Source organism: Bradyrhizobium sp. AZCC 1578, assembly GCF_036924675.1.
Classification (GTDB): Bacteria; Pseudomonadota; Alphaproteobacteria; order Rhizobiales; family Xanthobacteraceae; genus Bradyrhizobium.
The window spans coordinates 6,632,415-6,686,599 of the sequence record NZ_JAZHRZ010000001.1; the positions used below are offsets into that span (position 1 = coordinate 6,632,415).

The 54,185-nt window shown below is 62.5% G+C and carries 58 protein-coding genes and 2 pseudogenes; 34 read left to right on the forward strand and 26 right to left on the reverse strand.

Annotation, left to right across the window (positions count from 1 at the left end):
- Positions 1–104: 104 nt before the first annotated feature.
- From oxlT to V1290_RS31560, 5 genes are all read right to left on the reverse strand, one after another.
- Complete coding sequence (gene oxlT, locus V1290_RS31540; RefSeq protein WP_334367970.1) at positions 105–1,397, reverse strand: oxalate/formate MFS antiporter; 1,293 nt, start codon at positions 1,395–1,397, stop codon at positions 105–107.
- Between the two features lie 204 nt (positions 1,398–1,601).
- Positions 1,602–3,104: a tripartite tricarboxylate transporter permease gene (locus V1290_RS31545; RefSeq protein WP_334367971.1), complete on the reverse strand. Its 1,503-nt coding sequence runs from the start codon at positions 3,102–3,104 to the stop codon at positions 1,602–1,604.
- 33 nt (positions 3,105–3,137) lie between these two features.
- A complete protein-coding gene (locus V1290_RS31550; protein WP_334367972.1) occupies positions 3,138–3,635 on the reverse strand; it encodes a tripartite tricarboxylate transporter TctB family protein in 498 nt (165 codons plus the stop codon).
- Between the two features lie 80 nt (positions 3,636–3,715).
- Entirely contained in the window at positions 3,716–4,726 is a 1,011-nt protein-coding gene (locus V1290_RS31555) for a Bug family tripartite tricarboxylate transporter substrate binding protein (RefSeq protein WP_334367973.1), read from the reverse strand.
- A 539-nt stretch (positions 4,727–5,265) separates the two neighbouring features.
- Positions 5,266–5,403: a hypothetical protein gene (locus V1290_RS31560; protein ID WP_334367974.1), complete on the reverse strand. Its 138-nt coding sequence runs from the start codon at positions 5,401–5,403 to the stop codon at positions 5,266–5,268.
- Positions 5,404–5,555: 152 nt separating this feature from the next.
- Between V1290_RS31560 and V1290_RS31565 the strand changes: the two genes are divergently transcribed.
- Complete coding sequence (locus V1290_RS31565) at positions 5,556–5,780, forward strand: hypothetical protein (protein ID WP_334367975.1); 225 nt, start codon at positions 5,556–5,558, stop codon at positions 5,778–5,780.
- Positions 5,781–6,209: 429 nt separating this feature from the next.
- Here the strand turns inward: V1290_RS31565 and frc are convergent, their stop codons facing one another.
- The 3 genes and pseudogenes from frc to V1290_RS31580 form a co-directional block, all read right to left on the reverse strand.
- Positions 6,210–7,487: a formyl-CoA transferase gene (frc, locus tag V1290_RS31570; RefSeq protein WP_334367976.1), complete on the reverse strand. Its 1,278-nt coding sequence runs from the start codon at positions 7,485–7,487 to the stop codon at positions 6,210–6,212.
- Between the two features lie 59 nt (positions 7,488–7,546).
- Positions 7,547–9,278, reverse strand: a pseudogene (gene oxc / locus V1290_RS31575) (oxalyl-CoA decarboxylase).
- A gap of 66 nt (positions 9,279–9,344) precedes the next feature.
- The gene (locus V1290_RS31580; RefSeq protein WP_051379524.1) at positions 9,345–10,040 is read right to left on the reverse strand and encodes a GntR family transcriptional regulator; all 696 of its coding nucleotides are present in this window, start codon (positions 10,038–10,040) and stop codon (positions 9,345–9,347) included.
- Positions 10,041–10,259: 219 nt separating this feature from the next.
- On the opposite strand from V1290_RS31580, the gene V1290_RS31585 reads away from it, so the two are divergent.
- The 4 genes and pseudogenes from V1290_RS31585 to V1290_RS31600 all read left to right on the forward strand — a co-directional run bounded on the left by V1290_RS31585 (position 10,260) and on the right by V1290_RS31600 (position 14,572).
- On the forward strand, positions 10,260–12,425 hold the full coding sequence (locus V1290_RS31585; RefSeq protein ID WP_334367977.1) for an acetate--CoA ligase family protein: 2,166 nt from the start codon (positions 10,260–10,262) through the stop codon (positions 12,423–12,425).
- 127 nt (positions 12,426–12,552) lie between these two features.
- Positions 12,553–13,401 (forward strand): IclR family transcriptional regulator, encoded by an 849-nt coding sequence (locus V1290_RS31590; RefSeq protein WP_334367978.1) that lies wholly within the window; start codon positions 12,553–12,555, stop codon positions 13,399–13,401.
- A gap of 201 nt (positions 13,402–13,602) precedes the next feature.
- Positions 13,603–13,929 (forward strand): annotated as a pseudogene (locus tag V1290_RS36655) (ketopantoate reductase family protein); the annotation flags it as partial.
- Positions 13,930–14,071: 142 nt separating this feature from the next.
- The gene (locus V1290_RS31600) at positions 14,072–14,572 is read left to right on the forward strand and encodes a ketopantoate reductase family protein (protein WP_334367980.1); all 501 of its coding nucleotides are present in this window, start codon (positions 14,072–14,074) and stop codon (positions 14,570–14,572) included.
- Positions 14,573–14,586: 14 nt separating this feature from the next.
- On the opposite strand, the gene V1290_RS31605 is transcribed toward V1290_RS31600, so the two are convergent.
- Positions 14,587–16,005, reverse strand: coding sequence for an APC family permease (locus tag V1290_RS31605; protein ID WP_334367981.1), 1,419 nt, complete (start codon positions 16,003–16,005; stop codon positions 14,587–14,589).
- A 167-nt stretch (positions 16,006–16,172) separates the two neighbouring features.
- Between V1290_RS31605 and V1290_RS31610 the strand changes: the two genes are divergently transcribed.
- The 5 genes from V1290_RS31610 (at position 16,173) to V1290_RS31630 (ending at position 20,643) form a co-directional block, all read left to right on the forward strand.
- Entirely contained in the window at positions 16,173–16,424 is a 252-nt protein-coding gene (locus V1290_RS31610) for a PepSY domain-containing protein (RefSeq protein ID WP_334367982.1), read from the forward strand.
- 191 nt (positions 16,425–16,615) lie between these two features.
- Entirely contained in the window at positions 16,616–18,415 is a 1,800-nt protein-coding gene (gene gcl / locus V1290_RS31615; RefSeq protein ID WP_334367983.1) for a glyoxylate carboligase, read from the forward strand.
- Positions 18,416–18,430: 15 nt separating this feature from the next.
- Positions 18,431–19,216 carry a hydroxypyruvate isomerase gene (gene hyi / locus V1290_RS31620; protein ID WP_334367984.1) on the forward strand — a complete coding sequence of 262 codons (786 nt, stop codon included), beginning with the start codon at positions 18,431–18,433 and terminating at the stop codon, positions 19,214–19,216.
- A gap of 27 nt (positions 19,217–19,243) precedes the next feature.
- A complete protein-coding gene (locus V1290_RS31625) occupies positions 19,244–20,131 on the forward strand; it encodes a 2-hydroxy-3-oxopropionate reductase (RefSeq protein WP_334367985.1) in 888 nt (295 codons plus the stop codon).
- A gap of 128 nt (positions 20,132–20,259) precedes the next feature.
- Complete coding sequence (locus V1290_RS31630) at positions 20,260–20,643, forward strand: DUF1236 domain-containing protein (RefSeq protein WP_334367986.1); 384 nt, start codon at positions 20,260–20,262, stop codon at positions 20,641–20,643.
- Between the two features lie 161 nt (positions 20,644–20,804).
- On the opposite strand, the gene V1290_RS31635 is transcribed toward V1290_RS31630, so the two are convergent.
- From V1290_RS31635 to V1290_RS31645, 3 genes are all read right to left on the reverse strand, one after another.
- Positions 20,805–21,158, reverse strand: a complete 354-nt coding sequence (locus tag V1290_RS31635) for a VanZ family protein (protein ID WP_334367987.1) — start codon at positions 21,156–21,158, stop codon at positions 20,805–20,807.
- A gap of 75 nt (positions 21,159–21,233) precedes the next feature.
- On the reverse strand, positions 21,234–21,842 hold the full coding sequence (locus V1290_RS31640; protein WP_334367988.1) for a thiamine pyrophosphate-dependent enzyme: 609 nt from the start codon (positions 21,840–21,842) through the stop codon (positions 21,234–21,236).
- A gap of 8 nt (positions 21,843–21,850) precedes the next feature.
- On the reverse strand, positions 21,851–22,405 hold the full coding sequence (locus tag V1290_RS31645) for a decarboxylase (protein WP_334367989.1): 555 nt from the start codon (positions 22,403–22,405) through the stop codon (positions 21,851–21,853).
- 319 nt (positions 22,406–22,724) lie between these two features.
- Here V1290_RS31645 and V1290_RS31650 point away from each other — a divergent pair, with 319 nt between their 5' ends.
- Together V1290_RS31650 and V1290_RS31655 are read left to right on the forward strand one after the other, a co-directional pair.
- Positions 22,725–23,774 carry a hydroxyacid dehydrogenase gene (locus tag V1290_RS31650; protein ID WP_334367990.1) on the forward strand — a complete coding sequence of 350 codons (1,050 nt, stop codon included), beginning with the start codon at positions 22,725–22,727 and terminating at the stop codon, positions 23,772–23,774.
- A gap of 29 nt (positions 23,775–23,803) precedes the next feature.
- The gene (locus V1290_RS31655) at positions 23,804–24,673 is read left to right on the forward strand and encodes an alpha/beta fold hydrolase (protein WP_334367991.1); all 870 of its coding nucleotides are present in this window, start codon (positions 23,804–23,806) and stop codon (positions 24,671–24,673) included.
- 10 nt (positions 24,674–24,683) lie between these two features.
- On the opposite strand, the gene V1290_RS31660 is transcribed toward V1290_RS31655, so the two are convergent.
- The 7 genes from V1290_RS31660 to V1290_RS31690 all read right to left on the reverse strand — a co-directional run bounded on the left by V1290_RS31660 (position 24,684) and on the right by V1290_RS31690 (position 31,905).
- Complete coding sequence (locus V1290_RS31660) at positions 24,684–24,950, reverse strand: hypothetical protein (RefSeq protein ID WP_334367992.1); 267 nt, start codon at positions 24,948–24,950, stop codon at positions 24,684–24,686.
- Positions 24,951–25,062: 112 nt separating this feature from the next.
- Positions 25,063–25,998, reverse strand: a complete 936-nt coding sequence (locus V1290_RS31665; RefSeq protein WP_334367993.1) for a 2-hydroxyacid dehydrogenase — start codon at positions 25,996–25,998, stop codon at positions 25,063–25,065.
- A gap of 15 nt (positions 25,999–26,013) precedes the next feature.
- Positions 26,014–27,621 (reverse strand): ABC transporter ATP-binding protein, encoded by a 1,608-nt coding sequence (locus V1290_RS31670; RefSeq protein ID WP_334367994.1) that lies wholly within the window; start codon positions 27,619–27,621, stop codon positions 26,014–26,016.
- Between the two features lie 2 nt (positions 27,622–27,623).
- Positions 27,624–28,463 carry an ABC transporter permease gene (locus V1290_RS31675; RefSeq protein ID WP_334367995.1) on the reverse strand — a complete coding sequence of 280 codons (840 nt, stop codon included), beginning with the start codon at positions 28,461–28,463 and terminating at the stop codon, positions 27,624–27,626.
- Complete coding sequence (locus V1290_RS31680) at positions 28,460–29,431, reverse strand: ABC transporter permease (protein WP_334367996.1); 972 nt, start codon at positions 29,429–29,431, stop codon at positions 28,460–28,462. The genes V1290_RS31675 and V1290_RS31680 overlap by 4 nt, the downstream gene beginning before the upstream one ends.
- 72 nt (positions 29,432–29,503) lie before the next feature.
- Positions 29,504–31,021 (reverse strand): ABC transporter substrate-binding protein, encoded by a 1,518-nt coding sequence (locus V1290_RS31685; protein WP_442895091.1) that lies wholly within the window; start codon positions 31,019–31,021, stop codon positions 29,504–29,506.
- 95 nt (positions 31,022–31,116) lie between these two features.
- Positions 31,117–31,905 carry a class II aldolase/adducin family protein gene (locus tag V1290_RS31690; protein ID WP_334367998.1) on the reverse strand — a complete coding sequence of 263 codons (789 nt, stop codon included), beginning with the start codon at positions 31,903–31,905 and terminating at the stop codon, positions 31,117–31,119.
- 127 nt (positions 31,906–32,032) lie between these two features.
- Between V1290_RS31690 and V1290_RS31695 the strand changes: the two genes are divergently transcribed.
- The 3 genes from V1290_RS31695 to V1290_RS31705 all read left to right on the forward strand — a co-directional run bounded on the left by V1290_RS31695 (position 32,033) and on the right by V1290_RS31705 (position 34,143).
- The gene (locus V1290_RS31695; protein ID WP_334367999.1) at positions 32,033–32,770 is read left to right on the forward strand and encodes a GntR family transcriptional regulator; all 738 of its coding nucleotides are present in this window, start codon (positions 32,033–32,035) and stop codon (positions 32,768–32,770) included.
- A complete protein-coding gene (locus tag V1290_RS31700) occupies positions 32,767–33,792 on the forward strand; it encodes a histone deacetylase family protein (protein WP_334368000.1) in 1,026 nt (341 codons plus the stop codon). Before V1290_RS31695 ends, V1290_RS31700 begins: the two co-directional genes overlap by 4 nt.
- A gap of 117 nt (positions 33,793–33,909) precedes the next feature.
- Positions 33,910–34,143, forward strand: coding sequence for a hypothetical protein (locus V1290_RS31705; RefSeq protein WP_334368001.1), 234 nt, complete (start codon positions 33,910–33,912; stop codon positions 34,141–34,143).
- A 15-nt stretch (positions 34,144–34,158) separates the two neighbouring features.
- Here the strand turns inward: V1290_RS31705 and V1290_RS31710 are convergent, their stop codons facing one another.
- Both V1290_RS31710 and V1290_RS31715 read right to left on the reverse strand, forming a co-directional pair.
- Positions 34,159–35,010, reverse strand: coding sequence for an Mrp/NBP35 family ATP-binding protein (locus tag V1290_RS31710; protein WP_442893723.1), 852 nt, complete (start codon positions 35,008–35,010; stop codon positions 34,159–34,161).
- A gap of 7 nt (positions 35,011–35,017) precedes the next feature.
- The gene (locus tag V1290_RS31715; RefSeq protein WP_334368002.1) at positions 35,018–37,057 is read right to left on the reverse strand and encodes a 4Fe-4S binding protein; all 2,040 of its coding nucleotides are present in this window, start codon (positions 37,055–37,057) and stop codon (positions 35,018–35,020) included.
- Between the two features lie 207 nt (positions 37,058–37,264).
- Between V1290_RS31715 and V1290_RS31720 the strand changes: the two genes are divergently transcribed.
- The 13 genes from V1290_RS31720 (at position 37,265) to V1290_RS31780 (ending at position 48,638) form a co-directional block, all read left to right on the forward strand.
- Positions 37,265–37,999, forward strand: a complete 735-nt coding sequence (locus tag V1290_RS31720; RefSeq protein ID WP_334369235.1) for a biotin/lipoate--protein ligase family protein — start codon at positions 37,265–37,267, stop codon at positions 37,997–37,999.
- 7 nt (positions 38,000–38,006) lie between these two features.
- Positions 38,007–38,582 (forward strand): DUF6505 family protein, encoded by a 576-nt coding sequence (locus V1290_RS31725; RefSeq protein WP_334368003.1) that lies wholly within the window; start codon positions 38,007–38,009, stop codon positions 38,580–38,582.
- Positions 38,579–39,601, forward strand: coding sequence for a DUF6352 family protein (locus V1290_RS31730; protein ID WP_334368004.1), 1,023 nt, complete (start codon positions 38,579–38,581; stop codon positions 39,599–39,601). The genes V1290_RS31725 and V1290_RS31730 overlap by 4 nt, the downstream gene beginning before the upstream one ends.
- Before the next feature lie 28 nt (positions 39,602–39,629).
- Positions 39,630–40,142 carry a DUF3305 domain-containing protein gene (locus V1290_RS31735; protein WP_028348823.1) on the forward strand — a complete coding sequence of 171 codons (513 nt, stop codon included), beginning with the start codon at positions 39,630–39,632 and terminating at the stop codon, positions 40,140–40,142.
- Positions 40,139–40,843, forward strand: coding sequence for a DUF3306 domain-containing protein (locus V1290_RS31740; RefSeq protein WP_334368005.1), 705 nt, complete (start codon positions 40,139–40,141; stop codon positions 40,841–40,843). Before V1290_RS31735 ends, V1290_RS31740 begins: the two co-directional genes overlap by 4 nt.
- Positions 40,844–40,967: 124 nt before the next feature.
- Positions 40,968–41,756, forward strand: a complete 789-nt coding sequence (locus V1290_RS31745) for a molecular chaperone TorD family protein (RefSeq protein ID WP_334368006.1) — start codon at positions 40,968–40,970, stop codon at positions 41,754–41,756.
- A gap of 33 nt (positions 41,757–41,789) precedes the next feature.
- On the forward strand, positions 41,790–42,005 hold the full coding sequence (locus V1290_RS31750) for a hypothetical protein (protein WP_051379522.1): 216 nt from the start codon (positions 41,790–41,792) through the stop codon (positions 42,003–42,005).
- 13 nt (positions 42,006–42,018) lie between these two features.
- Positions 42,019–44,985 (forward strand): formate dehydrogenase subunit alpha, encoded by a 2,967-nt coding sequence (locus V1290_RS31755; RefSeq protein WP_334368007.1) that lies wholly within the window; start codon positions 42,019–42,021, stop codon positions 44,983–44,985.
- Positions 44,986–44,999: 14 nt separating this feature from the next.
- Positions 45,000–45,596 (forward strand): formate dehydrogenase FDH3 subunit beta, encoded by a 597-nt coding sequence (gene fdh3B / locus V1290_RS31760; RefSeq protein ID WP_028348819.1) that lies wholly within the window; start codon positions 45,000–45,002, stop codon positions 45,594–45,596.
- Between the two features lie 68 nt (positions 45,597–45,664).
- Positions 45,665–46,705, forward strand: coding sequence for a formate dehydrogenase subunit gamma (locus tag V1290_RS31765; RefSeq protein WP_334368008.1), 1,041 nt, complete (start codon positions 45,665–45,667; stop codon positions 46,703–46,705).
- 35 nt (positions 46,706–46,740) lie between these two features.
- On the forward strand, positions 46,741–46,896 hold the full coding sequence (locus tag V1290_RS31770) for a hypothetical protein (RefSeq protein ID WP_334368009.1): 156 nt from the start codon (positions 46,741–46,743) through the stop codon (positions 46,894–46,896).
- A 14-nt stretch (positions 46,897–46,910) separates the two neighbouring features.
- Positions 46,911–47,291, forward strand: a complete 381-nt coding sequence (locus tag V1290_RS31775) for a DUF971 domain-containing protein (protein ID WP_334368010.1) — start codon at positions 46,911–46,913, stop codon at positions 47,289–47,291.
- A 12-nt stretch (positions 47,292–47,303) separates the two neighbouring features.
- Positions 47,304–48,638: a c-type cytochrome gene (locus V1290_RS31780; protein ID WP_334368011.1), complete on the forward strand. Its 1,335-nt coding sequence runs from the start codon at positions 47,304–47,306 to the stop codon at positions 48,636–48,638.
- A 31-nt stretch (positions 48,639–48,669) separates the two neighbouring features.
- Here the strand turns inward: V1290_RS31780 and V1290_RS31785 are convergent, their stop codons facing one another.
- Positions 48,670–48,885 (reverse strand): hypothetical protein, encoded by a 216-nt coding sequence (locus tag V1290_RS31785; RefSeq protein WP_334368012.1) that lies wholly within the window; start codon positions 48,883–48,885, stop codon positions 48,670–48,672.
- 591 nt (positions 48,886–49,476) lie between these two features.
- Here V1290_RS31785 and V1290_RS31790 point away from each other — a divergent pair.
- The gene (locus V1290_RS31790; protein WP_334368013.1) at positions 49,477–49,821 is read left to right on the forward strand and encodes a cupin domain-containing protein; all 345 of its coding nucleotides are present in this window, start codon (positions 49,477–49,479) and stop codon (positions 49,819–49,821) included.
- Positions 49,822–49,852: 31 nt separating this feature from the next.
- On the forward strand, positions 49,853–50,002 hold the full coding sequence (locus tag V1290_RS31795) for a hypothetical protein (RefSeq protein WP_334368014.1): 150 nt from the start codon (positions 49,853–49,855) through the stop codon (positions 50,000–50,002).
- Between the two features lie 195 nt (positions 50,003–50,197).
- Here V1290_RS31795 and V1290_RS31800 read toward each other — a convergent pair whose 3' ends face one another.
- Positions 50,198–50,425 carry a hypothetical protein gene (locus tag V1290_RS31800; RefSeq protein ID WP_334368015.1) on the reverse strand — a complete coding sequence of 76 codons (228 nt, stop codon included), beginning with the start codon at positions 50,423–50,425 and terminating at the stop codon, positions 50,198–50,200.
- A gap of 440 nt (positions 50,426–50,865) precedes the next feature.
- Between V1290_RS31800 and V1290_RS31805 the strand changes: the two genes are divergently transcribed.
- The 4 genes from V1290_RS31805 to V1290_RS31820 all read left to right on the forward strand — a co-directional run bounded on the left by V1290_RS31805 (position 50,866) and on the right by V1290_RS31820 (position 52,323).
- Entirely contained in the window at positions 50,866–51,021 is a 156-nt protein-coding gene (locus V1290_RS31805; protein WP_176722019.1) for a hypothetical protein, read from the forward strand.
- Between the two features lie 68 nt (positions 51,022–51,089).
- Complete coding sequence (locus tag V1290_RS31810) at positions 51,090–51,245, forward strand: hypothetical protein (RefSeq protein WP_334368016.1); 156 nt, start codon at positions 51,090–51,092, stop codon at positions 51,243–51,245.
- 83 nt (positions 51,246–51,328) lie between these two features.
- Entirely contained in the window at positions 51,329–51,565 is a 237-nt protein-coding gene (locus tag V1290_RS31815; RefSeq protein WP_057847844.1) for a hypothetical protein, read from the forward strand.
- Positions 51,566–51,762: 197 nt separating this feature from the next.
- Positions 51,763–52,323 (forward strand): NUDIX domain-containing protein, encoded by a 561-nt coding sequence (locus V1290_RS31820; protein WP_334368017.1) that lies wholly within the window; start codon positions 51,763–51,765, stop codon positions 52,321–52,323.
- Positions 52,324–52,540: 217 nt separating this feature from the next.
- Here V1290_RS31820 and V1290_RS31825 read toward each other — a convergent pair whose 3' ends face one another.
- From V1290_RS31825 to V1290_RS31835, 3 genes are all read right to left on the reverse strand, one after another.
- Entirely contained in the window at positions 52,541–52,720 is a 180-nt protein-coding gene (locus V1290_RS31825; protein WP_334368018.1) for a CsbD family protein, read from the reverse strand.
- Between the two features lie 170 nt (positions 52,721–52,890).
- Positions 52,891–53,613, reverse strand: a complete 723-nt coding sequence (locus tag V1290_RS31830) for a DUF72 domain-containing protein (protein ID WP_334368019.1) — start codon at positions 53,611–53,613, stop codon at positions 52,891–52,893.
- A gap of 202 nt (positions 53,614–53,815) precedes the next feature.
- The gene (locus V1290_RS31835; protein ID WP_334368020.1) at positions 53,816–54,127 is read right to left on the reverse strand and encodes a hypothetical protein; all 312 of its coding nucleotides are present in this window, start codon (positions 54,125–54,127) and stop codon (positions 53,816–53,818) included.
- Between the last annotated feature and the right edge of the window lie 58 nt (positions 54,128–54,185).

Consider the following 54,185-nt stretch of genomic DNA (forward strand, 5'->3'; position numbering starts at 1 on the left):
CGGCCTCATGTGGCGTCAGGTATGCCAGAGCTCGCTGGTCGTCAAAAGAAAACGCGCCCCACCCGGAGGTGAGCGCGTCTTGTTCTTGCCGTGGATCGGTGAGGTCAGGCCGCAATCTGCGACTTGGCGACCACCACCTTGCGCCAGGGCTTGAGCACAGCGATCGCCAGCAGCGAGGCCAGGATGTTCGCGCCGGCCGCGACGATGAACACGGTGTCCCAGGTGCCCGACGACTGCTGCATGTAGTTCGCCACCGGCACCAACAGCGCTGCGGTGCCCTTTGCCGTGTAGAGCAGGCCGGCATTGGTAGCCGCGAACTTCGCGCCGAAGGTGTCCGTGCAGGTCGACGGGAAGAGGGAGTAGATCTCGCCCCAGGCAAAGAACACGAAGCCCGACAGCAGCACGAACCAGACGGGATCGTGGCCCAGCATGTAGAGGCCCCAGATGCCGATGCCTTCCATGCCGAAGGCGATGAACATGGTGTTCTCGCGGCCGATCATGTCCGAGATCCAGCCGAAGAACGGACGCGTCAGGCCGTTGAGGACGCGATCGATGGTGGCTGCGAACGTCACGGCCGTCATCGTCACCGCCATCAGCGTTACCGGCACGCTGTCGACCTTCCAGTCGACGGCGATCGGCTTCAGGTTGGCGGTCACCATCAATCCGCCGGCGCCGACGATCACGAACATGAAATACATCAGCCAGAAGATCGGCTGACGGATCACTTCGGTGGGTTGATAGTTGCGCCGGGTCTGGATCACGTTGCTGTTCTGCACCGTCGGCACCTGTCCCGCTTTCGGCGAGAACATCAGGAAGGCGAGAATGACGATGATGATGCCTTGGCCGAGGCCGAAATAGAGGAAGGTGGTCTGGAAGCCGGAGTCCTTGATCATCGCCTGGATCGGCGCAACCGTCAGCGCCGAGCCTGCGCCGAATCCGGCGGCGGTGATGCCGGCCGCAAGGCCGCGCTTGTCGGGAAACCACTTAAGCGCGTTGCCGACGCAGGTGCCGTACACGCCACCGGCGCCGATGCCTGCGATGATCATGCCGAGATAGAAGCCGTTGAGCGTGGTCGCATGGGCGTTGATCGCCCATCCGATGGCGCAGAGGATGCCGCCGATCAGGACGACGAGGCGCGGGCCGTATTTGTCGACGAACCATCCCTCGACCGGCACCAGCCAGGTCTCGAACAGCACGAACAGCGTAAATGCCCACTGGATCGAGGCGCGATCCCATCCGAATTTCTGCTGGATGTCGGGTACGAAGAACGTCCAACCATATTGGTAGTTCGCGATCATCACCATCGCGGCGACGCCGATGGCCAATTGAGTCCAGCGATAGGCATCGCTCACTCGCGCCTCCGCGACGGGGGCTGCTCCGTGCACTGTATCCGTCATTTTTCCTCCAAAGGGCTGCTGTTCTATCGTTGCCCGACAGCTCGGCGCAAGTGTGGTATATGTTATGCCAGTAGACAAGGGAAAAATTGCATGTGTTCTAAGAATTCCCCCGCGTCGGTGAAAGCTGCACAAACGAAAAGGGCCGCGGGGTTGCGCGGCCCATCGTCGGAAGCGTCTTAAGCTATTGCTTTGCTTAGAGCTTAATCATGCGGTCGCCGCAGATCGCAGGCGGCTATATCCTTCCTGAATGACCGACCAGAACAGTGCGATCAATCCCAGGATCATGATCGTGCTGACGAGTGGATTGGAAAGGAACACTCCAAACGAGCCCTGGGATCCCAGAAGCGATTGGCGGAAGGCCTCTTCGGCCTTGTCGCCGAGCACGATCGCCAGCACCAGCGGGGCGAGGGGATAATTGCACTTCTTGAGCAGATAACCGATCACGCCGAACACCAGCATCAGCATGACGTCAAACGTGCTGCTATGGACCGAATAGGCACCGATTGCGCATAGCACCAGAATAAGGGGTGCGATGATGCTGAAGGGCACGCGCAGGATAGCTGCGAAAATCGGTACGCAGGTGAGCACGACGAGCAGGCCGACAATATTGCCGAGATACATCGAGGCGATCAGGCCCCAGACGAATTCCTTCTGTTCGACAAACAGCATCGGTCCGGGCTGCAGGCCCCAGATCAACAGGCCGCCGAGCAACACTGCTGCCGTCGGAGAGCCCGGCACGCCGAGCGAGAGCATCGGCAACAGGGCCGCTGTACCCGCGGCGTGCGCCGCGGTCTCCGGCGCAACGACGCCTTCGATCTCGCCCTTGCCGAAATTGCTGCCTTTCTTCGCGACGCGCTTGGCAATGCCGTAGCTCATGAACGAGGCTGGCGTTGCACCCGCCGGCGTGATGCCCATCCAGCAGCCGATGAAGCAGGAACGCAGCGAGGTCATCCAATACGCGGGCAGCTCCTTCCAGGTCTGGAGCACCACGCGCAAATTGATCTTGGCGGTGCCGCCGCGGAAGGCCAGCCCTTCTTCCATCGTCAGCAGGATTTCGCCGATGCCGAACAGTCCGATCACGGCGATCAGGAAGTCGAAGCCGTTGAGCAGGTGGGTGACGCCGAAGGTCAACCGCAACTGCCCGGTGATGGAATCAAGTCCGACCGCGGCGAGTGCAAAGCCGATCATCATGGCCGCAATGGTCTTGAACGGCGGTTCCTTGCTCAGGCCCACGAAGCTGCAGAATGCGAGGAAATACACCGCGAACTTTTCCGCAGGCCCGAATTGCAGCGCAAAGCTGGCGACCAGGGGAGCGACCAGCGTGATCATGACCACGGCGAACAGCGCACCGACAAAGGAGGAGGTGAAGGCGGCGGTCAGTGCTTCGCCGGCCTTGCCCTGCTGTGCCATCGGATAGCCGTCGAACGTCGTGGCCACCGACCATGGTTCGCCCGGTATGTTGAAGAGAATCGAGGTGATCGCTCCACCGAACAGCGCGCCCCAGTAAATACAGGACAACATGATGATGGCCGACGTGGGCGACATGCTGAATGTCAGCGGCAGCAGGATGGCGACGCCATTGGCGCCGCCCAGTCCCGGCAGCACCCCGATGATGACACCGAGCACGATGCCGATAACCATCAGCATGATGTTGTACGGCTGCAGCGCGACCGCAAAGCCGTGAAAAAGATTGACGAGTTCTTCCATCCCGATAATCCGATCCTGACTGTGCGTCGTTGTTTACAGGTCGAGCCACTCTTCCAACGGTCCCTTTGGAAGCGGGACCATGAACCAGCGCTCGAAAATCAAATAGGTGACGAGGGGCATGCCGAGTGCCACCGCCAGGACGGTGATCCAGTTGTATTTGCCCAGCCATCGCATGAACCATGCGATGAAAATGGTCGAAGAGACGTACAGCCCGATGAACGGCATGGAGCCGACATAAATGCCGGTGGGAATGACGACGCTGAGAACCTGACGAAGCTGTCCCCACTCCGCGAACAGTCCGTCATTGTCTTCGCGCAGCCCGTGCCACAGATTGATCCCGCTGGAAGCGACGATGAAAAGCCCGATATAGAATGGGAAGAACCCGGCGCGGGGGCCCTCAGCGCCCCAATTGATCCCCGCCTTGAGGCTGCCGGCGATCACGATCACTCCGAACAGAGCGATCAGTAGGGTGACGCCCGCTTCCACGAGCTTGTGGGTCGGGCCGGTGTTGCTCGAACTGCCTGTTGTCATCGAAACTCCATGCGCAATCGAGCCCGCGGAAACCGAGCCCGCCGTCTGCGTTGCTACCCCAATCGATCAGTGCTTCTCGGTCAGTTGCTCGGAGCGAGGAAACCGGCCTCTTTCATCAGAGCCTGATGACGCTTGTCCTCGGCCTCGACCCATTTGGCGTATTCTGCGCCGGTCAGGAAGGTCGTGTTGAATGCGCCGCTCTTCATGAAGTCCTGCCACTCGGGAGTGGCGCGAACTTTCTTGAACAGTTCGACATAATACTCGACCTGGTCCTTGGTGGCCCTGGGCGCCATGAAGATGCCGCGCAGCATCAGATATTCCATGTCGAGACCTGCCGACTTGCAGGTCGGAACGTCCTTCCAGCCCTTGCCGTCCGCGATCGGCTCATCGTAGGCCATCGGCTTTGCGTCAAAAACGCAGAGCGGACGCAGCTTGCCGCCGCGCCATTGCGCAACCGCCTCGATCGGATTGTTGACGGTCGAATCGACGTGGTTGCCGACGAGTTGAACGGCGACTTCGCCGCCGCCCTTGTAGGGAATGTAGGTGAACTTGGTGCCGACGGCTTTTTCCACGGCGACAGTGATGATCTGATCTTCCTGCTTCGAGCCGGTGCCGCCCATCTTGATCGAGCCGGCGGGAGCGGCCTTCACGGCATCGATGTACTCCTTCGCCGTCTTGTACGGTTTGTCGGCGTTCACCCACAGCACGAATTCATCCAATGCCAGCATCGCTACGGGCGTGAGATCTTTCCAGCTAAACGGAATTCCGGTGGCAAGCGGAGTGGTGAAGAGATTGGAGAGCGTGATGATGATCTTGTGCGGATTGCCGCCCGATCCCTTGACGTCGAGGAAACCTTCGCCGCCGGCGCCGCCCGACTTGTTGATGACGACCAGCGGCTGCTTCATCAGATTGTGCTTGGTGACGATGCCCTGGATCGTGCGCGCCATCTGGTCGGCGCCGCCGCCTGTGCCGGCGGGGACGATGAATTCAACGGGCCGCACCGGTTCCCACGCCGCAATTGCAGGAGCCGTGACGCTGCCTGCGCACAGCGCTGCAATCGTCCCTAATGCAAGTTGTGTAGAACGCCTCATTTGCTTCACTCCCGTTGAACTGTGGTTACGCCGGTCTTTGCCGGCTTGGTAAGTTCATTCCCGATCAAACGTTTCGGGTCTTCATGCACCCATGATCGTCGCGCCGCAATGGTTGCCTCGACGCTACTCCCGCGGGTTCGAATTGTACGAGGGGCCTGATCGGGCGGCATCCGCTCCTTTCGGCCAATTGTGAGTCTGAGAGGCGCAAGAAGAGGGGTGGGCACGCTCACGCTGCCCGTTCCTTGCGATATCGCCTTCGCTGTCCCTTGCGGACTGCACGGCCTAGCTCCCCCCTGGTATGCGCCCTTGTTCTGGTATGGGCGTTTTTAGAATTGTTGTATATGATATGCCACGATGCAACTGGTTTTTGGTTTCGACAGGAGGCTAGGCCAATTTGTCGCAGGTGATGCCCAAACAGGCAATCGGTGAGCGGCGAACGAAAACGGCCCCGGAAACCGGGGCCGTTGATCGAAATGCAATCGATGGTTGCTGTTAGATTTCGCGCGGTGTCGCGCAAAAAAGTTCTTATTGTAGAAGCATCAGAGGCCGAAAGGGGGGAGGTCGCCGTTGCGAACCGCAATGCGGCTGCTCGCGATCAGCAGACGGTCGATGGAAGCCATCAGGCGGCCGAACAGGGTGGCGGAGGGCAGGAGGCCGATGGATGCAGTCTTGGACATGGATGTCCCCTTTCTGAAATAGCGGAGAAGCTCCGCTTTCGTGATACGGGAAGACTTTATGTATACCAGATACCACCAACAATAACTTTGTTTGCATAGCAGCAATCAGACGTTTGCATTGCAGCAATGGGTCGAGATGCTGGCACTCCAGAATGAAAAAGGCCGCCGGAAACCGGCGGCCTTTGCATTCCAGAATCCCAGGCTGCTTATTCCGCCGCTTGCTTCCGCGGCGGATCGAGCGCGCCGGAATCGTGGATTTCGGCGACCTGGTGATCGCTGAAGCCGAGGACCTCGCTCTTTGCCTGCTGCGATGTCAGCTTTGTGGACCCAAAGCGGTCGAGCCGCCTAAGTCGATCCCCGTGGTGACCGATTTTTGAGATGAGATTTTAGAACGCCGGGCGCGATGATTAACAACAACACGACGCTGCTGATCATCCCGGCAATGCCAAGAAGGGTGGCAACGACTGTCCAACCTTGTTGAAGCAGTTTATCAACGAACATCATAGCGGCACTAACGACGAACAAAGCAGCAAGCCATCCAATCGCACGCATCGATACCTCGCTCCGGCCGCGTCATTGTTTCATGTCAGCTCTAGCATGCAATGTCGGCTCTTGGCCCAGAGCCGAGCTTGCTTCTGCTATCCCAACGTCCGCTTGCCTTCATAAAGCTGTCAGCCCTTCAAAGTGCCGCATCTTCGATGCGATCTCGTTGCGAGCGGGAGAGGTGTGGCAGGTGGCCGCCGCTTCTCGCCCTAACAAAAAGGCCGCCGAAACCGGCGGCCTTTCGTGCTGTTCGGATGGCGTCGTTACTCCGCCGCCTGCTTGCGCGGCGGCTCGAGCGCGCCGGAATCGTGGATTTCCGCCACCTGGTGATCGCTGAAGCCGAGCACCTGGCGCAGGATCTCGTCGGTGTGCTCGCCGAGCAGCGGCGAGCGCGTCACCTCGCTCGGTGAGTCCGACAGCTTGATCGGATTGCCGACCGAGATGTACTTGCCGCGGGTCGGGTGATCGACCTCGACCACGGTGCCGGTGGCGCGCAGCGACTGGTCTTCGGCGATCTCCTTCATCGACAGGATCGGGCCGCAGGGGATGTCGTCCTTGTTGAGGATTTCCATCGCCTCGAATTTTGTCTTCGTCATCGTCCACTGCTCGATGCGGGCGAAGATTTCGTTCAGCCGGGGCAGGCGGGCCGCAGGCTTGGCGTAATCCGGATGGGTCTTCCAGCCGGGCTCGCCGATGACGTCGCAGATCTTCTCCCAGACCGGCGCCTGGGTGATGAAGTAGATGTAGGCGTTGGGATCGGTCTCCCAGCCCTTGCACTTGAGGATGCGGCCCGGCTGACCGCCGCCGGAATCGTTGCCGGCGCGCGGCACGGCGTCGCCGAACGGAATGCCTTCGCCGTACTGGCTGTATTCCTTCAGCGGGCCATGGGCGAGGCGCTGCTGGTCGCGCAGCTTTACGCGCGCAAGGTTCAATACGCCGTCCTGCATCGCTGCAGTGACGCGCTGGCCTTTGCCCGAGTGGGTGCGCTGATAGAGCGCGGTGACGATGCCGAGCGCCAGATGCAAGCCGGTGCCGCTGTCGCCGATCTGCGCGCCGGTGACGAGCGGCAGACCGTCGCGGAAGCCGGTGGTCGAGGCGGCGCCGCCGGTGCACTGCGCGACGTTCTCGTACACCTTGCAGTCTTCGTAGGGGCCGGGGCCAAAGCCCTTGATCGAGGCCACGATCATCTTCGGGTTGATGCTGTGGATCTTCTCCCAGGGGAAGCCCATGCGGTCGAGCACGCCGGGGCCGAAGTTTTCCACCAGCACGTCGCAGTTCTTGATCAGCGCGGTGAGGACTTCCTTGCCCTTCGGGTTCTTGGTGTCGAGCGTGATCGAACGCTTGTTGTGGTTCAGCATGGTGAAATACAGGCTGTCCACGTTCGGGATGTCCTGCAACTGGCCGCGGGTGATATCGCCGACGCCGGGGCGCTCGACCTTGATCACGTCGGCGCCGAACCACGCCAGCAATTGCGTGCAGGTAGGGCCCGACTGGACGTGGGTGAAATCGAGAATACGAACGCCCGTGAGCGCCTTTGTCATCGTCATTGCTCCGTACTGTGTCTGTACTGCGTGATGCAGATTGAATGAATGGACGTTGGTTACTTCTTTTTCAGGACGCTCTGCGGGTTGAGGTTACCGATGCGGCCGCTCTCCGAGCCTGCCCGCCGGATCGATCACGGCGTTGATCAGCGTCGGCTTGCCGGAATCCATCGCCGCGTTGACGGCGCGCTTCAATTCGTCGGGCGAGGTGGCGTTGATGCCGACGCCGCCGAAGGCTTCCATCATCTTGTCGTAGCGCGAGCCCTTGACGAACACCGTCGTCGCCGGATCGGAACCGCCCGTATTGACGTCGGTGCCGCGGTAGATGCCGTCATTGTTGAAGATGACGATGCAGACCGGAAGCTGATAGCGGCAGATGGTCTCGATCTCCATGCCGGAGAAGCCGAACGCCGAGTCGCCTTCGACCGCGAGCACCGGCTTGCCGGTTTCGACCGCGGCCGCAATCGAATAGCCCATGCCGATGCCCATCACGCCCCAGGTGCCGACGTCGAGCCGCTTGCGCGGCTTGTACATGTCGATGACGCCGCGGGCGAGGTCGAGCGTGTTGGCGCCCTCGTTGACGAGGATGGCGTCCGGCCGTTCCTTGATGATGGTGCGCAGCGCGCCGAGCGCGCCGTGATAATCCATCGGGGAAGCGTTGCTCATCAGCTTCGGCGCCATCTTGGCGACGTTGTCGTCACGCTTCTTGTTGACGGTCGAGACCCAGTCGGCTGGCGCGGCCGGCCAGTTGCCACCCATGCCCTCGAGCAGAGCGGATACGCAGGAGCCGATATCGCCGACCACAGGGGCCGCGATCTCGACGTTGGAATCCATCTCCTTCGGCTCGATGTCGACCTGGATGAATTTCTTCGGCGCATCGCCCCAGGTCTTGCCCTTGCCGTGCGACAACAGCCAGTTGAGGCGGGCGCCGATCAGCATCACGACGTCGGCGTCCTTCAGCACGGTCGAGCGCGCCGCGCCGGCCGACTGCGCGTGCGTGTCGGGCAGCAGGCCCTTGGCCATGCTCATCTGCAGGAAAGGTGCGCCGGTCTTTTCGACGAAGGCGCGGATCTCGTTGTCGGCCTGCGCGTAAGCCGCTCCCTTGCCGAGAATGATGAGGGGGCGCTTGGCGCTCTTGAACACGTCGAGCGCGCGCTTGACGGCCGACGGGGCAGGGATCTGGGCGGGGGCTGCGTCGATCACCTTCACCAGCGACTTCGCGCCGGCGCCGGCGTCCATCACCTGGCCGAAAAGTTTGGCCGGCAGGTCGAGATAGACGCCGCCCGGGCGTCCCGACACCGCGGCGCGGATCGCGCGGGCAAGACCGATGCCGATGTCGGCGGCATGCAGCACGCGGAACGCTGCCTTGCAGAGCGGCTTGGCAATCGCAAGCTGGTCCATCTCTTCATAGTCGCCCTGCTGCAGGTCGACGATCTCGCGCTCGGAGGAACCCGAGATCAGGATCATCGGGAAGCAGTTGGTGGTGGCGTGGGCCAGCGCAGTGAGGCCGTTGAGAAAGCCGGGCGCCGACACCGTGAGGCAGACGCCCGGTTTTTTGGTGAGAAAGCCAGCGATCGAGGCCGCGTAGCCGGCGTTCTGCTCGTGGCGGAACGACAATACGCGCATGCCCGCGGCCTGCATCATGCGTCCGAGGTCGGTGATCGGGATGCCCGGCACACCATAGATGGTATTAATGCCGTTGAGCTTGAGCGCATCGATAACGAGATGAAAGCCATCCGTCAGCTCTTGCTCGGTGCCCGGTGCTTCGGACTTGGTCGCGGTATTCAGCATGGGCTTCATCTCCCTGATCGTTTTGGTTCGGACGATTTTTCGTCGTCTTCTGGTGCGAAGGTTCGTCTAGCTAAAAAGTTCCTGCCCGTGCGCTTCGACGTAGGCGGCAAGGCCCAGCGTGTGGTCGCGCGCGCGCTTCTCGGCGAGTTCGGTGTCGCGTGCTTCCAGCGCTTCGATGATGCCAAGATGCTCGGGCAGCGAGGTCGCGGTGCGATCCTTGCGTCCGATAGTCAGTTGCCGGTAGCCGCGCACATGCAGCAGCAGATCGTTGGTCAAATCGACCAGCACCGGCGATTCCGAAAGCGATATCAGCGCCTGATGGAACGCGATGTTGGCCTTGGAGTATTCCTCGACATGATCCTGCGGCAGCCGGTCCTTGCCAAAATCCTTGAAGAAATCACGCAGCGCGGTGATGTCCTTCTTGCGCGCGGTGGTCGTGATCAGGCGCGCCGCCATGCTTTCGAGAGCGGCCCAGGCGCGGATCATGTCGACGATCTCGGTCTTGGTGCGGCGGACCACGACGATGCCGCGACGCGGCACGGTTTTGACGAAGCCATCTTGTTCCAGCATCGCGATGGCTTCGCGAATAGGGGTGCGGCTGACGCCGAGGCGTTCGGACAGCGCGCGCTCGTCGAGCATCACTTGCTCGGGCGTCGCATAGATATCCATCTTGAGAATAGCTTCCTTCAAGGCCTCATAGGCCTTGTTCTTGAAACTCGTCTCAGGCGCAATCCGAACGATTGCGATATCTGCCTCAGCCATGACAGGCGGCGCCTTGGTTTGTTTACGTGCGGGCACGACTCGTCTCCTCCCTGTTTTGGAGACGTCTTCTTAGCAGAAGAAACACCCGAAGATTTTTGGCATACCAAATACCAGGATGTCAAGATGCCCGTGTTTTCGCTGTTTCTGCGCGATAGTTTGTCTTGACAACCTAGCCTCTGGCATACCAAATGCCATAAAACTAGCCCCAGGAGGAAGCCAATGTCAAATTCTGCAGATGCGGCCCGCAAGATCGCCGAGCCCAGCGCCCAAGAGGCTGTCCGCCGGGTGCTCGATACGGTGAAAGCCGAGAAGCGCACGAGCCTTACCGCGCCGGAAGGCAAGGTGGTGTGCGATGCCTATGGCATCCCGGTTCCTAAAGAGGGCGTGGCCAAATCTGCCGCTGATGCATCCAAGATCGCATCCAGCATGGGCTTCCCTGTGGTGATGAAAATCGTCTCGTCGGACATTCTCCACAAGACCGAAGCTGGCGGCGTCATGGTCGGGGTCAAGACCGCGGCCGATGCCGAGAAGGCCTATGACACCATTCTCGCCAATGCGAAGAAGTATAAGGCCGATGCCAGGATCGAGGGCATCCAGGTCCAGCAGATGCTGGCCGGTGGCACCGAGGTCATCGTCGGCTCCATTACCGATGGTTCGTTCGGCAAGCTTGTCGCCTTCGGCCTCGGCGGCGTGCTGGTCGAGGTGCTGAAGGACATCACCTTCCGCCTCGCGCCCGCGACCAAGGACGATGCGCTGTCGATGCTCGACGGCATCCAGGCCCATGACATGCTGAAGGGCGTGCGCGGTGGCGATCCGGTCAGCCGCGATGCGCTGGCTGACGTCATCGTCAAGGTCTCGCAGCTCGTCAGCGATTTCCCCGAAATCGTTGAACTCGATCTCAATCCGGTATTCGCCACCAAGAAGGACGCGATTGCCGCCGACGTGCGCATCGTCGTCGATTTCGACTACAAGCCGCGTCCGGCGCCGCGCCCGACCGAAGAAATCGTAGCGGCCATGAATCGCATCATGCAGCCGAAGGGCGTTGCCGTGATCGGCGCCTCCGCCGAGGACGGCAAGATCGGCAACTCCGTGATGAAGAACCTGATCAACGGCGGCTACAAGGGCGAGATCTATCCGATCCACCCGAAGGCGGCCGATATCCTTGGTTACAAGGCCTACAAGAGCGTCAAGGATGTTCCGGGCGTAATTGACACCGCAGTGTTCGCGATCCCCGCAAAATTCGTTGCCGGCGCGCTGGCCGAATGCGGCGAGAAGAAAATTCCAGGTGCCGTGCTGATTCCGTCGGGCTTTGCCGAAGCCGGCGCGCCGGAATTGCAGGCCGAGATCGTCGAGGTCGGCAAGAAGTACAACATCCGCCTGATGGGGCCGAACATCTATGGCTTCTATTATACGCCGGCCAATCTCTGCGCCACGTTCTGCACCGCCTACGACGTCAAGGGTTCGGCAGCGCTGTCGTCGCAGTCCGGTGGCATCGGCATGGCGATCATCGGTTTTTCGCGCTCGGCCAAGATGGGCGTCTCCGCGATCGTCGGTCTCGGTAACAAGTCCGATATCGACGAGGACGATCTGCTCGCCTTCTTCGAACAAGATCCGAACACCGCGATCATCGCGCAGCACTGCGAAGACCTGAAGGACGGCCGCGCCTTTGCGGAGGCTGCCAAGCGCGTCGCCAAGAAGAAGCCGGTGGTGGTGCTGAAGGCGGGCCGCACCTCGGCCGGTGCGAAGGCGGCATCCTCCCATACCGGCGCGCTTGCCGGCAACGACAAGATCTACGAGGACGTGTTCGCGCAGTCGGGCGTGATCCGCGCCCGCAGCTTGCGGCAATTGCTCGAATTCGCGCGCGGCGTGCCGGTGCTGCCGACGCCGAAGGGCGAGAACATTCTGATCATCACCGGTGCGGGCGGCTCGGGCGTCCTGCTGTCGGACTCGGTGGTCGATAACGGCCTGTCGCTGATGACGATGCCGCCGGACCTCGATGCCGCGTTCAGAAAGTTCATCCCGCCGTTCGGCGCGGCCGGAAATCCTGTGGATATCACCGGCGGCGAGCCGCCGATCACCTATGTCAACACGGTGAAGCTCGGCCTGTCGGATGAGCGCATCCACGCACTGATCCTCGGCTACTGGCACACCATCGTGACGCCGCCGATGGTGTTCGCCCGCAACATGGTCGAGGTGAAGAAGGAGATGGAGGCCAAGGGCTTTGTGAAGCCGATCGTCGCCTCGCTCGCCGGCGACGTCGAGGTCGAGGAAGCCGCCGAATACCTCTACCAGAACGGCATCCCCGCCTATGCCTATTCGACCGAACTGCCGGTCGAGGTGTTAGGGGCCAAGTACAAGTGGGCGCGCGGCGCGGGCTTGCTCTGAGCTTATCAACGATAAGTGCCGCTTCGGAAGCTCTCCAAAGCGGCATTTTTGTCCAACGAATAACAACAAGCGGACATTCGCCGTTCGACGCGCTGGCACTCTGACTGATTGGTGGATGCAGGTCGCGATGAGAAAAGACGTGGTCCGGCGCAAGCCGATCGAGCCGAAATCCGGTGCAGACCAGGACGAGAACGCCCGCGACGGCGGCGTGCAGTCCGTCGATCGTGCGCTCTCGATCATCGAGACGCTGGCTGAAGACGACGAAGGCTATCGCCTCAGCGATCTCGCCATCCGCACGGGACTTTCGACCTCGACCGTGCATCGCCTGCTCGGGACGCTGGAAAGCCGCCGCTTCGTGCAGTTCGACCGCACCGAATCGAAATGGCATGTCGGTGCGCGCGCCTTCACGGTGGGAGCAACCTTCGCCCGCCGCCGCAACTTCACGGCGCAGGCGGTGCCTTACCTGCGCAAGCTACGCGACCTGACTCGGGAGACGGCGAATCTCGCCGTAGTCGACGACGAATTCATCATCGTGCTGACGCGCATGGAAAGCCGCGAAATCATGCGTTCGCTGACCAAGGTCGGCGGCCGCGTCGCCATGGTCGCCTCCGGCGTCGGCAAGGCGGTGCTGGCGACCTATTCCAACGAGGACGTCAGCGCGATCATCCGCCATCACGGCATGCCGCGGCTGACCGAAAAATCGATCGTGCGCCCGGGCGATCTGTTCAAGGAACTCGAGAATATCCGCCGCCAAGGTTTTGCGATCGACGACGAGGAAGCCTGCATGGGCCTGCGCTGCATCGCCGCAGTGGTCTACAACGACTGCGCCGAGCCCTTGGCCGCGATTTCCGTCTCGGGCATGACCAGCCGCCTGACGGATGAGCGCCTGCCGATGTTGGGGCAGACGGTGAGGGAAGTCGCGGCGGAGCTGACGGTCGCTCTCGGCGGCGTGATGCCGGGGGCGAAGGCCGGCTGAGCCCTGGCTGCGAGTGGCGCAGCCACAAGCAATCCATGATTGCCGCATGGCACGGCGCCGCTTTTGATACAGAGCCGCCACTTGGCCGAAATATCCGATCCGCTAGACTGTCCTCCAACGGAAGCAAGATCAGGGGGAAGCATGGCGCGCAGGATCGCGATCGTCGGAGCAGGCGCCGTCGGCGCGTATGCCGGCGCCCACATGGTGCAGGCGGGCGAGGACGTCACTTTCATCGATCCCTGGCCTGAGCATGTCGAGCACATGCGCAAGCACGGGCTGCGCGTCACCCACGCGATGGATGTCGCGGAATTCTCGGTGCCCGTGCGCGCGCTCCACGTCACGGATGCGCAGCGGCTCGCCAGGGAGAAGCCGGTCGACATCGCCTTCGTCTGCATGAAATCCTACGACACCGCCTGGGCCACTATGTTGATCCAGCAATATCTGGCGGCGGACGGCTATGTCGTGTCGCTGCAGAACTGCATGAACGAGGAAACGATTGCCGGCATCGTCGGCTGGGGTAAGACGCTGGGCTGCATTGCCAGCAGCATCACGGTGAACCTGCCGGAGCCCGGTCACATCCACCGCGGCGCCGGCAAGGGCGGGGCGGCGCACACGGTGTTTCGCGCCGGCGAAGTGCACGGCCGGATCACGCCGCGGGCGCAGCGCCAAGGTGACGGAGAATCTCTGGGGCGAGCGCTGGTCGAAACTGGTCGCCAACGTCATGGGCAACGGGCTCTCGGCCTGCACCGGCCTGCCGGGCGCCGAAATCCTGCAAAGCGAGCCGCTCCGTCGGTTCTCCACCCGGCTTGGCAGCGAAGCGATCCGCGTCGGGCAGGCGCATGGCTGTCAACTGGAAGAGATATTGCATCTGACGCCCGAGATGATCGCGCGCGCCGGCGAGGGCGACGAGGAAGCCATGCGCGCCTGCGACGAGCAGCGCTTCAAGGACTCAAAGCGTACGTCTTCCCAGCAGCGCCCCTCGATGGGTCAGGACATGCAGAAGGGCCGCCGCACGGAGATCGAGTTCCTCAACGGTTTTGTCGTGCGAGAGGGCGAGAAGCTCGGCATCGCCTGCACCGCAAACGCCGCGCTGACGGATATTGTCAAGCGCGTGGAGCGCGGCGAACTGAGCCCCGATCCGCGGCACATCACGGAATTGCGGATGAACTGAGCGGCCAGCGTCGTCTAGTTGACGGGCCCGCCGCGACCTAAATGTTCCATATCTGGCTCTATTCTCGTTATCCCGCTCATCCGGTTGAGCATGATCGTGATGAGCCACAGAACGATGCCCACCCCGATCAGGACACCGGCGACCCGGTACTGAACGGGGTCACGGCCGGTCCAGGGACTGGCGAGGAAAGCGCAAAACACAGCGCCAAGGATCGGCAGAATGGTCGGCGTGCGAAAGTGCTGATGACTTACAGAGTCGCGCCGAAGCACCAGCACCGCAACATTAACCACCGTGAAAACGCATAACAAAAGCAGCGCGGTGGTGCCTCCGAGTGCCGGCACCTCACCGACGAACGTGATCAGAGCAAACGCCAGCAAGGTCGTGAAGCCGATGGCGACATAAGGCGTCCGCCGCGTCTGGTGTACTCTCCCGAGAGCTGGCGGAAGCACATGCTCGCGGCTCATGCCATACACAAGGCGACTGGCCATGAGCATATTGATGAGAGCGGTATTGGCCACGGCAAACATGGTGATGAATCCAAAGATCCAGATCGGAAAATTTGGCGCGCCCTGTTGGACGACCTTCAGAAGGGGTGTTTCGCCTTCGCCCAATTGCTCCGGCGCCACCAGGGTGATCGCCGAGACCGAGACAAGGACATAGATGAGACAGGTAATCACGAGGCCTGCAAGCAGCACCTTTGGAAAGTGACGGCTTGGATCCTTGCATTCCTCGGCCATGTTGACCGAATCCTCGAAGCCCACCATGGCAAAAAAAGCGAGCGTGGTCGCGGCAATCACCGGCCAGAACATGCCGCCGTCAGCGGTCGAACGAAACTGCATGACACGCGAGACATCGCCCTGGCCCAACCCGATCGCCCAAAGGCCGATCACAATGATGATCAGCAGTCCCGTCAGCTCCACGCAGGTGAGAACGACGTTAGCTTTCAGACTTTCGCCAACACCACGGAAATTGATCGCGGCAACGACAGCCATGAAAGCGAGACCGGTAATCGTGATGGCAAGGGTCGATAGGTTGAGGCCCATTGCGTTCGACATGTTCGCGGCGAAAGCCCGGGAAGCGGTCGATGCCGAGGTGATACCCGAGCACATCACCGCAAATGCAACGATGAACGTGACGAAATGGATACCAAAAGCCTTGTGAGTGTAGAGCGCCGCGCCCGCAGCTTTTGGATATTTCGTGACCAGTTCTAGATAGCTGAACGCGGTCACAAGGGCGACCACAAACGCAACCACAAAAGGCAGCCACACGACACCGCCGACTTGCTTCGCCACCTGGCCCGTGAGCGCATAGATTCCGGTGCCGAGAATATCGCCGACGATGAACAGCAAGAGCAGCCAGGGGCCCATCACCCTACGAAGGCTCGGTTCGGCTGCGATTGATTGAGTACCGGCGTTCATGGGGACATCGGTCATCGCACGTCCTTTTTATCGGTGGCGCCAGCGCAGTCTACTGGTAGTTGAAGGCCTTGTGCAATAATTCTGCCTGGGGTTTCGGCAGTGCGAATTGGCTGAAATCCGGAACCATTGCCAGCCGCAGGCATTCAACTGCTGGCTCGAAGCGGATCTCAGGAGGGCTTGATATGCGATTGATCACATCAACTGCGATACTGGTCCTGTCGGCGCTTCCTGCGCTCGCCGATCGCGCGGTCACTGAAGACGAGCGCGCAAAGCTTGTCGCTGCGGTTCAGGTCGAGGGATGTTCAGGCGGCAAGCTTGAGATGGATGAAGACGACCAGCAGTTTGAGGTCGATGACGCCGTCTGCGCGGACGGCAAGAAGTATGACCTCAAGTTCGATATGCAGATGAAGTTGAAGCGGAAGAATCTGGACTGAGTTCGGGCGCAAATCCTCCTCGCAACGGCGTCCTCACCGGCTTTCCACCACGTTCGTGAACCAAGCGCCTGATTTGTCGCGTATTTTCTACTCCCTTCCACTCCGCGGGAAATAAAATCGCCCGCGTTGAGATTGCGTCTCACGGCCACGAAGATCGCCGCCAGAGCCAACACTGGTGAGCGAGGCGCGACATGGCGAAGATGCGGGCGATCGATGCGGCTGTGCGGATCCTGGAGAAGGAAGGCGTGATCATCGCCTTCGGTGTTCCCGGTGCGGCGATCAACCCGCTTTACTCCGCGCTGAAGAAGCGCGGCTCGATCGGGCATATCCTGGCGCGCCATGTCGAGGGCGCTTCGCACATGGCCGAGGGCTATACCCGCGCCAAATCAGGCAATATTGGTGTCTGCATCGGTACCTCGGGTCCGGCCGGCACCGACATGATTACCGGGCTTTATTCGGCGATCGCGGATTCGATCCCGATCCTGTGCATCACCGGGCAGGCGCCGCGGGCGCGGCTCTACAAGGAAGACTTTCAGGCCATCGATATCGAATCCATTGCCAAGCCGGTGACGAAATGGGCGGTGACCGTGCGCGAGCCGGCGCTGGTGCCGCGGGTGTTCAGCCAAGCGTTTCACATCATGCGCTCCGGGCGTCCGGGGCCGGTGCTGATCGACCTGCCGCTCGACGTGCAGCTTGCGGAAATCGAATTCGACGACGAGACCTATGAGCCGCTGCCGGTCTACAAGCCCGCGGCGACCCGCAAGCAGATCGAGAAAGCGCTCGACATGCTCAATGCGGCGGAGCGGCCGCTGATCGTGGCGGGCGGCGGCGTCATCAATGCCGACGCGTCCGAACTGCTGGTGCAGTTCGCCGAGACGGTCAACGTTCCCGTGGTGCCGACCCTGATGGGGTGGGGCGCTATCCCCGACGATCACGTGCTGATGGCAGGCATGGTCGGCTTGCAGACCAGCCACCGCTACGGCAACGCGACCATGCTGCAATCCGACTTCGTGCTCGGCATCGGCAACCGCTGGGCCAACCGGCACACCGGCTCGATCGAGACCTACACCAAGGGCCGCAAATTTGTGCATGTCGATATCGAGCCGACGCAGATCGGACGCGTGTTCAATCCCGATTTCGGCATCGTCTCCGACGCCAAGGCGGCGCTGGAATTGTTCGTCACGGTCGCCAGGGAGTGGCGCAAGGCCGGCAAGTTGAGGGAGCGGCAGGCATGGCCGGCGGCGTGCCAGGACCGCAAGCGCACGATGCTGCGCAAGAGCCATTTCGACGACATGCCGATCAAGCCGCAGCGCGTCTATGAGGAGATGCGCAAGGCGTTCGGACGCGACACCTGCTACGTCAGCGTGATCGGATTGTCGCAGATCGCCGGCGCGCAATTCCTCGGCGTCTATGGTCCGCGCAACTGGATCAATGCGGGGCAGGCCGGCCCGCTCGGCTGGACATTGCCGGCGGCACTTGGCGTGCGCGCGGCCGATCCGTCGCGCCAGATCGTTGCGCTGTCAGGCGATTACGATTTCCAGTTCCTGATCGAGGAGCTCGCGGTCGGAGCGCAGTTCAAGCTGCCCTACATCCACGTCGTCGTGAACAACTCCTATCTCGGACTGATCCGCCAGGCGCAGCGCGGTTTTGACATGGACTACCACGTCCAGCTTTCCTTCGAGAACATCAACGCACCCGAGATCGGGGTCTATGGCGTGGACCATGTCGCGGTCGCGGAGGGGCTCGGCTGCAAGGCGATCCGCGTCACCGACCCGAACCACGCGCAGGCAGCGTTCGCGACCGCGCGCGAATGGATGGCGGAATTCCAGGTGCCTGTCGTGGTCGAATTCATTCTCGAGCGCGTCACCAACATCTCGATGGGCACCGAGATCGACAACATCATTGAGTTCGAGGAGGTGCTCGATCTGCCGCTGGACGACACCCCGGCCAAAGCGAGCGCGCCGCAATCCGGCAAGCTGCTGCCGGCATAAGGGGAGAATCTGATCGTGCCGAAATTTGCCGCCAATCTCACGATGCTGTTCGGCGAGCAGCCGTTCCTCGATCGCTTTGCGGCCGCCAAGGCGGCAGGATTTAACGGGGTCGAATATCTATTCCCGTATGATTTCGACAAGGCCGAGCTGCGCGAGCAATTGCACCAGCACGGCCTGACCCAGGTGCTGCACAATCTCCCCGCTGGCAACTGGGCGGCCGGCGAGCGCGGCATCGCCATCCTGCCCGATCGCGTCGACGAATTTCGTGACGGCGTTGGACGCGCCATCGATTACGCCAAGGCGCTCGATTGCCGCCAGCTCAATTGCCTCGTCGGCATCGCGCCTGACGGCGCTGATGCGGTCGATCTCAACGAGACATTGATCGGCAATCTGCGCTTTGCGGCAGACGCGCTTGCCAAGCAGCAGATCAAGCTCCTGATCGAGCCGATCAACACGATCGACATACCCGGCTTTTTCCTGAACAAGACCGCACAGGCGCTTCAGCTCATTGCCGATGTGCGTTCGAGCAATCTGTTCGTGCAGTACGACATCTACCACATGCAGGTGATGGAAGGCGACATCGCGCGAAGTTTGCAAAAGCATCTGCAGTGCATCGCCCATGTGCAGCTCGCCGACAATCCCGGCCGCAATGAACCGGGCACCGGCGAGATCAACTATCCCTTCCTGTTCCGCCATCTCGACGCTATTGGTTATCGCGGCTGGATCGGTTGCGAGTACAAGCCGAGGACGACGACGGTCGAGGGCCTTGGTTGGCACGCGGCGCTGACGGCCGATACCTGAACAAGAAACGAAATAAGGGGAGTTGAAATGATCGATATCGGCTTTATCGGCCTCGGCACCATGGGGCGCCCGATGGCGGGCCATCTGCAGGCCGCCGGCCATCACCTGTTCCTGCACGATGTCGGACCCATCGCACCAGAGCTGGTTGCGGCCGGCGGCGAGGTCTGCAAATCGGGCAAGGAAGTCGCCGAGAAGGCCGACGTCGTCATCATCATGGTGCCTGACACGCCGCATGTGGAGGCAGTCTTGTTCGGGCCCGGCGGCGTCGCCGAGGGCCTCTCCAAGGGGCAGATCGTTGTTGACATGAGTTCGATCTCGCCGCTCGCCACCAAGGAATTTGCCAAGAAGGTGGAGGCGCTCGGCGCCGATTATCTCGACGCACCGGTCTCCGGTGGCGAGGTCGGCGCCAAGGCGGCGAGCCTCACCATCATGGTCGGTGGACCGGAGCGAGCGTTCAACGCGATGAAGCTCGTGTTTGACAAGATGGGCAAGAACGTCACCCTGGTCGGCGCCAATGGCGACGGGCAGACCACCAAGGTCGCCAACCAGATCATCGTGGCGCTGACGATCGAGGCGGTCGGCGAGGCGCTGTTGTTTGCATCGAAGGCCGGCGCGGATCCGGCGCTGGTGCGCAAGGCGCTGATGGGCGGCTTCGCATCGTCGCGCATTCTCGAAGTGCACGGCGAGCGCATGGTGAAGCGCAATTTCGAGCCGGGCTTTCGGATCGAGCTGCACCAGAAGGATCTCAACCTGGCGCTGGAAGGCGCGCGTGCGCTCGGCCTTTCCTTGCCGAGCACGGCGCTGGCCCAGCAATTGTTCAGCTCCTGTACCGCTCAAGGCGGCAAGGCATGGGACCATTCGGGAATGGTGCGCGCGCTCGAAATGATGGCGAGCCACGAAATCGCTAAAGCCTGATCTCTTTTCTCCCTGTAACTGGAACCGCGCCGAAATTTCGGCGCGGCCCTTTTTGCTGCCGCATTGGAACCGGAACTTTCGTACGCCTCCCGTGGTTGAGACACATCATCAATTTACTGGAGCACGTGATGAATAATCGTTTGGCAGTTTCACTGATTGCTGCTTCGTTGCTGACCTCTGGCGCGGCATTCGCTCAATCGACAACCGCGCAAGGCGCCGCAGATGGCGCCGCCGCGGGCGCTGAAGTCGGTGGCCCGGTCGGCGCGATCGTCGGCGGCACCGTGGGTGCTGCGCTCGGCGCGGCCGTGGAAATTCCGAACGCCGTGATCAATTCGGTCCCGCGAGACCGCTCTGTCGTGGTTCGTGAGCATGTCGTAGTGGGCGAGCCATTGCCGCCGACCGTCCAACTGCGCACGGTGCCGCGATACACCGAATACCGCTATGCGGTGGTCAACGATCGTCGCGTGATCGTGGAGCCGCGCACGCGCAGGGTTGTGAGGATCCTCGACTAGAGCCTTTTCGGTTCTGATTGAATCAGAACCGGGCTCTAGATTTTTGTTTTAACGCGTTTTCTTGACGCGAACCGGTGTCCACTTCGCTGGGAAACGCTCTAACGAACGCAGCCCTTACTGAGCCATCCTCGCGGGCGATCGTCCCGCGAGGGTTTTTCTTGTCACGATGCGCTATGGCGCGATCGCCTGATCTTCCTGTCGAGCACCATAGCAGCCGCAAGCCCGATGGATGCTGCCAGCGCGTCGACCACAAAGTCCTCCATGCGGGCATGCCGGCCCGGCGCCCAGAACTGCAGGATTTCGATCAGGCCGGTGTAAGCGATGACGAAGGCCGCCGTGTGCAACCGGTTGCGCGTGTGGGCCAATCCGAAGGCGAGCCCCAGCAGCACAAAGGCAAGCGCATGCTCCCCGTTCTGCCCGAGGTTTGAATGCGGCCGTTGTTCCGCCGGACCGAGCGTCGCGAAGGCGATTGCCGCGGTAAGGCCCCAGGCGAATAGTCGAAGGATGATCGTCATCGGAATGGCATAGCACGATTTCCGTGCCGGCCATCCCATGCACGTGAACTGGCAAGGCCTGTGGTTAATTGCCTTTCAGAGCGGCTCCCGTACGCCCATACCGTGCATGAAGCGCTCCCGGATCTGCACGGGATCGCGGCGGGTAGTGCCGACGCCTGGCTTGTCGTCGATGCGCACGCCGATCAACGCCGGGCCCGCGGCCGACATGGATCGCTCGATCAGGCGCTCGAAGTCCTCCTCGTCCGCCGCCCAGGCGCTGTTGGCGAGGCCGCTCGCGACCGCGATGGCGACGATGTCGGCCACGGCTGCAGCCGGCGTCGGTTGCGCGCCGGTGATCTGGTAGATGCCGTTGTCCATCACGATCACGGTGAGATTTCTGGGCGCCAATGTCGCGATCGTCGAGAGCGATCCCAGTTGCATCAACAGCGAGCCGTCGCCTTCGAGCGCGAATACGCGGCGTTCCGGTTGCGCGAGCGCCACGCCAAGCGCGATCGGGAAGGCGAGACCCATGCTGCCGAGCATGTAGAAATTCTGCGGCCGGTGGCCGGCGGCCCACAGGTCGAAATTGGTGTTGCCGATGCCGCCGATCACGGCTTCCTCGTTCTTCAACTTCGCAATCAGCCGCGAGGTGAGATCGAAGCGGTTCATGACCTTGGTGTTGCGGGCAGGGGTATCGCTGTTCATGAGATCGCTCACTTGTCGAAGACTTTGCCGCCGGTCAGAAGCGGCGAGAGGATCAGCGCCACCGGCGCCTGCGTGCTGATGGCCTGCTTGATCGAGCGGTCGACGATGAATTCCAGTTCGTCCAGTCGGGTAATGGTGTGATGCTCCATCGCGAGCGAGTCCAGCACTGGCCGCATGGTGCGGCACACCAGCGACTGGCCGTAGTTGAATTCGCCGAGCGTGCCGCGTTCGGACACGAACATGATCAGCGGGATTTGATAGGGCACGGCCAGCGACGCCAGCACGTTCGCGAGCGTTGCAAATCCCGAAGTCTGCATCAGCACTGCGCCACGCATGCCGGCCATCCAGGCGCCGGAGACGATGCCGACCGCTTCCTCTTCGCGTGCCGCGGGGAAGGTGGTGAAGAAGGGATCGGCGTGCAGGTTCCTGATCAGCGTCGTGAGGACGCGGTCGGGCACGTAGGGGATTAGGCGGATGTCGTTGCGCTTGAGACTTTGCAGCACGATACCGTGCCAGCTCTTCTCAGAGGTTTCGGGCGAGGTTTTTTCCTCTGCAACCGGCATTTTGCTCTCCTTTGCCCGCGACGTCTTTCGTTCGCGCTCATCCCTGGAGCGGCGAACTTGACGCCATCGGCGGGATTGTCAACATGTCCCGATCGTATCCGGCTCTGCGCCGCGCGGCGCTACACTCGGCATGCGATGATGTGAGATAAATAGGAAAAGATTTCGGGGAGGGGGCCATGGCTGGATATGTCCGGACTGCTGCAGACGCTGCGGCGCCGGTTGCATCGACGCCGCCCATCCTTCCGCCGAAACCTGTTTCCTGATCGGCTCCCGCCAAACCAGCTTTACGCCCCGCCCGAACCGAAAGTTGCCAAGGAAAATGACCGTCAACAACAAGCGCGTGTTCTATGTCAAATACCTCGCCCACGAGATCTACGTCGATATCATGAAAGCGCGTGCTGACGTGCGGCTCGACCGGCTGGAGAATGACAGCCCGGATACGATCGCAGCGCCGATCTTGTCGGCGGCGCATGCCTATCAGGTCGGCGCGGCGCGCGACGAGATCGCCAGGCATTTCCATGTCGATCAGGATCTGTTGCGGCGGGCGCCGAACCTCCTGATCGTCTCCTCGAACGGCGCGGGCTTCGATCCCGTCGACGTCGACGCCTGCACGGCGGCCGGCGTGCTCGTCGTCAACCAGTCCGGCGGCAACGCCAATTCGGTCGCCGAACATGCGCTGGGGATGATGCTGACGCTGTCCAAGCGCATCCTCGAATCCGACCGCGCGCTGCGCCGCCAGGCCAACGTCAACCGTAACGCGCTGATCGGCAACGAGGTGCAAGGCAAGACGGTCGGCATCGTCGGGATCGGCAATGTCGGCCGCCGTATCGCCGAGCTCTGCAACGGCCTGCTGCATATGAAGGTGATCGCTTACGATCCCTATCTGACCGCGGAAGAAATCGCCGCCCGCGGCGGCGAAAAGGTCGAGCTTCACGATCTGATGCGCCGTTCGGATTTCGTGTCGATCTCCTGCCCCCTGACCAAGGAGAATCGCCGCATGATCGGCGCCCGCGAGTTCGCGCTGATGCAACCGCACGCCTTCTTCATCACCACGGCGCGCGGCTTCATTCACGATGAGGAGGCGCTATACGAGGCGTTGCGCGACAAACGCATTGCGGGAGCCGGCCTCGATGTATGGGACAAGGAGCCGCCGCCGCCGGAGCACCCGCTGCTGCAGTTCGACAATGTGCTGGCGAGCCCGCACACGGCCGGAGTGACCAAGGAAGCGCGCATCAATATGGGCCGGATCGCCGCCGAACAGATTCTCGATGCGCTCGACGGCAGGCGGCCGCCGCGCATCGTCAATCCCGAGGTGTGGCCCGACTACGCCAAGCGCTTCGAACGGACGTTCGGGTTCGCGCCGAAATAGGCCATCACCTCCGCGAGGGAAGATCCACGATGGCCGAGCCGGCAGATCGCTTTTACGAGTCGCAGGGGCTGCGGTTGCATTATGTCGACTGGGGCAACGAAGCCGCGCCGCCCTTGATCCTGGTCCATGGCGGGCTCGATCATTGCCGCAACTGGGATGCGATAGCGCGGGACCTGCAGCCGCATTTCCATATCATGGCGCCGGACCTGCGCGGGCACGGCGATTCCGAATGGGCGAAGGGAAGTAGCTACAGCCTGACTGACAACGTCTATGACATGACCCGGCTGATGCGCTTTGCGGGGCTGCAGGACGCGGCGTTTGTCGGCCACTCGATGGGCGGCATGGTCGCATTGGCCTTTGCCGGTACCTATCCAGAGAGGGTCTCGCGTCTGGTGGTGCTGGACGGTGCTTTCCTGTCGGGCTCGCAGGCTGCGCCGATCCACGAGCAGATGTCGCGATGGATCGACCAGCTCGACCGTATCGCGGAGTATCAACCGAGCGCGTTCCGGACGGTCGAGGAGGCGGCGCAGCGGTTGTCCGCGCGCAACAAGCGGCTGACGCCGACACTGGCGCTGCATCTTGCCCGCCACGGTGTTCGCCAGGGCTCCGACGGCCTCTATCGCTGGAAGTTCGATCATTATCAGCGGGCGAGGGCACCATACCGGCTTTCGCCAGACAACTATGCCGCCCTGTGGTCACGCATCACCTGTCCGACCCTGTTGATGTGGGGCGATGAAAGTTTTCTCCCCGATCCCGCCGGCCTGCTCGCGCATTTCAATAGCGCCGAACTGCAGAAGATCGCGGGCGCTGGGCACTGGCTTCATCATGATCGGCTCGATGTGGTTCTGGCGTCGCTGCGACGGTTTCTTGATGCGCCGCAGCCGGCTCAAGCACGGTAAGATAGCGGAATCACCGGGCTCTGAGGTCAGAATCCGCGGAGAAAATTTCATCCGCCGGCGGGTCGATCGCGGCAATGATTCCACTGCCGGGCGGCCTCCCGACGAAGCGGGCGTTGCTATTTTCCCCGACATCTCGACTAGTTCGCGGCTTGAGACCATTTTCCCCGTGCGCCTTGCCCCCGGCGCACATGGAAGATGAAGAGATGCGACAGGTTCGTTCATTGCTGAGCAGCGCCTCCTCCCGGATCGGGCGCCGGCTTTCCCAGATCGTGGCCATTGCCGCCGCCAGCCTGCCGTCCGCCGGCGCGTGAGGCGCGGGCGTCCTTCACTGCTCCGAAATCACGTCTAACGCTGTCAGCGCCTGATCGAGGCGCTGGACGAGCAGGTCCTCAATAGCCCCGTTCACGGTCGATCGAGTGCGGCGGCCGGCGGCCGGCCCGTATCGCTTCCGCCGTCGCGCGAAACGTTGCGCCGATCGCTTCCACGCTCACCTCGCAGGCATCGTGTGGCGTGACGACGATGCGAGGATGCCGCCAGAACGGATGCCGCGGCGCCAGTGGCTCGGTTGCGAAGACGTCGAGCGCAGCGCCGGCCAATTGCCCTTCCTCCAGCGCGGCAAGCAGATCGGCCTCGACCAGATGTTCGCCGCGGCCGACCTGGATCAGGTAGCCGCCGCGATACATTCGGGCGAATGTCGTGCGGTTGAGAATGCCTTTTGTCTCCGGCGTCAGTGGCAGCAGGTTCACGAGGACCTCGGTCTGGCCGAGCATGGCTTCGAGGCCCGCGGCGCCGTCGAAGCCGCGGATGCCCTGCGGCGTCGGCTTCGCGGTCCGGCTCCACGCCATGACAGGGAAGCCAAGCAAGGCAAGATCGGCAGCGACACGGCGGCCGATTTCGCCAAAGCCCAAAATGCCGACCGGCACGTCCTGCGCCCGGCGCTGGCCGAGGCGCTGCCAGCGTTCCTCGCGCTGCTGCGCCTGATAGGTCGCAAAGCGCCGCTGATGCCCGATCACGTGCCAGGCAACAAAGCCCGACATCATCTGCGCCTGCGCCGGGTCGACGACACGGATAACGTCGACATCGGGGCGCAGGCTGGGACACGCCAAAATGTTGTCGACGCCGGCGCCGATCGAGCAGACGGCCTGCAGATTGGGATAGCGTTCGAATGCGTCATCCGGAGGATGCCAGGCCACCGCCAGCCGGATGTCAGTTGCCGGTCCCTCGTGCGGATGGCTGATGATTTCGATACGGTCGGCGGCGCGCATGAATTGCGGGCCGAGATAGCCGCGAAGATCGAGGCTCTTGCTAACCAGGACGCAGCGCATCGTTCGTGGCCCCGTTCATGCCGCCTTGGACGATGACGTCTGGCCAGGCACCGCCGAGAGCAGTTCGCGCGTGTAGGTGTGCTCGGGGGCCGCGAACAGCAGCGACGCGGATTTGAGTTCGACGATCGCGCCATGCTGCATTACGGCGATGCGGTCACAAATCTGCGCGGCCACGCGCAAATCGTGGGTGATGAACAGCATCGACAGACCGAGCCGGGCCTTCAAATCCTCCAGCAGGTCCAGCACCTGGGCCTGCACCGATACGTCGAGCGCGGAGACCGCTTCGTCGGCGACAAGGATTTCCGGGTCGAGCGCCAGCGCCCGCGCGATTCCAATGCGCTGGCGTTGCCCGCCGGAGAACTCATGCGGAAATCGTTCCATCGCGCCGGCGTTGAGGCCGACGAGGCCAAGCAGTTCACCGGCACGTTTTCGCGCGGCCGCCGGATCGACGCCATGCGCAATCGGCCCATCCGTGATGATGTTGCCGACTTTCCGGCGCGGATTGAGCGAGGCGAACGGATCCTGAAACACCATCTGGATGCGGCGGCGCTGCTCGCGCAGCGCCTTGCCGCTGATGCGGGTGAGATCGACATCGCCGATGCGGACGGTGCCGGCGTCGGGCTCGATCAGGCGCATCACGAGCCGCGCCACCGAGGATTTTCCAGAACCGGATTCGCCGACTAGGCCGAGTGTCTCGCCGCGGACGATGTCGAAGCTGACTTCTTTTGCCGCCTCTACGCGCCGTTCGGCGCGGAACCATCCGCCGCCGCTGACATAGGTCTTGCCGAGCCCGATCACTTCCACCGCCTTATTGCGATCGGGCAGGGGCGTCCGCTGCGGCGGCTGCAGGGTTGGAACGGCGGCGAGCAATGCGCGGGTATAGGGATGTTGCGCGCGGAGCAGCACGTCGTCGGCAGCGCCCTGTTCGACGACCTTGCCGTGCTGAAGCACGACCACGCGATCGGCAATCTCGGCGACGACGCCAAAATCATGGGTGATGAACATGACGGCCATGTTGCGGCGGCGCTGCAGGTCGCGGATCAGCTTGAGGATCTGCGCCTGCGTCGTGACGTCGAGCGCCGTCGTCGGTTCGTCGGCCACCAGCACGGCCGGCTCTAGTGCCAATGCCATGGCAATCATGGCCCGCTGGCGCTGGCCGCCGGACAGTTGATGGGGATAGGCGCGCACCGCGCGCTCGGGATCGGGAAGGCCGACTTCGCGGATCAAGGCGAGGGCTTTCTGCTGCCGCTCCTTCGGCGTCAGTAGGCCATGCGCCTCGAACATCTCGGCGATCTGCTCGCCGATGCGCATCAATGGATTGAGCGCCGTCATCGGCTCCTGGAACACCATCGCGATGCCGCGGCCGCGGAACGCCAGCCATTCCGCCCGGCTGAGCGACAAGAGGTTCCTTCCCTCGAACAGAATCTCTCCGGATTCTGCCGTCAACGTATCCGGCAGCAGCCCCATCAGCGCGTGGGCGCACATCGATTTGCCGGAGCCGGATTCACCGACCACGCAGAGGATTTTTCCGGCGGTGAGATCGAACGAAACGTCGTCCACGGCGTGGGCACGGTCACCGCCCGGCGGCAGCGCCAGCTTCAAGTTCTTGACGACGAGGGTCATGCTCAGCGTCCTCCCTTGGCGAGGCGAGGGTTGAGCGCGTCGTTGAGGCCTTCGCCGATCAGGTTCAGCGCCAGCACCGAAACCAGAATGGCGATGCCGGGGAATACCGTGATCCACCAGGCCTGACGGATCACGGTGCGGCCGGCGCCGACCATGTAGCCCCACGACATCAGGTTGGGGTCGCCGAGACCGAGAAAGGAGAGCGAGGACTCGAGCAGGATCGCGGTCGCGACCATCAGCGAAGCCAGCACGATGACGGGCGACAGCGCGTTGGGCAGGATCTCGCGCCAGATGATCCACCAGTTGGTCTGGCCGGTCACGACCGCCGCCTGGACGTATTCGCGCGTGCGCAACGACAGCACCTCGCCGCGCACCAGCCGTGCCACCGGCGGCCAGCTCACGATGGCAATGGCGGCCACGATCGAGACGATGGACGGTTGCATGATCGCGACGAGCACGATCGCCAGCGCAAAGCTCGGAACGGTCTGGAAGAACTCGGTGAACCGCATCAGGGCATCGTCGATCTTGCCGCCGAAATATCCGGCCATCGCGCCGAGCGGAATGCCGACCGCGAGCGAGGCCAGCGTCGAGATCAGTCCGACCAGCAGCGAGACGCGCGCACCGTAGATGATGCCGGCCATCACGTCGCGGCCGAGCGCATCGGTGCCGAGCGGAAAGTTGGCCAGCGTGAACGGCGGCAGGAACGGCCGCTGCACCATGCGCCACGGCGAGGTCGGAAACAGCAGCGGGCCAATCAGGGCGACAGTCACCGCAACGATGAGGATCGTGATGCCGATCATGCCGCCGGGATTGCGCAACAGCATTCGCGAAACCTGTTTCATGCGGCGAACTCGATGCGGGGATCGACGGAGCGATAGACGAGGTCCGTGATCAGGTTGAAGGCCAGCACCATGGCCGAGCAGACGACGAAGACGCCGAGCAACAGATTATAGTCGCGCTGCAGCAGCGCCTCGTACATCAGGCGGCCGATGCCGGGCCAGGCGAACACGGTTTCAGTCAGTACGGCGCCGCCGACCAGAGTGCCAGCCTGCAGGCCGGCCAGGGTGACGACCGGCAACAGCGCGTTGCGCAGCACGTGACGGCGCTGGATCACGGCATCCGACAGTCCCTTGGCGCGCGCGGTCTTGACGAAGTCGAGCCGGCTAACCTCCAGCATCGAGGCGCGCGTCATGCGGACGTAGGTCGCCATGAAGAACAGCCCGATCGTCGTCGCCGGCAGGATCAGATGGGCGGCGACGTCGAGGACATGCGCAAGGCCGGTGTAGCCTGCGCCGACCGTCTCATAACCAAAACTCGGCAGCCAATCCATCGTGACCGAAAACAACAGAATCGCCATCAACGCGACCCAGAACAGCGGCGTGGCGTAGAAGATCAGCGCCGCGATCGTAATCGCGGTGTCGGCCCAGGTGCCGGCAAAGCGCGCCGCCAATGCGCCGAACAGGATGCCGAACGCGAGCGAGATCGCGAACGCGGTGCCCGTCAGCAACAGCGTCGCCGGCAGGCGATCGAGGATCAGCTTCGAGACCGGCATCTGCTGGCGGAACGAAAATCCGAGATCGAGGCTGACGATGCCCTTGACATAGAGAAATAGTTGCACCGGTAGCGGCTGATCGAGGCCGAACTTCTCGCGGAGCTGGGCGATGAAGAGCTGGTCGCCCGCGCCGGCTTCGCCCGCCATCACCACCGCCGGATCGCCCGGCGCCATCCGGATCAGGAAGAAGTTCATGACGACAAGCGCGAGAAGAACGACGATAGCTTTCGCGATCCGCTGGGCGATGAAGGAGATCATGGGCTGTCGCTGGCGTTGGAGACGCGGTGTTCGGGCGTCAGGATTGAACCCTGACACCCGATGAGGCGGCGATTACTTCTCGATCCAGGCGTCGCGGAAACCGTCGTTGACGCCGATGCCGGTCGTGATCAGGTTCTTGACGCTGCAGCGGGTGATGGTCGGAAATTGCAGTTCGAGCATCCATGCCACCGGCACGTCCTCGACGAGGATCTTCTGCGCCTTGGCGTAAATCTCCTCGCGCGCCGCGTCGGGGAAGGCGACCGCGCCGTCGGCGAACAGCTTGTCGATCTCGGGGTTCGAATAGCCTTCGACATTGTTGAACGGCGACCCCTTGGCGATCTGGCTCGAGACATAGTTGCGGCCAACGCCGAGCGCGGGATCGCCGTACTGGTAGAGATAAGTGAACGCGATATCGTAGTCCCACTCGGAGACTTTCTGGTTCCAGCCGGGGACGTCGGTCGCGATCATCTCGACGTTGATCCCGACGTCCTGCAGGTTCTGGCGGACCATCTCGGCCCAGCGCTGCCACGTCTCGCCATAGGGCAGGGGCAGCATGCGAACCTTCTCACCCTTGTAGCCGGCTTCCTTGAGCAGGGCCTTCGCCTTGGCCGGATCGTAGTCGTATTTCGGCACCGCGTTGGTGTAGTACTTGATCGCCGAGCCCGACGGACCGGTCGCGATCTTGCCGAGGCCGTTCCAGACCACGTCCTTGGCCATGTTGCGATCGATCGCAAACATTAGCGCCTGGCGGAATTTCTTGTTCGCGGTGGGGCCGGAGCGGTTGTTGAGCCAGAGCCAGGAATGCGGGCTGAAGAATTCCCAGCCGGCGCCGGTGACGCAAGTGTTCTTCAACTTGCTCAAGCGCGGCACGTCGAAATTCTCCACCGAGCCGCCCGGCAGCACGTCGACCTTGCCGGTCTCGTAAGCGACCGAACGTGCGGCGGCGTCCGGAATCACGTGCCAGTAGATCTCGTCGATGTTGGGCTTGCCCTTGACGTGGTAGCTCGGATTCTTGACGAGGCGGATGAACGAGCCCTTCTGCCATTCCCTAAACATGAAGGGGCCGGTGCCGACGGGGGTGTTGTTGGCCGGATTGGTCTTGAAATCGGTGCCTTCATAGAGGTGCTTCGGGATCATCGGCAGCGAGCCGACTTCGAAGATGCCGATGAACGGGCCGAACGGCTGCTTCAGGGTGAAGACGACGGTGGATTCGTCCGGCGCTTCCACTTTTTCGAGTTGCGCAAGATTGCCGCGTGCGCGCGCGTGCGTCTGCTTCAGGAACTCGATCGAGAACAGCACGTCGGCCGAGGTGAACGGCTTGCCGTCATGCCAGGTCACGCCCTTCACGAGCTTGAACGTGTAGACCTTGCCGTCCTCGCTGACCGACCAGCTTTCGGCGAGGCCGGGCAGGGGATCGAGCTTGGGGCTGTAGCGGAGCAGGCCTTCGTAGACATTGCCGGCCACCATCTGCGTCGGGCCGTTCTGCACCAGACCCATCATCAGGCTTGGCGGCTCAGGCTGGATCACGGCGTTGATCACGCCGCCTGCTTTCGGCCCCTCGGCCGCCGCCGCGGTGCTCAGCATGCACATCGCAGCAAAGCTCACCAAAATCTTACGCTTGGACATCGCAAACCTCGTTTCAAGAAAGGGTTTTTGGCGCTCTCACTTCGGCGAGGGCGGGTCTGTCAGTTGGCAAAGTCGGGATCGGTCCGCTCGAGCATCCGCTTGAAGGCCGCCCATTCGTTGTCGGGCACGCCATTTGTTTCGATCGCGTCGTAGAAGCTTGCGTATTGGCCGGCCGTCTTGCGGGCGACGGCTGCGGATAGCTCGATGATCTCAGCGCCCGATGACTGGATTGCCAGTTGGGCGCGGCAGGAGCGCTCCAGATTGTGCATCAGCTTGAAGGCCTCGGCGACGGAGCGCCCGCAGGTCAGCAGGCCGTGATTGCGCAACACCATTACGAACTTGTCGCCGAGATCGGCGACCAGGCGCGATCGCTCGTCGAGATCGAGCGCGATGCCTTCATAGTCGTGATAGGCGAGGCAATCAGTAAACTGCAGCGACCATTGATTAAGCGGCAGCAGCCCCTGCTTCTGGCAGGCAACGGCGATGCCCGCAACCGTGTGCGTGTGCAGGACGCAGATCGCATCATGCCGCGCGGAGTGGATCGCACTGTGAATCGTAAAGCCTGCCGGGTTGATGCCGAGCTCCATGGGGTCATCGATGACGTTCCCGTCGAGATCGACCGTCACCAGGTTGGACGCCGTCACTTCCTCGAAACGCAGGCCGTAGGGGTTGATGAGAAAGCGGTCTTGCCGGCCCGGAAGGCGGACGGAGATGTGGGTGTAGATGCTGTCGTCGAGACCGAGCCGGTGAATCAGCCGGTAGGCCGCCGCGAGGTCGATCCGGATTTGCAGGGTCTGGTCATCTACCGCCGGCCAGGCCTTCGCGGTGTGGTGGGCTGCGCTTGTCATTTCCGCCTTATCCATTTTTCAACTTTTTCAGCTTGCGTGCGGCGCAGCATCTGGGCAAGATTAAAGTGTCGACAATCGACGATTAAAAAATAACCACGGACTGGCGCGGGTTTAGCCGATGCGGCCTATGTCTCTTCCGGTTGGATTACCGGCACTTGCGGACAGCGATCTGGTCGGCCAGATCGCTAGAATTTTGATGCAGGCCATCGTTCAGGGGCGGCTGCCTCCTGGTTCCAAGGTGGTGGAGGCAGGGGTTGCCCGGGAATTAGGCGTCAGCCGCGCGCCGGTGCGCGAAGCGGCGCGCCTTCTGGAGAAACAGGGGCTGCTGGTCGCGAGCCCGCGCCGCGGCTTTTTCGTCCGCAAGCTCGAAATCAGAAACATCGACGAGATCTACGATCTGCGTCTGTGCATCGAACGCCATGCCAGCGTGCTGGCGGCGAAGCGCCTCTCTCCGGAGTCGCGAGATATGTTGCGCCGGCAAATCGATGTTCTGCACCGGACCGCCGATCTCGACGATCCCGCCCGGCAGGTGGAAGAGGATTATCGCTTTCACCGGCTGATTTTTGAAATCGCGGATAACCGCCGCCTGCTGCGGCTGTTCGATGATCTCGCAGCAGAGCTGCGCATGGTCATCGGCCTGATCGGCCGCCTCTATGACGACCCGCACGAGATCGCGAGGACCCACGAGCCGCTGCTGGCGGCGATCGAAGCCGGTCATCCCGAGCGCATCACGGCGCATGTCGACTACCATATCGGTCACGCCTGGCGCGAAGTCGGCAGGCTGGTGCGAGAGCTCACGCCGCCGCTCGGCAATCCCACTGAGCCGAGCAGCATCCTGTTTCCAACCAACGGAGTGTCCGTGTGAAGGCCGTCTACACCGAACTGCATCGAAGCCACGATCCGCAATTCTTCCTGGTGCGGGGCGTCATCAAACGCACCACCGAGCAGCCCGAGCGTGCCGACCGGTTGCTGGCGGGGCTTAAGGCCGGCAAGCACAGCCTCGTCGAGCCGACGGTGTTCGGCCAGGGGCCGCGGGCGCGCGTTCACAGCGCGGAATACCTGCGTTTTCTGGAGGAAGCCTGGGACGCCTGGGTTGCGCTCGGCGATTCCGGCTCGGAGATGATCGCCAACATCCACCCGGTTCGCTACGGCGCCACATACCCAACCCATATCGTCGGCCGCCTCGGCTGGCACGCGGCGGATACGGCAGCTCCGATCGGCAAGGGCACTTACGCCGCCGCTTGTGCCGCCACCGATGTTGCCACGACCGCGGCGCAACTCGTCATGGACAGCGAAGACGCTGTCTATGCGCTGTGCCGGCCGCCGGGCCATCACGCCTATGCCGACATGTCGGGCGGCTTCTGTTTCTTCAACAACAGCGCGGTGGCAGCGGCGCAGCTTCGGCTGCAGCATGAGCGCGTCGCAATCCTCGATGTCGACGTGCATCACGGCAACGGCACGCAGGGCATCTTCTACGAGCGCTCCGACGTGTTGACGGTGTCGATCCATGCCGACCCCGTCTTCTTCTATCCCTTCGTGTGGGGATATGCGCATGAGCGCGGTGCCGGTCCGGGCCTCGGCGCTAATCTGAACATCCCGCTGCCGAAGGGCACCGGGGATGACGATTACATCAAGGCGCTCGGCGACGCCGAAAAAACCATCCGCGCGTTTGCGCCCGGCGCGCTGGTGGTGGCCCTCGGCCTCGATGCCTCCGAGCACGATCCGCTCGCCGGTCTTGCGGTGACCACCGCCGGCTTCCGCCGCATCGGCGCCGCGATCGCGCGGCTCGGCCTGCCGACGGTTTTCGTCCAGGAAGGCGGTTATCTCTCGGATATTCTCGGCGCCAATCTCACCGCTGTGCTCGGCGGCTTCGAGGAGGCGCGTTAGGGCGTGATGAAGTTGTCGATGTAATCCGTCACCCTGAGAGGTGACAGAGACAATTATCGACATTGGCCTGCGGCCGGTTTACGCTTCGGAAGCGCGACGCAGAGAGGAGAGATCGCAATGCTCTATGCCTTGCTGGCTCTCATGGCACCGCTCTGGAGCAGATCTCGGGATCGGACGGCCGCGCAACGCGAGGCAACCGATGCATCTGTCTCGCGCCTTCTGGTGTTGGTTGCCACCGTTCTTTTCGTGGTGCTGTCGATTCTCATGGTCGACCTATATCGCGACGAATTGCATGCGCTCGGCTTTGCTGGCGGCGCAGAGCGGATCGACGCGATCTTTATGAGCCCGTGAGCTGCCGGGCTGCGACTATTCGATGACGATGCGCGGCGGTGGCCGGTGCGCCGCGCCGGTTACGATCGCGGTCCAGACTTCACGCGCAATACTCACATATTGCTTGGCGTGAACGCCGTCGGGCTCGACGGCGACGATCGGTCGGCCATCGTCGGAGGTCTGGCGAATCTGCATATCCAGCGGTATCTCGCCGAGATAGGGAACGCCGCGGCGTTCGGCTTCCGCTCGCGCGCCGCCGTGGCCGAAGATCGGCGTGACGTGGTTGCAGGTCGGGCAGCAGAAGCTCGACATGTTCTCGATCAGGCCCAGGATCGGAATGCTCACCTTCTGAAACATGGCGATGCCGCGCCGCGCGTCGATCAGCGCGAGGTCCTGTGGCGTCGAGACGATGATCGCGCCGGCGAGCGGCGCCTGTTGCGCCATGGTGAGCTGCGCGTCGCCGGTGCCGGGCGGCAGGTCGACGACGAGGATATCGAGGTCGCCCCATGCGACTTCGCGCAGCATCTGCGTGATCGCCGAGATCACCATCGGCCCGCGCCAGATCATGGCGTTGTCTTCCTCGACCAGAAAGCCGATCGACATCACCTTGACGCCGAACCGCTCCAGCGGCTCCAGCATGCGCGGGCCGAGTTGGCGCGGCTTGCCGCGCAGTCCGAACAGTTTTTGTTGCGACGGACCGTAGATGTCGGCATCGAGAATGCCGGTCTTCAGTCCGAGCGCCGCGAAGCCGAGCGCGAGATTGCACGAGGTGGTGGATTTGCCGACGCCGCCCTTGCCGGAGGCGACGGCGATGACGTGCTTGACGCCGGGAATGCCGGCGGCCTTTGACGTCGCGCGGGCCTTGAGATCTGAAGAGGTGGCGGACACTGGCGGCTCACGATCCAAGCGGATCGTCCTTCTTCACTTCGCGCGCGCGCAGATAATCTTCCGTCGACATGACCGGCGGGCGTTGCGGCACCGCATGCGGGTCGAAACTCTCGTTCACCACCGCTTCGACGCGGCAATCCGCGCACATCTTGATAACGTCAAGGCGCTTCGCGTTGGCGCCCTGGAACATCCAGTGCCTCTCGCCGCCGAGCTTGGCCAGCACGCGATCGATCGAGCTCTTGGTGCCGAATGGTTTGCCGCAGGCGATGCAGTTGAACGGCTCTTCCTCTTTCAGCACGCGCTGCGGCGTGTTCCAGGCCCGGAAGTCGAGACGCGGTTCGATGCTGATGACCTTTTCCGGGCAGGTGGATTGGCAGAGCCCGCACTGCACGCAGAGGCTTTCGGTAAAGCGCAGCATCGCGCGATCAGGGTTATCTGATAGCGCGCCAGTCGGGCAGGCGGTGACGCAGGCATGGCAGAGCGTGCAGCCGTCGACATTCAGGTTCACGGTGCCGAAGGGAGCGCCCGGCGCCAGCGGCACGACCTCGACGGGCGTGGGCGCGGCCAGGTGCAGCTCGCGAAATGTCGTTTCGAGCACGCCGCGTTTCGCCCCGCGCGGCACAAAGCCGGCCGGCTTTTGCGTTGCTATCCCGCGGGGGGCAGCATCCAGCATGGCGCGCAGTTGATCCGGATCGTCCGTCTCGATGATCTGGATGATGCCGGCGCCGAAGCCGAGTGCGCTAACGATTCGATCCGACGTCTCGACCGCGCGGCGAAGTGCCGTGATATCGTGGCGAGGTTTTGCGCGCGTCAGCAGCGCGACGCCGCTACCGCCATAGGCGAAGACGGACGCGATGATCTCCGGTCCGACCTGCGTTACTTCGTTGACGCGCAGCGGCAGTACGTCGGCCGGCAAGCCATCGCCGAACCGCGCCAGGGCATCGATGATGTCCTCGCCATGCTCGCCGTCATGAAACAAGACCACGGCATCGCTGCCGCCGGCCTTGCGGTAAGTCTGCAGCAGCGTGCGCAGCCGCCGCATCAGCGCGTCCGCGCTCGGCAATGCATAAGACGCCGCGCCGGTCGGACATACGGAAGCGCAGGAGCCGCAGCCGGCGCAGACATTGGCGTCGATTGCGACGGCGTTCCCGTTCGGCGTGATCGCACCGGTCGGACAGAGGTCAAGACAGCGCGTGCATCCGGTAATGGACGAGCGCGAATGCGCGCAGAGCGACGGCTCGAAATTGACAAAGCGCGGCTTGTCGAAGGTGCCGACCAGGCCGCCGGCATCTGCGATCGCGCGCTCGACGGCGGCCTTGTCGCGCGGGTCGGCGCGCAGATAGCCGGGACGCAGTTCATGCGCGGGGAACAGCGGTGCGCCACCGGAGAGATCGAGGATCAGATCGCAGGTCGAGGTCGCGCCATTGCGCGACGGCCCGAACACGAGCTTGGCTCGCGAAGAGGGGGATGGCAGTGCGTAGTCGTCGATCGAAAGCTCGAACTGGCCGAGATGGCCGCGGGCGTTGCGGATCGTGCCTTTGAGCACGGGAAATTCGTTGGTGCGGCGTGGGATCACATCGCTAGGCTTGGTTAGAAGCACCGTAATGTCCAAACGATCGGCGAGACGCTGCGCCGCCTCGATGGCGATTTCGTCGCGGCCGTAGATCAGTGCAACGCCGCTACTCTCGAGCGTCACCAGCGAGAGCGGGGGCATTTCTTCGCCCGCCGCAGCAATCAGCGCGGCTGCTTTCGGACCGGCTGCCGCGGCGTCCTTCGACCAGCCGCCGGTCTCGCGGATGTTGACGAAGTTGAGCTGGGCTTGCGGGGTGTTCTCCGCCACTTCCCGAAACAGCGGCGCTTCCTGGGTGCAGGCAACCGTAATCGGCGCGCCCTCGGCGAGCGCCTCCTTGAAGCGGTCGAGTTCGAGCCCGCAGAGCTGATTTGCCTGCGTGATCTTGCTCGCGCAGCCACGGCCGATCGCATCCGCATCGAGCGGCATGGTCTTCTCGCAACTGCAAATCAGGAGGCGCGACGTCGCCGCACTCATTTTGAAATACCTTGAACCCGGAGCATCAAGCGGGTTGTTGCTTCATCCTACGGTTCTGCGGTAACCGCTCGGACGGATATCTGCAAGATATAGATATCGAGATAGATATCGAGGCCGCTCACGTGGCCAACTTGCACGGAATAGCATACACAGGCGGCTCGTGGAGCAATTAGGGATTAGCCGCTCGTGATCGTTCGTCCAAGAGATATGGAACAGACGCTCGATTTGCCACCCGGTTATACTTTGGTCGCGTTGCGCGAGCTCGGCGACGCCTTTGCCCATGCTCGCGAGGTCGCGGCGGAGGCGGGGGCCGGAACGCTGGTATGGGTGCGCCGCTACGATCTGGTCGAGTTCGCGGTGGTGCTTGAACCCGACGAGCCGCTCAGGTCGGCGCGGCGGGCGTTCTATGCCGGCATGAATGCGCTGGCGGATGCGATTGCGGCTCATTGTCCGCCGGAGCGAGAGGTCAGTTTCGACTGGCCCGACGCGATCCGGTTTGACGCGGGATTGCTTGGCGGCGGGCGGCTCGGCTGGCCCGCTGAATGCACCGAAGACGACATACCGTCTTGGCTCGTTTTCGGCGTGATTCTGCGCGCGGCCGCCATGGCGCATGTTCCGGAGGTGCAGGCGGCCTCGGGCGTGTCGCTACTGAGCGAAGGTTTCGAGATGGTCGATACCGATGCGATCATCGAAAGCTTCACCAGGCACCTGATGACCGCGTTCGATCGCTGGAAAGAGCGCGGCTTCGAGGCGATCGCGCGGGACTATCTGGAGCGGCTTCCCAAGGGCAAGGCCGGCGAGCGCAGGGGCATCGACGTCAACGGCGATCTTCTGGTCGGCATGCCGGCCGGCGGCGGAGCGCCGGAGCGGAACAGCCTTGTGGATGCGCTGGCAAGAGCCAATTGGTATGATCCGCAGGCGCGCGGTCCGAAATTCGGATGAGCCGGACATGCTGAAATTTCCGCGAACCATCAGGCTGGACCCGTCAGATACCTTCGTCTTCGAGCGGGCGGCGGAACCCGGCGAATGGGCGGTTTCCGGCGCGTTCGTTTTTTGGAACCGGGATCCGGCGACGCTCGGCCAGAAGCAGCGCGTGGCGCTGCGTTCCGGCTTTCTTGGGATCGACAGTCTCGGATGGTCGACGCTTGCCGTCGTCACCGAAGCGAGCGAAGCGGAACGGGAGGCGATGATCGAGCGGCTTGCAAGCCAGTTGCTGAAGAAATTCGGGGCGCCCGATGCGGATGCCGCGCGTCTTGCCGCCGAGGAAGAGATCGCGTTCGCAGCTTCCTTGTGCGAACACCCGCCGCAGACGTTGCTTGCCGTTCAGCGCAGCGTCGAAAACGGCGAGATCCGCGAACGCTTTCGTACCCTTAAAGCCCGCCCGGCTGCTGCGGATGCCGACCGGTTGCACGCGCATGCCAGCGCCTTTACCTTCCATGAAGTCGAGGGCGATGTTGAACCTGCCGAAGAGGTCGATCTTCTCGGGCTGATCAGGACCGACGCCAGGACGACGGATCGTACATGAGAGAATTCTGGGTCGCATCGGGCCATCACCTCACGCGCCGCGCCGATCACGGCGGGCTGGTCGCGACGCCTGAACTCATCATGGCCTATCTGGCGCGGCCCGAATTGATGCCGCCGGCCGACGCCTGCGACGCCGAGCGCCATCTTCATGCGAGCCTGATGGGCGATCCGCTGCGCCCGGTCTCGGATGCTGATATCGCCGCGCTGGCCGATGCCGATGCGCGCGAAAACTGGTCCTTCATGGTGAATTTCCGCGATCGGCTGATGGCGGCGCCGTCGCTGGAGGCGGTCTATGTCGCGCTCGCCCGCAAGGGGGCCGGCGATCTGCCGCCGATCTTTCTGTCGCAATTGTGCCACCTGATCCTGCGCAACGCGCTCGAAGGCTGCGACGACCCTTATGTGTTGCGTGCTGCGGAGCTGTTCTATCGCAGCCAACTGGCCGCCGTTCACGAAGGCACGTTGCTGCTGGCCGATGCGGAAGTCATCGAGGCGGAGCAGCATGCCCAGCACGACCTGCATTCATCGCCGCTCACGGCCATGCTGCAGCAGCCGAAGTCGTTCGGCGAGATGGACGTCATGGACGACGAAAACGCCTGGACCTACTGGTCGCGGTCGGATGCGCATGCGATGGTGATGAACATCGGCGGCAACAAGAAAGCGCGGGCCGCGCTCTGCCGTGTCATCGAGCGCTGGATTGCTCATCTGCTCGGCATCACCGTCGGCGTCGAAACCATCGCCGCGATCGAGGATCGCGACTGGCGCTGGTTCATCGGCCTCGACAGCGAGGCGACGCGGATCGGCAACGCGCTGTGGCGTGGCGAGCAGCTGGAGGGCGGCATTGCCGAACGCATCGTGGCACTGATGCGCCTGACCTTCGAGGATACGCGGCTGGTGGACGAGCGGGTCGGCGACAAGCCGGTTTACCTCATCCTCGCCATGGGCGCGGACAAGGTGGTGAGACTAAAGCCGCAAAATCTGGTTGCGGGGTTGCCGCTGGCCGCGGCCGCGAATGCCACGTGATCCACTGAATGGAGGATGGGACATGGCGATGACGGAAGCATCCCGCGAGGTCGGCGTGGTGGTGCGGCGCCGTTCGATCGACAATCCCTGGATCGACCAGTTGTGGTCGCCGGCAATGATCCTGGATGAGGTGCCGGCGACCGCACCCTGGACTGCGCTGTCCACCGAAGCCGACGCGACGATCTATTACGCTGGATCGGCCAGCATCGACCTGTTCAGCTCGGAAACGGCGAACTACCGCGACAACCTTGCCGATGGGGAGCCGCGGATCTGGGTCGCGTTGCGGCGCCAGGATGGTGGTCCTGAGCTTGAGCTGACGAAAGTGACCGCCGATCCGACCGAAGGGGAGGCGATGTTCGAAAGCGGCTGCGACGTGATCGGTACCGTGCCGATGCCGCCCGAAATCGCGTCATGGATTGCCGCCTTCGTCGATCGATTCCATGTCGAGCGTGTGTTTCACAAACGCAAGCGGGATCGCGCCAGCGGCGATCGGCCGCGCGTGCCGGGCGGCGGGCCGGACGAGAAGATGGGTCGCAAATGAGTGGTCCGGACGAAGCCGATCGGGACAAGGGCTTTCTGGCGCGATGGTCGCAGCGCAAGCAGGAAGCCAAGCAGACCGAGCCGAAGCGGGATACGCCGGCTGCCGAAAGTGGCGATTCGTCAGCTCCACCTTCAGCGCAGCCCGAAGAGGTCGTGCCGGAGTTCGATCTGTCGACGCTGCCAAACCTCGAGGAGCTGACGGAGACCAGCGATATCACTGCCTTCCTTCGCAAAGGCGTTCCCGAACATTTGCGGAATGCGGCTTTGCGAAAATCCTGGGCGCTGGATCCCGCGATTCGCAACTACGTCAGTCCAGCACTTGAATATGCCTACGACTGGAACGCGCCGGGCGGAGTGCCCGGCGGTGGCGAGCTCGGCGCAGGCGTCGACGTGGCACGGCTGGTCGCGCAAATCATGGGCGAACCCAGGGCGGAAACAACGAATTCCGACGCAAATTCCGGAACTGAAGTGGCAAGCCCTTCGCCACAGCCCGCTGAACGTGAACTCTCGGCAAAATCGCAGGAAGACCTTCCTGAGGAGTCTTTGCGACAGTCTGATGAACCCTCGACAGAAACGGAACTCGTTTCAGAAGCGAAACGGGGTACAGGGGAATCCGCGCCGGTGGGCGAATCCGAGGCAGCAAAATCTGTTGCATCGCAGCAACGAGTGCGACGCCATGGCACCGCAAAACCAATTGTTTAGACAAAAGTATTTGCGGACATAGGCCTCGCCTATGCTACAAATTCTCCCTGGAATAATTCCAGTTCTAAAGTGTGTGCCTGAATAAGAGGCACGCGGGCGCGGGCGGGGAGAATTCGGTAGCACCATGCGTGATGCCGGGCTGGAACTAGCAATCAAGGCAGCAGGTGGCGTCGGATCGCTGGCGCGGGGGCTCGGCATTGCGCAGCCGTCCGTTTCCGCATGGTCGCGTATTCCCGCCGAGCGGGTTCTCGCGGTCGAGGCGCTGACGCAGGTGGACCGTCTCGCGCTGCGTCCCGATCTCTACGGATCGTCCAAGGATCAGGTGACATCGAAATCCGAAATCGACGAGATCGATCAACTGCGTGCCGCGGAATACGGCCTGTTATCGTTGCTGCTTGGCAAGGCGCCCGATGCGGAAACGCTGCAACGGGTTGCAACGCTGAAGGGCGACGGATCCGATCTCGGCATGGCGCATGTCGAACTCGCGTCCGCCGCTGCGGCGACGGATGATCGCGCCGTCAGCAAGGAGTTCTTCGATCTCTTCATCGGGCTCGGCCGCGGCGAACTGTTGCCCTATGCATCCTACTATCTGACCGGCTTTCTTCACGAGCGCCCGCTGGCGCGGGTGCGCGAGGATCTGCGTGCGCTCGGAATCGAGCGCGCAGGTACCTCGCGGGAGCCGGAAGACCATATCGCTATCCTGCTCGAGGTCATGGCGGGCCTCGCACGCGGCGACTTCGAAGCCGAATTCGCCGAGCAGGCGCGCTTTTTCGAGCGTCATCTCAAGCCGTGGGCGGCGCGGATGTTCGCCGATCTGGAAATGTCGCAATCGGCGCGCTTCTACCGCGCCGTCGGCCGCACCGGCCGTGTCTTCATGGAATTGGAATCTGAGGCCTTCACGCTGTCCGAGTGACGGTGAAAGGCGACGAGAATAGGAGAGATCGCAATGAGCAAGCCATCTGAGAGTAAGGGAAAGTCACAGGCCGCGGGGGTGGATCGGCGCAGCCTGTTTCTGATGGGCGGTTCGGCGGTCGCTGCAGCAGCCGTTGTGCCGCTTGCGGGCACGGAGGCGGCTGCGGACGAGTCGCAGGCTGAGCGCGTCAAGGCGCGCTACAAGGAAAGCGATCACGTCAAGAATTTCTATCGCGTCAACCGCTACTGATGGGACCACGCACATGTTGATGAAGCGAAGAGACGGATCCGCGGGCAGGGCGCGTTTGCAGGGTATCGCCGCCGGCCTCGCGTCAGGAGTTCTCGACCGCCGTACGTTTCTGCAGCGGTCCGGTCTGGCGGCCGGCGCGGGCGCCGCGATCGGCCTGATGCCGCTCGGCTCGGTGCGCAAGGCGCAGGCAGGGCCCGAGAAGGTCGGTGCGCCCACTGAAATCAGAAAGAATATCTGCACGCATTGTTCGGTCGGTTGCACCGTGATCGCCGAAGTGCAGAACGGCGTCTGGGTCGGCCAGGAGCCGGCGTGGGACAGCCCGATCAACCGCGGCTCGCATTGCGCCAAGGGCGCAGCCGTGCGCGAACTCGTCCATGGCGACCGCCGGCTGAAATATCCGATGAAGCTGGTCAACGGCGAGTGGCAGAAGATCTCGTGGGATCAGGCCATCAACGAGATCGGCGACAAGATGCTGGAGATCCGCGCCAAGTCCGGCGCCGATTCCGTCTATCTGCTCGGCTCCGCGAAGTTCTCCAACGAGGGCGGCTATCTGTTCCGCAAGTTCGCGGCGTTCTGGGGCACCAACTCGATCGATCACCAAGCCCGCATCTGTCATTCGACCACCGTCGCCGGCGTCGCCAATACCTGGGGCTACGGCGCGATGACGAATTCCTACAACGACATGCGCAACTCGAAGACGATCATCTTCATGGGATCGAACGCCGCCGAAGCGCATCCAGTGTCGTTGCAGCACATCCTCTCCGGCAAGGAGCTCAATCGCGCCAACGTATTCGTGCTCGATCCGCGCTTCACCCGCACCGCGGCGCATGCCACCGAATATGTGAGATTCCGCGGCGGCACCGATATTGCCGTGATCTGGGGCATGTTGCACCACATCTTTAACAATGGCTGGGAAGACAAGGAATTCATCAAGCAACGCGTCTACGGCATGGACCAGATCCGCGCCGAAGTTGCGAAGTGGACGCCAGAAGAGGTCGAGCGCGTCACCGGCATTCCCGGCGAGCAACTGAAGAAAGTTGCCGAGACCTTTGCCAAGCAGAAGCCATCGACCATTGTCTGGTGCATGGGCGGCACCCAGCATACGGTCGGCACGGCCAACGTCCGCGCTTACTGCAACCTGCTGCTGGCGACCGGCAATGTCGGCTCCTTCGGCTCGGGCGCCAACATCTTCCGCGGCCACTGCAACGTGCAGGGCGCGACCGATATCGGGCTCGATATCGTGACGCTGCCGCTCTACTACGGCCTCGTCGAAGGCGCCTGGAAGCATTGGGCGCGCGTCTGGGAAGTTGAGTACGACTACCTGCAGTCGCGCTTCGACGAAGTGCCAGCGAAGGCGGGCCGTCCGGCACGCACCCGCAAGCAGAACATGGAACTGCCGGGCATTCCGTGGACCCGCTGGTTCGATGCGACGCTGTCCAACCCCGACGACGTCGATCAACGCGACGCCGTGAAGGGCGTGGTCATCATGGGCCACGGTGGCAATACCGTGCCGCGCATGACGGAGATGGTGAAGGGCCTCGAAAAACTCGAACTGCTCGTGGTCGCCGATCCGCATCCGACGACCTTCGCTGCGATCTCGGAGCGCAAGAACGGCACCTATCTGCTGCCGGCCTGCACCCAGTTCGAGACCTCGGGCTCGCGTACGGCCTCCAACCGCTCGCTGCAGTGGGGCGAGCAGATCGTCAAGCCGATCTTCGAATCGAAGGACGACTACGAGATCATCTATCGGCTGTCGGAAAAGCTCGGCTTCGCCGACAAGATGTTCAAGAACATCAAGGTCGAGAACAAGCATCCGTCGGCCGAGGACCTCTTGCGGGAAATCAACCGCGGCGGCTTCTCGACCGGCTATTCCGGCCAGTCGCCGGAGCGGTTGAAGGCGCACATGAAGAACCAGGGCAAGTTCGACCTGGTGACCCTGCGCGCCAAGGCGGATGAGCCGGAGATCGGCGGCGACTATTACGGCCTGCCGTGGCCGTGCTGGGGCACGCCGCAGATCCGACATCCGGGCACGCACACGCTCTACAACACCAACCTGCACGCCAAGGATGGCGGCGGCACGTTCCGCGCGCGCTTCGGCGTGGTCTACGAGGAGAAGCAGCCGGACGGCTCGGTCAAGAATGTCAACATGCTGTCCGAAGGATCCTACAGCAAGGGGTCGGAGCTCACCGACGGCTATCCCGAGTTCACCTATGGCGTGCTCAAGAAGCTCGGCTGGGACAAGGATCTGACCGCGGACGAGCTTGCGACCATCAACAAGATCGGCGGCAACAACCCTGATGGCGTCGGCTGGGCGGTCGATCTGTCGGGCGGTATCATCCGCGTCACGCTGGAGCACGGTGTGATGGCGTATGGCAACGGCAAGGCCCGCGCGGTGGCGTGGAATCTGCCGGATCCCGTGCCGGTGCATCGCGAGCCGATCTACACCGCGCGGCCCGATCTGGTCGCGAAGTACCCGACGCGTCCGGACGGGCGTCAGTTCCGCATGGCCAATCTCGGCTTCTCGATTCAGAAGGCGGCGGTCGAGAAGGGACTCGCCAAGCAATTCCCGATCATCCTGACTTCGGGACGCCTCGTCGAATATGAAGGCGGCGGCGAAGAGACCCGATCCAACAAATGGCTCGCGGAATTGCAGCAGGACATGTTTGTCGAGGTCAACACCTCGGATGCCGCCGAGCGCGGCATCAAGGATGGCGGCTGGGTTTGGGTTTACGGTCCGGAAAACAGCTCGAAGGCCCGCGTCAAGGCGCTGGTCACCGACCGCGTCGGCAAGGGGGTGGCGTTCATGCCATTCCACTTCTCCGGATGGTTCCAGGGCGTCGACCAACGCAGCAAATATCCGAAGGGCTCAGACCCGATCGTGCTGGGCGAAAGCGTCAACACGATCACGTCCTACGGCTACGACCCGGTCACCGGCATGCACGAGGGCAAGGTGACCCTGTGCCAGATCCAAGCGGCGTGAGAGGAGAATAGATCATGGCTCGCGTCAAATTTCTTTGTGATGCCGACCGTTGCATCGAGTGCAATGCGTGCGTGACCGCCTGCAAGAACGAACATGAAGTGCCGTGGGGCATCAATCGCCGCCGCGTCGTCACCATCAATGACGGCAAGCCCGGCGAACGCTCGGTCTCAATGGCCTGCATGCATTGCACGGATGCGCCGTGCGCCGCGGTTTGCCCGGTGTCGTGCTTCTACACCACCGCCGACGGCGTCGTGCTGCACTCCAAGGATCTGTGCATCGGCTGCGGCTACTGCTTCTACGCCTGTCCGTTCGGCGCGCCGCAATATCCGAAGGTCGGCAACTTCGGATCGCGCGGCAAGATGGACAAGTGCACCTACTGTGCGGGCGGACCGGAAGCCGACTCCACCCCGGCCGAATACGCCAAATACGGCGCCAACCGTCTGGCCGAGGGCAAGCTGCCGATTTGCGCCGAGATGTGCTCGACCAAATCACTGCTCGCCGGCGACGGCGCGATCATCGCCGAGATCTACAAGGAGCGGGTGATGAAGCGCGGCTATGGCTCGGGCATGTGGGGCTGGAAGACGGCCTACAGCGATTCACCGACCGGCTGATGCAACGGCCGCCGCGCTTCGGCGCGGCGGCATCAGGGTAATTCCGATAACCGAAAGGCGTTGTGCAAATGCCAGGCTCATCTTCAATTCTCAGGTTCGCAAATCTCAAATTCGCGGTTTTCAAGCCGCTGCTTGCCGCGCTCGCGCTGTTGTTCGTTTTCGCACAGCCCGCGGCAGCGCAGATTTCCTTCAAGCCGACCGCCGAGGCCGTTCAGGAAGACAAGCTTCTGAACGCGCTGAAGGAGGGCGACAAGATCACCGGGCGCGTAACTATCCCCGACCGGAATGCGGCCAATCTGATCCAGCCCGCAGGGCGCGACTGGCGCGACTTCCAGCGCAGCAAGCTGCCCTGGATCGGCGGCATTGCCATTCTTGGAACGCTGGCTGTGCTCGCGATCTTCCTGATGGTGCGTGGACGAATTCGCGTGCACGGGGGATTTTCGGGCAAGACGATGCTGCGCTTCGCGAGCTTCGAGCGGTTCACGCACTGGCTCACCGCAAGCTGCTTCATCATCCTGGCGCTCTCGGGCCTGAACGTCAGCTTCGGACGCACCCTGATCCTGCCGCTGTTCGGCCCCGATGCTTTTGCGACCATGTCGGCCTGGGCCAAGCTTGCGCACAACTACCTGGCATTCCCTTTCATGCTGGGGCTTGCGATCATGTTCCTGATCTGGATCAAGGACAACATTCCGGGCAAGCTCGATTGGGAGTGGCTCAAGCAGGGCGGGGGCCTTCTGTCTGACGACAAGCATCCGCCGGCCAAGCGTTTCAACGCGGGCCAGAAGGGGATTTTCTGGATCGTGATCATCGGCGGCGTGCTGATGTCGGTGTCGGGCTGGTTCCTGCTATTCCCGTATCTTCCGGGCAACGTCACGGCGCTCCAGTTCTGGACCGTGATCCACGCCGTGATCGCGATGCTCTTCATCGCCGCCATGCTGGCGCACATCTATATCGGCTCGATCGGCATGGAGGGGGCGTTTGATGCAATGGGAACCGGTGAGGTCGATCTCAACTGGGCCAAGGAGCATCACGCGATCTGGGTCAAGGAACAGCAGGCAAAGGGCGAAGCTCCATCTGATGGCACGGCCCGCGCAGTACCGGCCGAATAGTCCGGTCTGGCGCAAGCAAAACGTGAGGAAGTGACATGAAATCCTTTATTGCGGCTCTGGCGTTTGCCATCGTCGCTGCCGTCGGCGTTGCGATGGTGCTCAACAACATTCAGCAGTCGAGCTCCGTCGCCTATACGACCACGGGCGCCAGGGTCAGCGATCCTGGCCATAATCTGATCGGCCCGGGCTGACGCCGGCGGTGGGCGTGCCTGACGTCACGCTGGCGTGGCCGGTCGAAATTCGCCTGCCGAAGGATCGCCGCACGTTGCGCGTTGCCTTTGACGATGGGCGCACATTCGATCTCTCCGCCGAATTGCTTCGGGTGACCAGCCCGTCGGCCGAAGTGCGGGGGCATTCCGAGGCCGAGCGCAAGACCGTCGGCGGCAAACGCAATGTCACCATTCTTTCGGTCGATCCTGTCGGCAATTATGCCGTCAGAATAGGGTTCGACGACATGCACGCGACCGGCATCTACTCCTGGGCGTTTTTGCGCGATCTCGGTGAGAATGCCGAGCGGCGCTTTCAGGACTACCTCGACGACCTGCAGGCCAAGGGGCTCGACCGCGACCGGCCGGGCGTACGCTGAGGGCCAGCGGGAATGGCATCCAGCGATTCGGCGAAAGCTTCGCGTCGCAAGGCAGGCCGGTCAGCGCTTCTGGCGCTTGCGGCCGTGCTGATCGCGCTGCCGATCGGCGCAACGGCCGCCGTCGCGCAACTGCGCGGGCATGGTGGGCCGGTTCGGGCGCTGGCGATCTCGGCCGATGGCCAAAGCGCGATCTCCGGCAGTTTCGATTCAACCGCGATCCGCTGGTCGATGACGCGCAATGCGGCCGAGCAGGTGCTTCGTTTCCATTCCGACGCGATCAACGCGGTCGCGCTGCTCAGTGAGGGACGCGCGGCGACCGCCGGCGCCGATGGTCGCATCGCCATCTGGACCTTTGGCAAGGCAGAGCCCGACGCGGTGCTCGAAGGCCACACGGCGCCGATCGTGGCGCTGGCCGTATCGCCTGATGGCGCGACGCTCGGGTCGGCGTCGTGGGATCACACGGTGCGGCTCTGGCCGCTCGCAGGCGGCGCGCCGCGCGTGCTCGATGAGCATACGCAGAACGTCAACGGCGTGGCGTTTACGGCCGATGGCCGCACGCTGGTCAGCGTCAGCTACGACCTCAGCGTTCGCATCTGGCCGCTGTCGGGCGCGCAGCCGCCGACGGTCGTTCCGATGCCGACACCGCTCAACGCCGTGGCCACGGGCCGTGACGGTGAAATCGCGGTCGGCGGTGCCGATGGCAAGGTCTACTTCCTGACCGCCGGCGGCGCGCGAGCCGGTGACGTTGTGGCAGGGCCACGGCCGGTGATCTCGATTGCGATTTCGCCTGATGGCGCGCATGTGGCCGCCGCGGGCATCGGCGGCACGGTCGCGGTGATCGACCGCAAGGCGCGTACGCTCGCGCGCACGCTGGTCGGCCCGGGCCTTCCGGTCTGGTCGGTCGTATTCGCACCCGACAGCCGCACGCTGCTCACGGGCGGCGCTGACAACATCATCCGGCGCTGGAACGCCGCGACGGGCGAGCCGGTCGATCCGCTCCTCGTGGAAACGGCAGGAGATCCGCTCGCCGCCTATGCTGGCGATCGCGGCGCGGAGGTCTTTCGCGCCTGTGTGGCCTGCCATACGCTTGGTGCCGATCAGGTCAACCGCGCAGGCCCCACGCTCGCCGGCATCTTCGGCCGACGAATTGCAACCGCGCCCGGATATAATTTTTCCGAAGCGCTCAAGCGCCTCGATATCGTCTGGACGCCGGAGACGGTTTCCAAATTGTTCGAAGTCGGGCCGCAGGCCTACACGCCCGGCACCAAGATGCCGGAGCAGCGCATAGGCTCGGAGCGGGACCGCGCCGCGCTGGTGCAATTCCTCGAGCGGGCGACAAAGCGATAGAGCGCTCGGCGCGGCGACTACGCCGATTGCGTCAATGCTTCGCGGGTGGTGTCGAGAAGACCAGCGACATATCCTCGTATTCCTCGATCGGAAGCCTGGTGACGCCCGCGGAGGCCGGAGATTTCTTCGACAACGCCACGCCGGTGGTTACGGTAGAACGTTCATCGGAAATTGAGTACGAGCGCATCGTGGTTGCGACCGCGAGCAGGGCGACTGCCACGAATCCGGAAATCAACAGACGGTTCATGAAATGCTCCGTTGGTTCGAAATACAGTGTGGCTTGCACCACTGCATTACGGCCAACGGTCACGCGCGAATGTGGCCTGCGTCACCTATCACGATCTTGTTTTTTGACGATCGGGCCGGTTCCCTTGCGCGCAACGAAAACGCGCGTCCGCATTTGCCGAACGTTTCCAGCGGCGAACTACGCACATGGACCGGAAGCTGCTTACGGAGCAGGACGACGGCCGGTCCGCGGGTTGAGCGGACCCGTTGGCCGGCGCCTCAAGGCTTCCGGCAAGAACTTTTCACCCGGAGCGGCAACGGCGATAGAGCGAACGTCCGCCGCGCATTGGGCGCGTTCGTGCTCAGTCTGATTGTCCTTGAACCTTCGCTTGACGTCGAGGCCACCAACGGGATCGTTGACGCCGTGTTGAATGTCCCTGAAGTCGTCCACAAGATCCTCCCCGACTTCCATCGGCCCGCTCGTTCGGGAAACGCGGACCGGAGATTCAGGTTCCTCCTGCATCCGTCGGGAGGCGGCGTTAAATTGAAGCATTAAATGGAACCGGCAGTGCCCAAGCCCAATTGACTCCAGTGAAGCGAGATGGAGCGGCAGATGAGCGACAGCACCGTCAAGAAGGTATCCAGCAAAACGGCACCCAAGGGAACGATGGGTCAAACCTATCTCGTTTCCGGCAAACGCCTCTCGATGCGCTTATGGGAAAACGAACAGCCGCAAAGCGACGTATCCCGGCCGAGAGATTACGAAACGGTGGGCTATGTCGTGAATGGACGTGCTGAACTTGTTATCGAGGGCCAGACGATAAGGCTGGAGCCAGGCGACTCCTGGCTGGTGCCTGCGCATGCCGAACACAGCTATCGCATTCTCGAACCATTTACGGCCGTGGAGGCGACCGCACCGCCCGCGCAAATGCATGGCCGCGACGAAGTAAAAGCGTAGCCGGCACACAACAAGATTTTGGGAGAACGTAATGGGACTCGAAGCAGTCTATTTCATCGGAGCGTTCGTGCTTCTTACCGGGCTGATCTATGGGACGCTGAGCTATCGTTATCGCAACAGGGCCGCGACGCAGGCCGGCGATGAAATCGTGAAGCAGCGGTATCGGGAGAACCAGGGCTGAGGCCGGGAAAATTCGATTTTCTAACAGGAGTATCTTCAACAGGAGCATCTTGGCCCGGATCAGCCAACGGATCGCGCGAAAGCGCGCCCCGCGACGAGCGCAATAGCGCGTAGTGATGACAGGCTCGGTGACGTCCGCGTTGTCTCGGGCACGTGTCTACGACGATCTATATCCGACTTCGCTGGACTGCGGGCATCACAGCACGCCTTGCGCGTCCTCGGCGCCGAGTGGGGTCTTGTAACCGCCGTCGCGACCGGGGACGCCGATATGAATCTCGTGCCCTTGACGCATCGCCAGCGACGCGGCAGCGACGGCCGCCTCGAAGGCCGCTTCCTTCGTGTCATATCTATTCTGCGCATTCCCGTCATGGAGGATCGTCCAGCCGTCCGGCTCGGAGACGATCATGTATTCGGCCAATCCCATCGGAGCCTCCCTGCTGTTCGCAAGGCCAACGTCGAGACCGTTGCCGGGTTCCGATCGCGTGACCGCTTGGCAGGGCGTTACGCGCGCTGTGCCGGGCTCCGGGGGTATCCCTGCAGCGGACGGTCAGGTTTTCGGGGGACGTCCACGCTTGGCAAATGTCAGTCCCTGCATGTCGGCCGCGTTCTGTAGAAGACCTGCGCGCTTCAAAGCTTCGCTTCGTGCAGGACCATGAGGCATGGCCCGCGCCTTCTCCAGCGCCGCCAGCGCTTCGGAATGCAGGTCCCGCTGGGGCCGATCTTCGACCTTTTTCTTGTCCATTTAGAAAGATTAGGAGGCGGGAATATCGCCTGTCTGTACGATTCTAGACGTTGGAACCCTGATCCACCGATTTATCGGAACTAAATCCCGTGCATTCCGCTTCCAATTCTGGAGGTGTCCCAATGAGCAAGGAAAAGCCCACCGATGATCCGCGCCAGCAGACCGACTGGGGATCACACAAGCAGACTGACAAGCCGTGGAAAGAGAAGCCGGAGAAGGAGCAGCGGTCGTCGTCGAAAGTAGACTTGGAAAAGTGGCATGAGACCAACACCCATTAGTCTACTGCGTCTATGACGCAGTAGACTTAGCTCGGCACCGTGGGATGGATGGAGACGCTGCAGAGAAATTGAAGGAAGCAATCGTTGCTGAACTGAAACGGCAGGCAGCGAATGATCCGCGGGCGCTCAGCATCGATGACTCCGAAGGCCTCGTCGTCAAGGGCAGGATCGATCTGGACGATCTGACGATGGTGATTGCGGGAGCTGCTGCCGGAGGACCGTGAGCGTTTCCGCAAAGGCTGCCATCTGCTACTGCAGGAACGGAGATTGCCGCCGGGCGTTCTTTCAAAAATGGTCGGACGCGAAGATGACGGAACCGCTGCCCCTGTTGATAGAGAGTTCAATTGAAATCGCCTGGGACTATCTCGAACGTACGGGAGAACTGGGCGATGCAATGGTGGCCGGCCGCTTTCTCAGCGACACGATAGAACTGATGGTGCGGCGTGGCGAGCGGCGGCGGTTGATGCTGGCCAACAAGGCAATCGCGGCCTATCAGCAATTCAGGCGGCAGCAGTCCGAACATCCGGTGCTCGCCTCGGCCTGATGATCCCGTTTGCGCGAGCGCAAGTTGAAGAGTCGCTTCTGTTTTGACGCGTTTTCTTGACGTGAACCGGTGTCCACCTCGGATCAAGTCCGGGGGAGGCTTTCGTTGGAAAACGCTTCGCTGGTGTTCGTTTTCCCGAAGGGATCGAAGCCTGATCACCGGCGTTTAGAGCCCATGAAAATGGACGGCGAGACCGTATGGACGGCGAGACCGTGCGCATATGCAAGGTCGAGACCATTGCTCAGGGCAAGGGAAAGCTGATCCGCGTGAGCTACGAACAGCGCAGGCGCGACGGCGAACGCCAACGGCGCCAGCGCGAGATCTACGACAACGGCAATTCGGCCGTCATTCTTCCCTATGATGAGGATCGCAAGACCGTGCTGCTCACCCGGCAATTGCGGCTGCCAGTATTCCTGCAGGACGGCATGGAGCGAACCGTAGAGGCGTGCGCCGGCAAGCTCGATGGCGAGGAGGCCGAACGGCGCATTGTGAAAGAGATGCAGGAAGAGCTCGGTTACAAGATCTCGAAACTGGAGCGGTTGTTCGAGCTCTATGTGAGCACAGCCGCGATCATGGAAAAGGTCGCTTTCTTCACCTGTATTTATTCGCCGGCGAACAAAGTGTCCGACGGCGGCGGGCTCAAGGAAGAGGGAGAAGATATCGAGGTAGTCGAGACCACGTTGGAAGCGGCTGCTGCGATGATCGCGACCGGCGAAATCGTCGACGCAAAAAGACGGTCGTTCTCATCCAGTATTTGAGCAACCGCATGCAGGCGACGCCTCGCGGCTAAGCCGCGGCGGCGAGCACCGGCTGTGCGAGCATTCGCTCATTGTAGGAAGTTTCGCCGTGGTCTGGCAGCGGATTCATCGCCGTGCGCGGCATCGGCTGATGCTGGCTGGGAAAGGTGGCCGCGGATAGTGCAGCATTGTATCTCTCTCCCAAAAGCGGCGGCTCCGCAGCCCCTTGGTGGTGCGGTTAGGTGAGGCGGTGGAGGTTTCCCAACGGATTGAGCTCGCTGGGATCCTTATCCTCATCCTCGATCTTGCGCTGTTCCGCCTTGGCTTCCTCTTGCAACTTTCCGTCGCCGACGACTTCGGCGATGACTTCCTTGGTCTTCCCCGCAACTCGGCGGGTCGTCCGTTTAATGGTACCCATAATCGTGACCTGCGCTGTGGTGGGGTTCTGGTCCAGGTCAATGTCCGACCGCCGCCTTCGTTCCTGTGCGCACGGGAGTGCGGTCGCGCTCCGTAATGCAACACGTGTTGTTGCTCGCAGAGAAGGGGACGCCGACTAGCCGATGGACGGCCGCGCCGCGATCAGGCGTGTCACATTAGCTCGATCAGGCGTCGGGCATCGGCCGGCGCGGCGCTCTTCTGGTCATTGTCGAAATAGACGAACACGTCGCAGCCCTGCCTTTTCCAGGACCTGATGTGACGGGCCCAACCGGCAAGGGCGGCCTCGCCATAGTGATCTCGATAGCGGCCTCCGGGCCCATGCCCGCGGACGTATACGAAATCGGCGGTGCGTTTCCACGGCGCCGGTGCGTCATGATGATCGGAAATGCAAAGCGAGACGTTTTGCTCGCGCAGCAGCCGGAGGATCCTGGGCTCGTACCAGCTCGGATGCCTGAATTCGAAGCTGTACCGGCGCTTCTTCGAGAGCAGCTTGAAGAACGAGGCAAGCCGGTCGGCGTTGGCCTGGAAATTCGGTGGTAGCTGAAACAGCACCGGTCCCGCCTTCCTGCCGAGCAGGGAGAGGCGGCTTTCGAGCAGTTCGAGGCTGTTGACCGAATTCTCGGAGAGCCTCTTCCAATGCGTGATGAATTTGGATGCCTTCCAGGCGAATACGAAATTGCTTCCCGTCTGCGCCCGCCAGCCCTTTACCGCTTCCGGGGTCGGCGTCCGGTAAAACACCCCGTTCAGTTCGGTGGTGGGGAATTGACCGGCGTAAAATTGTAATTGCTCCTTGAGCGGCAGTCCCTTTGGAAAGAACGGCCCGCGCCAGGAATCGTATTGCCAACCCGACGTGCCGATCAGGACCCGCGGCATGGCATCACGGCTTCACGACGACCTTGATGAAGCCGTCCTTCTCGTGCTCGCAGCAAGCATCGCCATTGCTATGCCACGCCGGCGCTTTCATTCCAAAGCTCTCCGTATCAGTTGATGATGAGAATGATCGGCGATGCCGAGTTGTTCCGGCATCGGCTCAGGGTGAGGAATGGGACATGCGACAACGCGACCTGAGTGAGCATCAGGCGTGGTCCGGAGCCTCTTCGAGGTCGTCCAGTTCCACGAGAAAGGCCAGCAGCAGGTCTTCCTGCGGCTGCGCGGCATCCCGTGCGGCTTCCCGATACAGGGCAATTTCGTTCTCGGTCGAGCGTCGGGCCCGGAGCCGCGCCTTGCCATCCCAGAGAGGTGCACCGTTCGAGGTCAAGCCGGCGATATCCTGACGCAGCCAATGCTCGTGACAAAGCTGCTGAGATTCCCGCAAGTTCTTGGCTTCGAAAGCGAGGGTGGGTCTTCCGCCAATGTCCAGGGTAAAAATCGCGGGCAGCAACGTCATCCAAGCCAAGCCATATGTCTGATGAAGGGGCCGCCGAAGGCGACAAGTGCGCCGGACA

What these genes read in the sequence shown, in the direction of transcription:
- V1290_RS31755 (WP_334368007.1), top strand. Translation starts at nt 42,019, where the DNA reads ATGTTGATGAAGCGAAGAGACGGATCCGCGGGCAGGGCGCGTTTGCAG.
- fdh3B (WP_028348819.1), top strand. Translation starts at nt 45,000, where the DNA reads ATGGCTCGCGTCAAATTTCTTTGTGATGCCGACCGTTGCATCGAGTGC.
- V1290_RS31690 (WP_334367998.1), bottom strand. Translation starts at nt 31,905, where the DNA reads ATGACAAGCGCAGCCCACCACACCGCGAAGGCCTGGCCGGCGGTAGAT.
- V1290_RS31640 (WP_334367988.1), bottom strand. Translation starts at nt 21,842, where the DNA reads ATGAACAGCGATACCCCTGCCCGCAACACCAAGGTCATGAACCGCTTC.
- V1290_RS31815 (WP_057847844.1), top strand. Translation starts at nt 51,329, where the DNA reads ATGACGGAACCGCTGCCCCTGTTGATAGAGAGTTCAATTGAAATCGCC.
- V1290_RS31785 (WP_334368012.1), bottom strand. Translation starts at nt 48,885, where the DNA reads ATGAACCGTCTGTTGATTTCCGGATTCGTGGCAGTCGCCCTGCTCGCG.
- V1290_RS31705 (WP_334368001.1), top strand. Translation starts at nt 33,910, where the DNA reads ATGCTCTATGCCTTGCTGGCTCTCATGGCACCGCTCTGGAGCAGATCT.
- V1290_RS31665 (WP_334367993.1), bottom strand. Translation starts at nt 25,998, where the DNA reads ATGCGCTGCGTCCTGGTTAGCAAGAGCCTCGATCTTCGCGGCTATCTC.
- V1290_RS31780 (WP_334368011.1), top strand. Translation starts at nt 47,304, where the DNA reads ATGGCATCCAGCGATTCGGCGAAAGCTTCGCGTCGCAAGGCAGGCCGG.
- V1290_RS31790 (WP_334368013.1), top strand. Translation starts at nt 49,477, where the DNA reads ATGAGCGACAGCACCGTCAAGAAGGTATCCAGCAAAACGGCACCCAAG.
- frc (WP_334367976.1), bottom strand. Translation starts at nt 7,487, where the DNA reads ATGACAAAGGCGCTCACGGGCGTTCGTATTCTCGATTTCACCCACGTC.
- V1290_RS31585 (WP_334367977.1), top strand. Translation starts at nt 10,260, where the DNA reads ATGTCAAATTCTGCAGATGCGGCCCGCAAGATCGCCGAGCCCAGCGCC.
- V1290_RS31565 (WP_334367975.1), top strand. Translation starts at nt 5,556, where the DNA reads ATGAAAAAGGCCGCCGGAAACCGGCGGCCTTTGCATTCCAGAATCCCA.
- V1290_RS31555 (WP_334367973.1), bottom strand. Translation starts at nt 4,726, where the DNA reads ATGAGGCGTTCTACACAACTTGCATTAGGGACGATTGCAGCGCTGTGC.
- V1290_RS31610 (WP_334367982.1), top strand. Translation starts at nt 16,173, where the DNA reads ATGCGATTGATCACATCAACTGCGATACTGGTCCTGTCGGCGCTTCCT.
- V1290_RS31560 (WP_334367974.1), bottom strand. Translation starts at nt 5,403, where the DNA reads ATGTCCAAGACTGCATCCATCGGCCTCCTGCCCTCCGCCACCCTGTTC.
- V1290_RS31650 (WP_334367990.1), top strand. Translation starts at nt 22,725, where the DNA reads ATGACCGTCAACAACAAGCGCGTGTTCTATGTCAAATACCTCGCCCAC.
- V1290_RS31550 (WP_334367972.1), bottom strand. Translation starts at nt 3,635, where the DNA reads ATGACAACAGGCAGTTCGAGCAACACCGGCCCGACCCACAAGCTCGTG.
- V1290_RS31825 (WP_334368018.1), bottom strand. Translation starts at nt 52,720, where the DNA reads ATGGGTACCATTAAACGGACGACCCGCCGAGTTGCGGGGAAGACCAAG.
- V1290_RS31630 (WP_334367986.1), top strand. Translation starts at nt 20,260, where the DNA reads ATGAATAATCGTTTGGCAGTTTCACTGATTGCTGCTTCGTTGCTGACC.
- V1290_RS31820 (WP_334368017.1), top strand. Translation starts at nt 51,763, where the DNA reads ATGGACGGCGAGACCGTGCGCATATGCAAGGTCGAGACCATTGCTCAG.
- V1290_RS31740 (WP_334368005.1), top strand. Translation starts at nt 40,139, where the DNA reads ATGAGTGGTCCGGACGAAGCCGATCGGGACAAGGGCTTTCTGGCGCGA.
- oxlT (WP_334367970.1), bottom strand. Translation starts at nt 1,397, where the DNA reads ATGACGGATACAGTGCACGGAGCAGCCCCCGTCGCGGAGGCGCGAGTG.
- V1290_RS31635 (WP_334367987.1), bottom strand. Translation starts at nt 21,158, where the DNA reads ATGACGATCATCCTTCGACTATTCGCCTGGGGCCTTACCGCGGCAATC.
- V1290_RS31765 (WP_334368008.1), top strand. Translation starts at nt 45,665, where the DNA reads ATGCCAGGCTCATCTTCAATTCTCAGGTTCGCAAATCTCAAATTCGCG.
- V1290_RS31660 (WP_334367992.1), bottom strand. Translation starts at nt 24,950, where the DNA reads ATGGCCACGATCTGGGAAAGCCGGCGCCCGATCCGGGAGGAGGCGCTG.
- V1290_RS31805 (WP_176722019.1), top strand. Translation starts at nt 50,866, where the DNA reads ATGAGCAAGGAAAAGCCCACCGATGATCCGCGCCAGCAGACCGACTGG.
- V1290_RS31735 (WP_028348823.1), top strand. Translation starts at nt 39,630, where the DNA reads ATGACGGAAGCATCCCGCGAGGTCGGCGTGGTGGTGCGGCGCCGTTCG.
- V1290_RS31725 (WP_334368003.1), top strand. Translation starts at nt 38,007, where the DNA reads ATGCTGAAATTTCCGCGAACCATCAGGCTGGACCCGTCAGATACCTTC.
- V1290_RS31750 (WP_051379522.1), top strand. Translation starts at nt 41,790, where the DNA reads ATGAGCAAGCCATCTGAGAGTAAGGGAAAGTCACAGGCCGCGGGGGTG.
- V1290_RS31695 (WP_334367999.1), top strand. Translation starts at nt 32,033, where the DNA reads ATGTCTCTTCCGGTTGGATTACCGGCACTTGCGGACAGCGATCTGGTC.
- gcl (WP_334367983.1), top strand. Translation starts at nt 16,616, where the DNA reads ATGGCGAAGATGCGGGCGATCGATGCGGCTGTGCGGATCCTGGAGAAG.
- V1290_RS31685 (WP_442895091.1), bottom strand. Translation starts at nt 31,021, where the DNA reads ATGTGCATGCTGAGCACCGCGGCGGCGGCCGAGGGGCCGAAAGCAGGC.
- V1290_RS31770 (WP_334368009.1), top strand. Translation starts at nt 46,741, where the DNA reads ATGAAATCCTTTATTGCGGCTCTGGCGTTTGCCATCGTCGCTGCCGTC.
- V1290_RS31795 (WP_334368014.1), top strand. Translation starts at nt 49,853, where the DNA reads ATGGGACTCGAAGCAGTCTATTTCATCGGAGCGTTCGTGCTTCTTACC.
- V1290_RS31800 (WP_334368015.1), bottom strand. Translation starts at nt 50,425, where the DNA reads ATGGGATTGGCCGAATACATGATCGTCTCCGAGCCGGACGGCTGGACG.
- V1290_RS31655 (WP_334367991.1), top strand. Translation starts at nt 23,804, where the DNA reads ATGGCCGAGCCGGCAGATCGCTTTTACGAGTCGCAGGGGCTGCGGTTG.
- V1290_RS31675 (WP_334367995.1), bottom strand. Translation starts at nt 28,463, where the DNA reads ATGAAACAGGTTTCGCGAATGCTGTTGCGCAATCCCGGCGGCATGATC.
- V1290_RS31545 (WP_334367971.1), bottom strand. Translation starts at nt 3,104, where the DNA reads ATGGAAGAACTCGTCAATCTTTTTCACGGCTTTGCGGTCGCGCTGCAG.
- V1290_RS31605 (WP_334367981.1), bottom strand. Translation starts at nt 16,005, where the DNA reads ATGACCGATGTCCCCATGAACGCCGGTACTCAATCAATCGCAGCCGAA.
- V1290_RS31720 (WP_334369235.1), top strand. Translation starts at nt 37,265, where the DNA reads ATGGAACAGACGCTCGATTTGCCACCCGGTTATACTTTGGTCGCGTTG.
- V1290_RS31730 (WP_334368004.1), top strand. Translation starts at nt 38,579, where the DNA reads ATGAGAGAATTCTGGGTCGCATCGGGCCATCACCTCACGCGCCGCGCC.
- V1290_RS31580 (WP_051379524.1), bottom strand. Translation starts at nt 10,040, where the DNA reads ATGGCTGAGGCAGATATCGCAATCGTTCGGATTGCGCCTGAGACGAGT.
- V1290_RS31830 (WP_334368019.1), bottom strand. Translation starts at nt 53,613, where the DNA reads ATGCCGCGGGTCCTGATCGGCACGTCGGGTTGGCAATACGATTCCTGG.
- V1290_RS31645 (WP_334367989.1), bottom strand. Translation starts at nt 22,405, where the DNA reads ATGCCGGTTGCAGAGGAAAAAACCTCGCCCGAAACCTCTGAGAAGAGC.
- V1290_RS31670 (WP_334367994.1), bottom strand. Translation starts at nt 27,621, where the DNA reads ATGACCCTCGTCGTCAAGAACTTGAAGCTGGCGCTGCCGCCGGGCGGT.
- V1290_RS31590 (WP_334367978.1), top strand. Translation starts at nt 12,553, where the DNA reads ATGAGAAAAGACGTGGTCCGGCGCAAGCCGATCGAGCCGAAATCCGGT.
- V1290_RS31745 (WP_334368006.1), top strand. Translation starts at nt 40,968, where the DNA reads ATGCGTGATGCCGGGCTGGAACTAGCAATCAAGGCAGCAGGTGGCGTC.
- V1290_RS31625 (WP_334367985.1), top strand. Translation starts at nt 19,244, where the DNA reads ATGATCGATATCGGCTTTATCGGCCTCGGCACCATGGGGCGCCCGATG.
- V1290_RS31835 (WP_334368020.1), bottom strand. Translation starts at nt 54,127, where the DNA reads ATGACGTTGCTGCCCGCGATTTTTACCCTGGACATTGGCGGAAGACCC.
- V1290_RS31715 (WP_334368002.1), bottom strand. Translation starts at nt 37,057, where the DNA reads ATGAGTGCGGCGACGTCGCGCCTCCTGATTTGCAGTTGCGAGAAGACC.
- V1290_RS31680 (WP_334367996.1), bottom strand. Translation starts at nt 29,431, where the DNA reads ATGATCTCCTTCATCGCCCAGCGGATCGCGAAAGCTATCGTCGTTCTT.